The 56,042-nt window shown below is 41.9% G+C and carries 72 protein-coding genes and 2 other annotated features (1 of these 74 running past the window's edge); of the genes, 2 read left to right on the forward strand and 70 right to left on the reverse strand.

Translation table 11 applies throughout. From position 1 onward, the window contains the following. Positions 1-299: 299 nt before the first annotated feature. Entirely contained in the window at positions 300-524 is a 225-nt protein-coding gene (locus Q4550_RS21090; RefSeq protein ID WP_194220317.1) for a hypothetical protein, read from the reverse strand. 119 nt (positions 525-643) lie between these two features. Here Q4550_RS21090 and pdaB point away from each other — a divergent pair, with 119 nt between their 5' ends. Further along, positions 644-1,402 carry a polysaccharide deacetylase family sporulation protein PdaB gene (gene pdaB / locus Q4550_RS21095; RefSeq protein ID WP_194220316.1) on the forward strand — a complete coding sequence of 253 codons (759 nt, stop codon included), beginning with the start codon at positions 644-646 and terminating at the stop codon, positions 1,400-1,402. A 34-nt stretch (positions 1,403-1,436) separates the two neighbouring features. Here pdaB and Q4550_RS21100 read toward each other — a convergent pair whose 3' ends face one another. Next, complete coding sequence (locus tag Q4550_RS21100) at positions 1,437-2,039, reverse strand: KinB-signaling pathway activation protein (protein WP_283153197.1); 603 nt, start codon at positions 2,037-2,039, stop codon at positions 1,437-1,439. A 149-nt stretch (positions 2,040-2,188) separates the two neighbouring features. Between Q4550_RS21100 and gerD the strand changes: the two genes are divergently transcribed. Next, entirely contained in the window at positions 2,189-2,824 is a 636-nt protein-coding gene (gerD, locus tag Q4550_RS21105) for a spore germination lipoprotein GerD (protein WP_283153198.1), read from the forward strand. 43 nt (positions 2,825-2,867) lie between these two features. Here gerD and Q4550_RS21110 read toward each other — a convergent pair whose 3' ends face one another. From Q4550_RS21110 to clpC, 68 genes are all read right to left on the reverse strand, one after another. After that, the gene (locus tag Q4550_RS21110) at positions 2,868-3,902 is read right to left on the reverse strand and encodes an Mrp/NBP35 family ATP-binding protein (RefSeq protein ID WP_194220313.1); all 1,035 of its coding nucleotides are present in this window, start codon (positions 3,900-3,902) and stop codon (positions 2,868-2,870) included. Between the two features lie 133 nt (positions 3,903-4,035). Beyond that, entirely contained in the window at positions 4,036-4,749 is a 714-nt protein-coding gene (gene cwlD, locus Q4550_RS21115; RefSeq protein WP_303535818.1) for an N-acetylmuramoyl-L-alanine amidase CwlD, read from the reverse strand. An 82-nt stretch (positions 4,750-4,831) separates the two neighbouring features. Further along, positions 4,832-5,269, reverse strand: coding sequence for a DUF2521 family protein (locus tag Q4550_RS21120; RefSeq protein WP_194220311.1), 438 nt, complete (start codon positions 5,267-5,269; stop codon positions 4,832-4,834). A 193-nt stretch (positions 5,270-5,462) separates the two neighbouring features. Continuing rightward, entirely contained in the window at positions 5,463-5,855 is a 393-nt protein-coding gene (gene rpsI, locus Q4550_RS21125; RefSeq protein WP_048313356.1) for a 30S ribosomal protein S9, read from the reverse strand. Positions 5,856-5,874: 19 nt separating this feature from the next. Beyond that, the gene (gene rplM, locus Q4550_RS21130) at positions 5,875-6,312 is read right to left on the reverse strand and encodes a 50S ribosomal protein L13 (RefSeq protein WP_048313355.1); all 438 of its coding nucleotides are present in this window, start codon (positions 6,310-6,312) and stop codon (positions 5,875-5,877) included. 170 nt (positions 6,313-6,482) lie between these two features. Continuing rightward, complete coding sequence (truA, locus tag Q4550_RS21135) at positions 6,483-7,223, reverse strand: tRNA pseudouridine(38-40) synthase TruA (RefSeq protein WP_303535822.1); 741 nt, start codon at positions 7,221-7,223, stop codon at positions 6,483-6,485. An 11-nt stretch (positions 7,224-7,234) separates the two neighbouring features. Then, complete coding sequence (locus Q4550_RS21140; RefSeq protein WP_194220309.1) at positions 7,235-8,032, reverse strand: energy-coupling factor transporter transmembrane component T family protein; 798 nt, start codon at positions 8,030-8,032, stop codon at positions 7,235-7,237. Further along, positions 8,029-8,898: an energy-coupling factor ABC transporter ATP-binding protein gene (locus Q4550_RS21145; RefSeq protein WP_303535824.1), complete on the reverse strand. Its 870-nt coding sequence runs from the start codon at positions 8,896-8,898 to the stop codon at positions 8,029-8,031. Before Q4550_RS21145 ends, Q4550_RS21140 begins: the two co-directional genes overlap by 4 nt. After that, positions 8,874-9,713 (reverse strand): energy-coupling factor ABC transporter ATP-binding protein, encoded by an 840-nt coding sequence (locus Q4550_RS21150; RefSeq protein ID WP_303535825.1) that lies wholly within the window; start codon positions 9,711-9,713, stop codon positions 8,874-8,876. Before Q4550_RS21150 ends, Q4550_RS21145 begins: the two co-directional genes overlap by 25 nt. A gap of 303 nt (positions 9,714-10,016) precedes the next feature. Beyond that, positions 10,017-10,379, reverse strand: coding sequence for a 50S ribosomal protein L17 (gene rplQ / locus Q4550_RS21155; RefSeq protein ID WP_098445995.1), 363 nt, complete (start codon positions 10,377-10,379; stop codon positions 10,017-10,019). 47 nt (positions 10,380-10,426) lie between these two features. After that, positions 10,427-11,371, reverse strand: coding sequence for a DNA-directed RNA polymerase subunit alpha (locus tag Q4550_RS21160; protein ID WP_194220306.1), 945 nt, complete (start codon positions 11,369-11,371; stop codon positions 10,427-10,429). Positions 11,372-11,615: 244 nt separating this feature from the next. After that, on the reverse strand, positions 11,616-12,011 hold the full coding sequence (rpsK, locus tag Q4550_RS21165) for a 30S ribosomal protein S11 (RefSeq protein ID WP_048313348.1): 396 nt from the start codon (positions 12,009-12,011) through the stop codon (positions 11,616-11,618). A 16-nt stretch (positions 12,012-12,027) separates the two neighbouring features. Further along, positions 12,028-12,393: a 30S ribosomal protein S13 gene (gene rpsM, locus Q4550_RS21170; protein ID WP_048313347.1), complete on the reverse strand. Its 366-nt coding sequence runs from the start codon at positions 12,391-12,393 to the stop codon at positions 12,028-12,030. A gap of 21 nt (positions 12,394-12,414) precedes the next feature. After that, entirely contained in the window at positions 12,415-12,528 is a 114-nt protein-coding gene (rpmJ, locus tag Q4550_RS21175) for a 50S ribosomal protein L36 (RefSeq protein ID WP_003720928.1), read from the reverse strand. Positions 12,529-12,563: 35 nt separating this feature from the next. Then, the gene (gene infA, locus Q4550_RS21180) at positions 12,564-12,782 is read right to left on the reverse strand and encodes a translation initiation factor IF-1 (RefSeq protein WP_098445993.1); all 219 of its coding nucleotides are present in this window, start codon (positions 12,780-12,782) and stop codon (positions 12,564-12,566) included. Beyond that, positions 12,775-13,095 carry a KOW domain-containing RNA-binding protein gene (locus Q4550_RS21185; RefSeq protein WP_194220305.1) on the reverse strand — a complete coding sequence of 107 codons (321 nt, stop codon included), beginning with the start codon at positions 13,093-13,095 and terminating at the stop codon, positions 12,775-12,777. The genes infA and Q4550_RS21185 overlap by 8 nt, the downstream gene beginning before the upstream one ends. Positions 13,096-13,111: 16 nt before the next feature. Further along, positions 13,112-13,858: a type I methionyl aminopeptidase gene (map, locus tag Q4550_RS21190; RefSeq protein WP_194220304.1), complete on the reverse strand. Its 747-nt coding sequence runs from the start codon at positions 13,856-13,858 to the stop codon at positions 13,112-13,114. Next, positions 13,858-14,508: an adenylate kinase gene (locus Q4550_RS21195; RefSeq protein WP_194220303.1), complete on the reverse strand. Its 651-nt coding sequence runs from the start codon at positions 14,506-14,508 to the stop codon at positions 13,858-13,860. Before Q4550_RS21195 ends, map begins: the two co-directional genes overlap by 1 nt. A 66-nt stretch (positions 14,509-14,574) precedes the next feature. After that, positions 14,575-15,870 (reverse strand): preprotein translocase subunit SecY, encoded by a 1,296-nt coding sequence (gene secY, locus Q4550_RS21200; protein ID WP_194220302.1) that lies wholly within the window; start codon positions 15,868-15,870, stop codon positions 14,575-14,577. Beyond that, positions 15,870-16,310, reverse strand: a complete 441-nt coding sequence (gene rplO, locus Q4550_RS21205; RefSeq protein ID WP_098445988.1) for a 50S ribosomal protein L15 — start codon at positions 16,308-16,310, stop codon at positions 15,870-15,872. The genes secY and rplO overlap by 1 nt, the downstream gene beginning before the upstream one ends. 29 nt (positions 16,311-16,339) lie before the next feature. Further along, on the reverse strand, positions 16,340-16,528 hold the full coding sequence (gene rpmD, locus Q4550_RS21210; RefSeq protein WP_194220301.1) for a 50S ribosomal protein L30: 189 nt from the start codon (positions 16,526-16,528) through the stop codon (positions 16,340-16,342). Positions 16,529-16,542: 14 nt separating this feature from the next. Beyond that, entirely contained in the window at positions 16,543-17,043 is a 501-nt protein-coding gene (gene rpsE / locus Q4550_RS21215) for a 30S ribosomal protein S5 (protein WP_098445986.1), read from the reverse strand. Positions 17,044-17,061: 18 nt separating this feature from the next. Next, entirely contained in the window at positions 17,062-17,424 is a 363-nt protein-coding gene (gene rplR, locus Q4550_RS21220) for a 50S ribosomal protein L18 (RefSeq protein WP_194220300.1), read from the reverse strand. Positions 17,425-17,453: 29 nt separating this feature from the next. Then, positions 17,454-17,990, reverse strand: a complete 537-nt coding sequence (gene rplF / locus Q4550_RS21225) for a 50S ribosomal protein L6 (protein ID WP_194220299.1) — start codon at positions 17,988-17,990, stop codon at positions 17,454-17,456. Between the two features lie 27 nt (positions 17,991-18,017). Beyond that, positions 18,018-18,416, reverse strand: coding sequence for a 30S ribosomal protein S8 (gene rpsH, locus Q4550_RS21230; RefSeq protein ID WP_048313336.1), 399 nt, complete (start codon positions 18,414-18,416; stop codon positions 18,018-18,020). Positions 18,417-18,445: 29 nt separating this feature from the next. Continuing rightward, positions 18,446-18,631, reverse strand: a complete 186-nt coding sequence (gene rpsN, locus Q4550_RS21235; RefSeq protein WP_098445982.1) for a 30S ribosomal protein S14 — start codon at positions 18,629-18,631, stop codon at positions 18,446-18,448. Between the two features lie 16 nt (positions 18,632-18,647). After that, entirely contained in the window at positions 18,648-19,187 is a 540-nt protein-coding gene (rplE, locus tag Q4550_RS21240) for a 50S ribosomal protein L5 (protein WP_194220298.1), read from the reverse strand. Positions 19,188-19,212: 25 nt separating this feature from the next. After that, entirely contained in the window at positions 19,213-19,524 is a 312-nt protein-coding gene (rplX, locus tag Q4550_RS21245; protein WP_194220297.1) for a 50S ribosomal protein L24, read from the reverse strand. Between the two features lie 41 nt (positions 19,525-19,565). Beyond that, a complete protein-coding gene (rplN, locus tag Q4550_RS21250) occupies positions 19,566-19,934 on the reverse strand; it encodes a 50S ribosomal protein L14 (RefSeq protein ID WP_098445980.1) in 369 nt (122 codons plus the stop codon). A 45-nt stretch (positions 19,935-19,979) separates the two neighbouring features. Further along, complete coding sequence (gene rpsQ / locus Q4550_RS21255) at positions 19,980-20,243, reverse strand: 30S ribosomal protein S17 (RefSeq protein WP_194220296.1); 264 nt, start codon at positions 20,241-20,243, stop codon at positions 19,980-19,982. Between the two features lie 20 nt (positions 20,244-20,263). Then, positions 20,264-20,467 (reverse strand): 50S ribosomal protein L29, encoded by a 204-nt coding sequence (rpmC, locus tag Q4550_RS21260; RefSeq protein WP_048313330.1) that lies wholly within the window; start codon positions 20,465-20,467, stop codon positions 20,264-20,266. Then, a complete protein-coding gene (rplP, locus tag Q4550_RS21265) occupies positions 20,457-20,891 on the reverse strand; it encodes a 50S ribosomal protein L16 (protein ID WP_048313329.1) in 435 nt (144 codons plus the stop codon). The genes rpmC and rplP overlap by 11 nt, the downstream gene beginning before the upstream one ends. 3 nt (positions 20,892-20,894) lie before the next feature. Then, positions 20,895-21,554, reverse strand: a complete 660-nt coding sequence (rpsC, locus tag Q4550_RS21270; RefSeq protein ID WP_098445978.1) for a 30S ribosomal protein S3 — start codon at positions 21,552-21,554, stop codon at positions 20,895-20,897. A gap of 3 nt (positions 21,555-21,557) precedes the next feature. Next, positions 21,558-21,899, reverse strand: a complete 342-nt coding sequence (gene rplV, locus Q4550_RS21275; RefSeq protein ID WP_048313327.1) for a 50S ribosomal protein L22 — start codon at positions 21,897-21,899, stop codon at positions 21,558-21,560. Positions 21,900-21,919: 20 nt separating this feature from the next. Continuing rightward, positions 21,920-22,198, reverse strand: a complete 279-nt coding sequence (rpsS, locus tag Q4550_RS21280) for a 30S ribosomal protein S19 (RefSeq protein WP_048313326.1) — start codon at positions 22,196-22,198, stop codon at positions 21,920-21,922. A gap of 58 nt (positions 22,199-22,256) precedes the next feature. Further along, positions 22,257-23,087 (reverse strand): 50S ribosomal protein L2, encoded by an 831-nt coding sequence (gene rplB / locus Q4550_RS21285; RefSeq protein WP_194220295.1) that lies wholly within the window; start codon positions 23,085-23,087, stop codon positions 22,257-22,259. Positions 23,088-23,115: 28 nt separating this feature from the next. Further along, on the reverse strand, positions 23,116-23,400 hold the full coding sequence (gene rplW / locus Q4550_RS21290; RefSeq protein ID WP_194220294.1) for a 50S ribosomal protein L23: 285 nt from the start codon (positions 23,398-23,400) through the stop codon (positions 23,116-23,118). Further along, entirely contained in the window at positions 23,400-24,023 is a 624-nt protein-coding gene (rplD, locus tag Q4550_RS21295; RefSeq protein WP_194220293.1) for a 50S ribosomal protein L4, read from the reverse strand. Before rplD ends, rplW begins: the two co-directional genes overlap by 1 nt. Positions 24,024-24,040: 17 nt before the next feature. Then, positions 24,041-24,676, reverse strand: coding sequence for a 50S ribosomal protein L3 (gene rplC / locus Q4550_RS21300; protein WP_194220292.1), 636 nt, complete (start codon positions 24,674-24,676; stop codon positions 24,041-24,043). A 46-nt stretch (positions 24,677-24,722) separates the two neighbouring features. Beyond that, positions 24,723-25,031: a 30S ribosomal protein S10 gene (rpsJ, locus tag Q4550_RS21305; protein ID WP_098445973.1), complete on the reverse strand. Its 309-nt coding sequence runs from the start codon at positions 25,029-25,031 to the stop codon at positions 24,723-24,725. A 376-nt stretch (positions 25,032-25,407) separates the two neighbouring features. Further along, complete coding sequence (gene tuf / locus Q4550_RS21310) at positions 25,408-26,598, reverse strand: elongation factor Tu (RefSeq protein ID WP_194220291.1); 1,191 nt, start codon at positions 26,596-26,598, stop codon at positions 25,408-25,410. Between the two features lie 106 nt (positions 26,599-26,704). After that, a complete protein-coding gene (fusA, locus tag Q4550_RS21315; protein WP_194220290.1) occupies positions 26,705-28,783 on the reverse strand; it encodes an elongation factor G in 2,079 nt (692 codons plus the stop codon). Positions 28,784-28,829: 46 nt separating this feature from the next. Continuing rightward, positions 28,830-29,300, reverse strand: coding sequence for a 30S ribosomal protein S7 (rpsG, locus tag Q4550_RS21320; RefSeq protein ID WP_194220289.1), 471 nt, complete (start codon positions 29,298-29,300; stop codon positions 28,830-28,832). A 39-nt stretch (positions 29,301-29,339) separates the two neighbouring features. Continuing rightward, positions 29,340-29,762 (reverse strand): 30S ribosomal protein S12, encoded by a 423-nt coding sequence (gene rpsL / locus Q4550_RS21325; RefSeq protein ID WP_194220288.1) that lies wholly within the window; start codon positions 29,760-29,762, stop codon positions 29,340-29,342. Between the two features lie 112 nt (positions 29,763-29,874). Beyond that, complete coding sequence (locus Q4550_RS21330) at positions 29,875-30,123, reverse strand: 50S ribosomal protein L7ae-like protein (protein ID WP_194220287.1); 249 nt, start codon at positions 30,121-30,123, stop codon at positions 29,875-29,877. Between the two features lie 86 nt (positions 30,124-30,209). Further along, positions 30,210-33,830, reverse strand: coding sequence for a DNA-directed RNA polymerase subunit beta' (gene rpoC / locus Q4550_RS21335; RefSeq protein WP_283153200.1), 3,621 nt, complete (start codon positions 33,828-33,830; stop codon positions 30,210-30,212). A gap of 35 nt (positions 33,831-33,865) precedes the next feature. Beyond that, positions 33,866-37,408 carry a DNA-directed RNA polymerase subunit beta gene (gene rpoB, locus Q4550_RS21340; protein WP_194220285.1) on the reverse strand — a complete coding sequence of 1,181 codons (3,543 nt, stop codon included), beginning with the start codon at positions 37,406-37,408 and terminating at the stop codon, positions 33,866-33,868. A 262-nt stretch (positions 37,409-37,670) separates the two neighbouring features. Then, positions 37,671-38,270 carry a class I SAM-dependent methyltransferase gene (locus Q4550_RS21345; protein ID WP_303535858.1) on the reverse strand — a complete coding sequence of 200 codons (600 nt, stop codon included), beginning with the start codon at positions 38,268-38,270 and terminating at the stop codon, positions 37,671-37,673. A 116-nt stretch (positions 38,271-38,386) separates the two neighbouring features. Then, the gene (gene rplL, locus Q4550_RS21350) at positions 38,387-38,749 is read right to left on the reverse strand and encodes a 50S ribosomal protein L7/L12 (RefSeq protein ID WP_303535861.1); all 363 of its coding nucleotides are present in this window, start codon (positions 38,747-38,749) and stop codon (positions 38,387-38,389) included. Between the two features lie 54 nt (positions 38,750-38,803). Next, entirely contained in the window at positions 38,804-39,304 is a 501-nt protein-coding gene (gene rplJ / locus Q4550_RS21355) for a 50S ribosomal protein L10 (RefSeq protein WP_160921565.1), read from the reverse strand. A 44-nt stretch (positions 39,305-39,348) separates the two neighbouring features. Then, positions 39,349-39,484 (reverse strand) — a sequence feature (ribosomal protein L10 leader region). A 58-nt stretch (positions 39,485-39,542) separates the two neighbouring features. Then, positions 39,543-40,235 carry a 50S ribosomal protein L1 gene (gene rplA / locus Q4550_RS21360; RefSeq protein ID WP_194220282.1) on the reverse strand — a complete coding sequence of 231 codons (693 nt, stop codon included), beginning with the start codon at positions 40,233-40,235 and terminating at the stop codon, positions 39,543-39,545. Between the two features lie 139 nt (positions 40,236-40,374). Continuing rightward, entirely contained in the window at positions 40,375-40,800 is a 426-nt protein-coding gene (gene rplK / locus Q4550_RS21365; protein ID WP_048313309.1) for a 50S ribosomal protein L11, read from the reverse strand. Between the two features lie 148 nt (positions 40,801-40,948). Beyond that, positions 40,949-41,482, reverse strand: a complete 534-nt coding sequence (gene nusG, locus Q4550_RS21370; protein WP_194220281.1) for a transcription termination/antitermination protein NusG — start codon at positions 41,480-41,482, stop codon at positions 40,949-40,951. A gap of 78 nt (positions 41,483-41,560) precedes the next feature. After that, positions 41,561-41,755, reverse strand: coding sequence for a preprotein translocase subunit SecE (gene secE, locus Q4550_RS21375; protein ID WP_303535868.1), 195 nt, complete (start codon positions 41,753-41,755; stop codon positions 41,561-41,563). A gap of 91 nt (positions 41,756-41,846) precedes the next feature. Beyond that, complete coding sequence (gene rpmG, locus Q4550_RS21380) at positions 41,847-41,996, reverse strand: 50S ribosomal protein L33 (RefSeq protein WP_194220280.1); 150 nt, start codon at positions 41,994-41,996, stop codon at positions 41,847-41,849. Between the two features lie 259 nt (positions 41,997-42,255). Beyond that, positions 42,256-42,906 (reverse strand): RNA polymerase sporulation sigma factor SigH, encoded by a 651-nt coding sequence (gene sigH / locus Q4550_RS21385; protein ID WP_194220319.1) that lies wholly within the window; start codon positions 42,904-42,906, stop codon positions 42,256-42,258. A gap of 115 nt (positions 42,907-43,021) precedes the next feature. Beyond that, positions 43,022-43,531, reverse strand: a complete 510-nt coding sequence (locus tag Q4550_RS21390) for an NYN domain-containing protein (RefSeq protein WP_194220279.1) — start codon at positions 43,529-43,531, stop codon at positions 43,022-43,024. A 3-nt stretch (positions 43,532-43,534) separates the two neighbouring features. Next, on the reverse strand, positions 43,535-44,281 hold the full coding sequence (rlmB, locus tag Q4550_RS21395) for a 23S rRNA (guanosine(2251)-2'-O)-methyltransferase RlmB (protein ID WP_303535871.1): 747 nt from the start codon (positions 44,279-44,281) through the stop codon (positions 43,535-43,537). Then, positions 44,274-44,693: a Mini-ribonuclease 3 gene (locus Q4550_RS21400; protein ID WP_303535874.1), complete on the reverse strand. Its 420-nt coding sequence runs from the start codon at positions 44,691-44,693 to the stop codon at positions 44,274-44,276. The genes rlmB and Q4550_RS21400 overlap by 8 nt, the downstream gene beginning before the upstream one ends. Positions 44,694-44,696: 3 nt before the next feature. Then, positions 44,697-46,097 carry a cysteine--tRNA ligase gene (cysS, locus tag Q4550_RS21405; RefSeq protein WP_303535875.1) on the reverse strand — a complete coding sequence of 467 codons (1,401 nt, stop codon included), beginning with the start codon at positions 46,095-46,097 and terminating at the stop codon, positions 44,697-44,699. Then, positions 46,087-46,743 (reverse strand): serine O-acetyltransferase, encoded by a 657-nt coding sequence (cysE, locus tag Q4550_RS21410; protein ID WP_371018918.1) that lies wholly within the window; start codon positions 46,741-46,743, stop codon positions 46,087-46,089. Before cysE ends, cysS begins: the two co-directional genes overlap by 11 nt. A gap of 116 nt (positions 46,744-46,859) precedes the next feature. After that, positions 46,860-47,082 (reverse strand) — a binding site (T-box leader). Positions 47,083-47,097: 15 nt separating this feature from the next. Then, positions 47,098-48,567, reverse strand: a complete 1,470-nt coding sequence (gene gltX, locus Q4550_RS21415; protein WP_194220275.1) for a glutamate--tRNA ligase — start codon at positions 48,565-48,567, stop codon at positions 47,098-47,100. Between the two features lie 68 nt (positions 48,568-48,635). Next, entirely contained in the window at positions 48,636-49,109 is a 474-nt protein-coding gene (ispF, locus tag Q4550_RS21420) for a 2-C-methyl-D-erythritol 2,4-cyclodiphosphate synthase (protein ID WP_303535879.1), read from the reverse strand. Then, positions 49,109-49,801, reverse strand: coding sequence for a 2-C-methyl-D-erythritol 4-phosphate cytidylyltransferase (ispD, locus tag Q4550_RS21425; protein ID WP_303535881.1), 693 nt, complete (start codon positions 49,799-49,801; stop codon positions 49,109-49,111). Before ispD ends, ispF begins: the two co-directional genes overlap by 1 nt. Positions 49,802-49,826: 25 nt before the next feature. Next, positions 49,827-50,924 (reverse strand): PIN/TRAM domain-containing protein, encoded by a 1,098-nt coding sequence (locus Q4550_RS21430; RefSeq protein ID WP_194220272.1) that lies wholly within the window; start codon positions 50,922-50,924, stop codon positions 49,827-49,829. Between the two features lie 160 nt (positions 50,925-51,084). Beyond that, positions 51,085-52,146, reverse strand: a complete 1,062-nt coding sequence (disA, locus tag Q4550_RS21435; protein WP_194220271.1) for a DNA integrity scanning diadenylate cyclase DisA — start codon at positions 52,144-52,146, stop codon at positions 51,085-51,087. A gap of 3 nt (positions 52,147-52,149) precedes the next feature. Further along, positions 52,150-53,523, reverse strand: a complete 1,374-nt coding sequence (gene radA / locus Q4550_RS21440) for a DNA repair protein RadA (protein WP_303535885.1) — start codon at positions 53,521-53,523, stop codon at positions 52,150-52,152. Positions 53,524-53,799: 276 nt separating this feature from the next. Next, positions 53,800-56,042 carry the 3' portion of an ATP-dependent protease ATP-binding subunit ClpC gene (gene clpC / locus Q4550_RS21445; RefSeq protein ID WP_303535887.1) on the reverse strand. 199 nt of this gene lie beyond the right edge of the window, so the window shows 2,243 of its 2,442 coding nt (coding positions 200-2,442); its start codon lies beyond the right edge, outside the window; its stop codon occupies positions 53,800-53,802.

Consider the following 56,042-nt stretch of genomic DNA (forward strand, 5'->3'; position numbering starts at 1 on the left):
TAGGCACGCCGCCAGCGTTCGTCCTGAGCCAGGATCAAACTCTCCGATAGAAAGCTTAATCTAGCTTTTAAAACAATGTTTTGTTTCCGTAGAAACAACTACTTACATGGCGTTTCGTTCAGTTTTCAAAGATCAATTTTTTTCTTTCAATGTCGTTTTCAGCGACTTTATTAATATACCATATTAACTTCGTCAGCGTCAATAACTTTTTTGAAAATCTTTTTGGCGTCAACCGCGTTGTTGCGGCGACCTATATAAATATACAGGTAGTTGTACTATTTGGCAAGGGGTATTTTAAATTAATTTGTACTTTTTTTCAAAATCCGCCTATACTTCGAAATCTCCGCTTCTGTAGCCGTTCTTTTATAGATACCTAATAGAAGGTGATATCGTTCTTCCATCGCTCTTTTAATTAGTCCATCGATTCGATTGTTATCCAGATCTAACAGTAGCTCTTCCATTTCTCTTTTAAGTAAGTATTCGATTTCCTTCATCTCTTTAAAGTTTACTAAGAATCCAATCATCTGAACCTCTCCTTCCTCAAACCAGTATGACCTAAGCTTTTAAGAAATATGTGTCTCCTCTAGAGTTTGTACATAGTTAAGAAACTTTTCGCATATGAATGGGACAAAGGGGGTGCATGATGAGGTTTTTTTGGATTTGGAATGGCATGCGAATAAAGCAAGGACTGATTATAGTTACAGCCGCTTTCTTTGCTGCAATTATTCTTTTTATTGAAGGTGGGGACCTCGCTGTATTTACAAATAACAACGTCCCGCTCGCAATTGATCACGTGAAAAGCGAGGATAAACGTCTTGCATTAACCTTTGATATTAGTTGGGGCGAGACAAAAGCTCTACCTATTCTTGAAGAGCTAAAACAAAATAAAGTGAAAGCCTCATTCTTCATTTCGGGAGCCTGGGCTGAACGCCACCCTGAAATTGTCGAGCAAATTGCAAAAGATGGACACGAAATCGGGAACCTTGGATATCGATATGAGAACTATACATCAATGAAGGACGAGGAAATAAAAAAGGACATTATTCGTTCTAATGAAGCAATCAAAAAAGTAACAGATGACCAACCAGAATTACTAAGACCACCAAATGGAAACTTTGATAAACGTGTTCTTATTCTATCTGAGAAGTTTAATTACACAGTCATTCATTGGAGTCTGGATTCAGAAGACTGGAAAAACCCTGGAGTAGACAAAATTGTTCAGAATGTAACAACACAAGCTGATCCGGGAGATATCATTCTTATGCATGCATCTGATTCCGCTAAACAAACAGTTGAAGCCATCCCAGAAATGATCTCTCTTCTAAAAAAGGAAGGCTATTCTTTTGTCACAGTCAGTGAACTCGTATCTAATGCAAAAATAAATACCAAGGAAGTAAAATAAGCAGCCCTCCGATTAGGAGAGCTGCTTTTGTGTATTAAGCTTCTTTTCGAATTAATCGATGAAGTGTTAGCAATTGCCATACATTACTCACCAATAGTGGAACCAAAATAAGCCAGAGCCACTTTGGATCATTACTTTGCAGGCCAGGAATCCACTCAAGAATGGTTACAACAACAATAAAGAAAAGAGCTGGAATAAAGGCCTGCTTATTCGTTTCTTTTTGCTTAATATATGCTGTTACCAATCCAATAATCAAAATAAAAAGAGCGGTCAAAATATAACTTAGAATACTCTCTCCTTTTTCAGCAAAAACAGCGTAGCGGAAGTAGACAAGATCGAATAGAGCGACAGCAATAAGTACGACTTGTACCGTATTCCAAAGCTTTACTGATTTAAAGATACCAAGACCAAAACGATGAATTGTTAAATAGGCAAAGAATCCCATCTGACTAATCAAACTAAAGATACTAGATACTCCCAGTAACCAGAGTATCACAATGAGGAACGAAACAAATTCTCCATTTTTCAGATCCGTCCAATACTGTGACCAATCTAAAACAATCCCTGTGAGCATACCTGCTGTTGATCCAATCAGAAGGGTTGTAAAAAATAAGTAAACAAGATTTCTTGTTTTCAAAATCAAACCCCCGTAAACGTTAATGGTGCTTCTATGTTGAATTGTACCAATGCCACTTTTAAATTGCCACCCTTCCTTTATTCACCGGGTATAAATTCACAGTTTCGCCTAATATTAAGGTTAACACCTCGAGAAAGGAGCACAGACTTATGAGTCATGGATTCAAACTGCTTGCTCTTGGATTAACCATTCTTTTAATAACCGGATGTGCCTCGGGTTCCGCTGAAGGATCTCAGGCTAATTACGAAGAAACGAAAAAGATGCTTGTCGATCTACTTAAATCAGATGATGGCAAGAAAGCAATTCAAGAAGTCATGTCAGATGAAGAAATAAAAAAACAACTTGTTATGGAACAGCCATTTGTGAAAGAAACCATACAAAAAGTACTAACAACTGAAGAAGGAAAAGCTTACTGGCAAGAAATGCTGAAAGATCCTGCGTTCGTTGAGAACTTTGCCAAGAACATTCAAAGTGAAAATGAGAAATTATTTAAATCACTGATGGATGATCCAGAATACCAGGAAAAAATGATGGATCTCTTGCAAGATCCGGTAATGGAAAAACATTATTTACAACTACTCGAAAGTAAACAATCGAGACAGCAAATTAAAGACCTTATATCCGAAACATTTGAAAGTCCGTTATTCCAGGCCAAAATCCAGGAAATGTTAACTGGAATTACTTCTGAACAACTAAAATCATCTGAAAGCGGTAATAAGAAAGACGAAAACACAGACAATACCGAATCAGATAGTGGCGAAGGATCAAATTCTGGTCAGAAATAAATCTGCATAATAAAAGGACATGCGCTCGCATGTCCTTTTATTATTATTTTGCTGTTCTTTTTAAGATTTCTTGTGCAATGTGGAGATATTGCTGTCCGATCGGATGATCTTCTTGATAAACAGAAGGTGCAAATTCTTCATCATTAAAATCTGGCTGCCCAAGAGGAAGTCTACCAAGAATGTCAGTTGTTAACTCGGAAGCTAACTTATCGCCTCCACCTTGACCAAACACATATTCTTTCTCGCCTGTTACTTTACTCTCAAAGTAAGACATGTTTTCAACAACACCAAGCACTTCATGTTTCGTTTTAAGCGCCATAGCACCCGCTCTCGCAGCTACAAAAGCTGCTGTGGCATGAGGAGTGGTCACAATGATCTCTTTTGAAGCCGGAAGCATCGTATGAACATCAAGTGCTACATCTCCCGTTCCTGGCGGTAAATCTAGAAGCAGGTAATCTAACTCTCCCCAATCTACTTCACTAAAGAAGTTGTTCAGCATTTTCCCAAGCATTGGACCACGCCAAATAACAGGAGCGTTATCTTCTACGAAAAAGGCCATAGACATTACTTTAACGCCAAACCGCTCAACGGGATAGATTTTTTCGTTTTCCACTTTTGGTCTTGTTTCAATCCCCATCATATCCGGTACACTAAATCCATAAATATCTGCATCGATAATGCCGACCTTTTTTCCAAGACGGGCAAGTGACGTTGCAAGATTTACGGTAACAGTTGATTTACCTACGCCACCTTTTCCACTTGCCACTGCGATAAACTGTGTTTTACTTTCTGGAGAAAGCAACGACGGGAGGTCAGGATTAGCAGACGTTCCCTCAGGAAGCTCTTCATCCGCTAACTGTTCAAATCGCAATCCAACAGATTCGGCCCCTTCGCCTTTTAAAGTGTTGACGATTTCTTGCTGCACCTTCATCTGCTCAGCTGATTCAGTTTGAGCAAGAGCAACCTTAACACTGACATAGCCTTCTTTCGTTTTCACATCACGAATCGTGATACTTTTATGTAAAATAGGATCTTGCACCTTTTGTAGTAATTCAACGACTTGATCTTTCGTTAACATGGAGGCACCACCTTCTCTGAATTCGATTACATTGCTAGTATAACATATCATTCAGAGAGTTTTGACTTCGGTGCTTGAAGGATATACCAAATCAATGGAAGAGTATAGAACGTAAAACGAGCCAGTATTTTCTTTATTCCTCCGGTACTGGCTCATTTGTCGTATATCGAATAATGCCCTGATAAATAGAGGCTGCGACTTTATTTTGATAAGTTTCAGTATTTAGTAACTCCCTCTCAGTTGGATTAGAAAGGAAACCAACTTCAACAAGAGCTCCTGGAATTTCAGCTTCTCTTAGTAAATATACACTATCCATGTTTTTAGCCAGTCGATTCGTGTTTTCCAGGTTTCGCTTAATTTCAGCCTGAATAAAACGAGATATGGCCTGACTCTCATCATTAACAGGATTATAAAACGTTTGAGCGCCACTCCATTTAGAAGATGGAATCGCGTTTAGATGAATACTCACAAAAAGATCGTTACTTCCCTCATTAATCAACTCAACTCGTTTTATTAAATCTTCAGCTTTTCGATTGCTAAGTCCCTTTGTTCCATCTGCTGCTAAATCTGTATCCGTCTCACGTGTCATAATAACAAGTGCTCCCGCTTCTTGGAGATAATCTCTTAACTTAAGAGAGATCGTTAACGCAATATCTTTTTCAACTACGTTATCACCAACAGCTCCTCCATCAGCCCCTCCATGTCCAGGGTCAATGACAATGACCTGTCCTGATAAAGGAAGATGCCAGGCATCCCAAGAAGAATCAATAGCGAATTTGTAATTAATAATAAATAACAGCACGATGATTCCAGTGGCAACGCCAAATCGCTTATACCACTTTTTCATATCCCACTAACACCGCCCCTTATTTTGTCCTATCTTATCTATATGGGACGGGTAGCTGAATTAGTCATAGAACTTAAGCAATTTATTGTAATCGAAGTCGACGCCTCATCGTTCCTTTTTCATAGCCTGCTTTCCACCAATTCGAAACAAATACATCACACGTAATTTGTAATGATTCTTCGTAAACCGCTGACGTTTTCCAGAAAAGCCAATAATCAAACAACGCTTCAATTAATGCTTTCTCTAATTTGAAGCACCGTTTATGCGCTGTCGACATTGATTCTCCATAATAAGAAAACTTGCTATACTCAGCACCAAGTAAATACGCTTCAATCGCAATGTCCATACAAACATTCTCCACATCACCTTTATACAGAATAGCCTCTGAGAAAAATGGAGAAAACAGTTCTCTTATGTTATCCGATAACTCTTTCAATGAAATTTCAATCAACACTCGTCGTTCGAATTCAAGGCGTTTATGACGCTGACGTTCCTTGAATACAGTAATAACGTTGTCCATCTCACCCATCCTCTCGAATCATATTGTTTTAGTCTCACTCAAGAGTTGGGGAGTATACAGCAAATAAATTGGTAATTCATTCAGGCTTCATAATGAATAATTCTCAAGTCTTTTGTTAAAAAGACCATAGTAGCAAATCTTTTCTAAATACAAAAAAACCCCCGGCCATAGGCCAGAGGTTTTGAAAACCATATTAACGTTTTGAGAACTGAGGTGCACGACGTGCTGCTTTAAGACCGTATTTTTTACGTTCTTTCATACGAGCATCACGTGTTAGGAAGCCAGCACTCTTAAGTGTTGCGCGTGATTCCGGATCAGCTTGTAGTAGTGCACGAGCGATACCGTGACGAATTGCGCCTGCTTGTCCAGTGAATCCACCACCGTTAACATTTACGAAAATATCGTAAGTGCCTTCAGTACCAGTTTCAACTAGTGGTTGCTTAGAGATAAGCTTAAGTGTTTCAAGATCGAAATAGTCATCGATTTCACGGTTGTTAATAACCATACGTCCGTTACCAGGAAGTAAACGTACGCGTGCTACAGAGTTTTTACGTCGGCCAGTGCCGTTGTATTGTACTTGTGCCAAGTTAATTCCCTCCTTTTAATTATCCTCTTAGTTCGTATTTTTCAGGCTGTTGTGCCTGGTGATTGTGCTCGCTACCAGCGAATACATGAAGCTTTTTAATCATTTGGCGACCAAGGCTGTTCTTTGGAAGCATACCTTTGATTGCAAGTTCAAGCATTTGCTCAGAACGGTTAGTACGCATTTCAAGAGCATTTCTTGATTTCAAACCACCTGGGTGTCCACTATGACGGTAGTACATCTTGTCATTAAGTTTGTTACCAGTTAGTTCAATTTTCTCAGCGTTAAGGATGATCACATGATCACCAGTGTCAACGTGAGGTGTGAAAGTTACTTTGTTTTTACCGCGCAGGATCGCTGCTACTTCACTTGCTAGACGGCCAAGTGTTTGACCTTCAGCGTCAACGATGTACCATTTACGTTCTACTTCGTGGCCTTTAGCCATAAATGTTGTACGCATGAGTTTCCCTCCTAAAATCAATCCAATTTATTTTAAAACTAGCACAGAATTTTCATTGTCAGTTGTCAGTCAGATTTCTAAATCCGGGGCAAGTGGATGTAGAAATACCAAAGAATATCTTATAATACTGGGGCGAAAATGTCAAGTGTTTGGTAACTTTCTTTCCTTTTTTACCTATAAGAGACTTCCAATAAATAAAGCCCATGTGGTGGTGCCGTCTTTCCCGCTGTGTTTCGATCCTTTGCTTCTAAAATGGACACCAATTCATTCGCTGAGCGCCGCCCTCTCCCTATCTCAAGGAATGTCCCCATTAAAATGCGAACCATATTGTATAGGAAGCCGCTTCCTTCAAAGGTAAAAACGAGTTCATCCTGAATTCGCTCAATTTCTATTCGGTAGATGGTCCTCACTTTATTCTTCACATCAGTCTTACTAGCACAAAAGGATGTAAAGTCATGCTCCCCAATGAGGTGAGCGGCTGCACGCCTCATCTCTTTAACATTGAGCGGATGAGGTTCATGTACGGCATAGTTTCTTCTAAAAACATCTGAAGCTGCACGATTATGCACTCGATATTGATAGGTTTTGCGAACGACATCATACCTCGCATGGAAATCGCTAGGAGCGGTTTCAGTGTGTAAAACCCTCACATCCTGTGGGAGCTGAGCGTTTAATGCCCGTGTCCAATTTTCAGAAGGAATCGAAAGCGGGGTGTCAAAATGAATAATCTGCCCGTGAGCATGCACCCGAGCATCCGTTCTTCCTGATCCGGTAATCGGAATAGAGGCGCCTTTATGCATCTGCTTCAGGGCGCACTGCACTTCCTCTTGAACTGTGCGGCCATTTGGCTGAATTTGATAACCATTAAAAGCCGTCCCGTCATAAGAGAGGGTCATTTTTATTCGTTGCATCACATTCTCTCCTAACTTCTTAGAAGCAGCAAACTAACACATAGAAGGAGGAGGATAAGAAATAAGGCTGTATCTTTTCCTGACCACTTCAGTAATCGGATGCTAGTTCTTCCTTCTCCCCCACGATATCCTCTAGCCTCCATTGCCATAGCAAGATCTTCAGCACGCTTAAATGCACTTACAAAGAGAGGTACTAGCAAAGGAACAATACTTTTCAATCGTTCTTTAATTGGTCCACTAGAAAATTGCGCCCCCCGTGCAGATTGTGCTTTCATAATCTTCTCAGTTTCTTCCAGAAGCGTCGGAATAAACCGAAGAGCAATAGACATCATGAGAGCAAACTCATGAACAGGAAGACCAATTTTTTTCATAGGTCCAAGTAACGTTTCAATACCTACTGTAATATCAATAGGCGTTGTCGTCAGAGTTAACAAGGAAGTAATCATGATTAAAAACAATAGCCGGAGTGAAATAAATACACCTTGCTTCAAGCCACCTTCATAAACTTCAAGAAAACCAAAATCAAACAGCAGCGGTCCCTCTTTCGTTAAAAACACATGAAGAAGAAACGTTAAAATGATAACAAGTAAAATTGGTTTTAAACCATTATAGATATAGCGCAATGGTAATTTGGATACCAGGATCGCTAGAAGTGTAAAACCACCAAGTAATGCGTAGGTAATCCAATTGTTAGCCAAGAAAACGATAATAACAAATAGAAACGCCGTTAGCAACTTCGCTCTTGGATCAAGTTTATGGATGAAGGATTGACCTGGGACGTATTGACCAATAATAATATTTTGCATCAAGAATCATCTCCTTTCTGCAAAATAGACAGGGCTGCATCAACTGCCACATCGAGAGTAAATACACTCTTTGGCAGACTGAGATTAAAGCGTTCTTCTAGCCGATGAATGAACTTAACAGTTTCTGGTACATCAAGACTTAGTTTCTTCAACGCATCGGAATTAGCGAAAATTTCCTCAGGTTTCCCCTGAAGTGCCACACCGCCCTTTTCCATTATGATGATCTCATCGGAATACTGCGCTGCATCTTCCATGCTATGGGTCACTAGAATCGTAGTGAGTCCCTCCTCCTGATGTAAACGATAGAAGAGACTCATAATCTCCCGTCGCCCCTTAGGGTCTAGTCCAGCAGTAGGTTCATCGAGAATTAGAATAGATGGTTTCATCGCTAGTACTCCTGCAATAGCTACTCTGCGCATTTGGCCACCACTCAAATCAAACGGAGAACGGCTAAGGTATGATTGATCAAGTCCCACTTGTTCAATTAACCTCGCTGCACGCTGTTTCGCTTCTTCTTCTGATACTCCAAAATTACGAGGACCAAATATAATATCTTTCTCTATAGTCTCTTCAAACAACTGATGTTCTGGATATTGAAAAACGATCCCTACATGCTCTCTTAGGGCTTTTAGGCGTTTTTCTTTCTCACCAGCTCGAATCAAAAAGTCGCCAATCTGAATGCTCCCTTTTGTAGGTTTAAGTAACCCATTTAAATGCTGGATCAGTGTTGATTTGCCTGAGCCGGTATGCCCAATAATCGTTTGGAAAGTACGTGCTGGGATAGATAACGATATTTCAGAGAGCGCTTTTCTTTCGAAAGGAGTCCCTCTACCATAAGAATGCTCTAAATCTTTGATTGTAATGTCCATAGCTCATTCACCAGTTCCTCTTGAGATAAAGTAAGCTTTGAGAAATCATAGCCTTTCTCACTGAGTGCTCGCTGCACCTGAAGTGGAAACGGCAAATCTAAACCAATTTGCTCAAGCATGTCACCTTTCTTAAACACATCAACAGGAAGACCTTCATCAATGACCTCTCCTGCATTCATGACGATCAATCGATCAGCTTGTGCAGCTTCTTCGAGATCGTGAGTGATAGAGATCACCGTCATGCCTTCTTCGTCTTTAAGCTCACGCATCGTTTGAAGCACTTCTTTACGACCAGCTGGATCTAGCATAGAAGTGGCCTCATCTAAGATGACAATGGATGGTCTTAAGGCAATAATCCCAGCAATCGCTACACGTTGCTTTTGACCACCTGAGAGACGGTGTGGCTCTTGATCAAGGTAATCCGCCATCCGCACCTTATTCACACTCTCATGGATGCGCTCCAACATTTTTTCGCGTGCCATTCCGTTATTTTCAAGACCAAAAGCTACATCATCACGCACAGACGTACCTACAAACTGATTGTCTGGGTTTTGAAATACGATCCCCACTCTTCTTCTAATTTCCCAAATACTTTCCTCATCTCTACTGTTATATCCTTCTACGGTAACATCGCCTTTTTCGGGAATTTGCAGCCCATTTAGAAGTTTTGCAAGTGTCGACTTCCCAGAACCATTATGTCCCACGATCGCTAGCCATTCACCCTTATGAACAGATAATGACACATCATGCAATACATGGGGTTGCTCTTCCTGATACCGAAAGGATACGTTTTGAACGGTGATTAGTTCTTCCATACTCGTTCCTCCTGCCTCTGCTAATTTCAAGCGGTGATCGCTTCAGGCAATATACTGGTGCGAAAAAAAGGCGGGCAGATGGAACCGCCGCTTTTTCCTATCAGTATAATAAGCTTTTTAGTGCGTGATATTAACTGTACTTATCCTATAAAAAAAGCCTGGCATCTGCCAGGCTTTTTTTAATGGCAAGCAGCAAATAACCACTTGAATTTGTGCGATTCAAACAAAAAAACGCACGAAAAAAGGGCATAGAATCAGTATCCAATGTCGAGATCCTGTCCCGCCCTTTTAATCAAGTGCGTCTTATACTAGCTCGATGATAACCATTTCAGCACCGTCACCGCGGCGTGGTCCAAGTTTACGGATACGAGAGTAACCGCCTTGACGCTCAGCATAACGAGGAGCGATATCGCTGAATAGTTTTTGAACTGCATCTTGACCGCTTTCTTGATCCGCTACTTCGTTACGGATGAAAGAAGCTGCTTGACGACGTGCGTGAAGATCTCCGCGTTTACCAAGCGTAATCATTTTGTCGATGAAAGAACGAAGTTCTTTCGCCTTTGATTCTGTCGTTTCAATACGTTCATTGATGATCAAATCTGTAACAAGGTCACGGAATAGCGCTTTACGCGTATCACTAGTACGACCTAACTTTTGGTATGCCATGAAGTATTCCCTCCTTTGTTGTTTATAAAATCAACAACTTTAAATATCTATTCTTCGTTACGAAGTCCAAGCCCAAGCTCTTCAAGCTTCTCTTGTACTTCTTCAAGTGACTTACGTCCAAGATTACGAACTTTCATCATGTCTTCTTCAGACTTCTGAGTCAATTCTTGAACTGTATTAATGCCAGCACGCTTCAGGCAATTGTATGAACGAACTGAAAGATCAAGCTCTTCGATAGTCATCTCAAGCACTTTCTCTTTTTGATCCTCTTCTTTTTCGACCATGATTTCAGCATTTTGAGCCTGGTCCGTTAAACCAACAAAAATGTTTAAATGTTCATTTAAAATCTTTGCGCCTAAAGATACAGCTTCTTCAGGACGAATGCTTCCATCTGTCCAAACATCAAGGGTTAGTTTGTCATAATTTGTTACCTGGCCAACGCGAGTGTTTTCAACCTGGTAGTTAACACGAGAAACAGGTGTGAAGATCGAGTCAACCGGAATTACACCGATTGGCTGTTCATCATTTTTGTTTCCTTCCGCTTGTACATAGCCTCTTCCACGAATTGCAGTAACTCGCATCTGGAAACGGGCACTAGCAGAAAGGGTAGCAATATGAAGGTCAGGGTTTAAGATCTCCACGTCGCTGTCATGAGTAATATCTCCTGCTGTTACCGTTCCTGGTCCTTGTACATCAACAACCAAAGTCTTCTCTTCTTCAGAGTAAACTTTCATAGCTAACTTCTTAAGATTGAGAATGATAGTTGTTACATCTTCATGTACGCCTTCAATTGTAGAGAACTCATGGAGTACTCCTTCAATTTGTACGGATGTGACAGCAGCACCAGGAAGTGAAGATAACAGGATACGACGAAGGGAGTTACCCAGGGTAGTTCCATAACCACGCTCTAATGGTTCTACAACAAACTTACCGTATTTTGCATCCTCGTTGATAGCTACCGCTTCAATTTTTGGCTTTTCGATTTCGATCATCCAACAAACCCTCCTTCAAAACGTCGAACTTCGGTTAGACATGCTGTCTAACCGAATAATCCCCTTAGGTGGTTCAAATACCAACAACCTAATTATGATTCGTCAACCGTCAACAATTTATACATTATCATTATTGACATGTTCATCAATTGTATACCGATAGATTGAATCTTTCCATAAGAGATTGTTCAAAACCAGGCATTCTCCCGAAGGGAACATCTACGTTTTTGAACTCTCTACTACCTTAGACTCTACGACGTTTTGGCGGACGGCAGCCGTTATGAGGTACTGGAGTTACATCACGGATCGCAGTAACCTCTAGACCTACAGCTTGAAGTGCACGAATAGCAGCTTCACGACCAGCACCAGGGCCTTTAACAGAAACTTCTACAGTTTTCATGCCGTGCTCCTGTGCAGTTTTACCTGCAGTTTCAGCAGCCATTTGAGCAGCGAATGGAGTAGACTTACGAGAACCTTTGAAGCCCATGTTTCCGGAAGTTGCCCAAGAAATCGCATTTCCGTGAGTATCAGTAATCGTAATGATTGTGTTGTTAAAAGTGGAACGGATATGAGCTACTCCACTCTCAACATTCTTTTTCACGCGCTTTTTACGTGTATTTGCTTTACGTTGTTTAGCCATTTGTTAATTACCTCCCTTACTTCTTCTTGTTAGCTACTGTACGGCGAGGGCCTTTACGAGTACGAGAGTTGTTCTTCGTATGTTGACCTCGGACAGGAAGACCACGACGGTGGCGGATACCACGATAAGAACCGATTTCGATTAGACGTTTAATGTTAAGTGAGATTTCACGACGAAGATCACCCTCAACCTTAATTTTGTCTACTACTTCACGGATTTTTCCGAGCTCTTCTTCAGTTAAGTCGCGTACACGAGTGTCTTCAGAAACACCAGCGTCAACTAGAACTTGTTTCGCAGTTGTTTTACCGATTCCATAAACGTAAGTTAACGCGATTACGATACGCTTTTCGCGTGGAACATCAATACCAGCAATACGTGCCATTACGTTGCACCTCCTTATATATTAGCCTTGTTTTTGCTTATGCTTTGGATTTTCACAGATAACCATGACTTTCCCTTTACGGCGAATAACTTTACATTTTTCACACATTGGTTTTACTGACGGTCTTACTTTCATTATTTTAACCCTCCTTGTATACGGAGATTAATTTCTTATTTATATCGATACGTGATACGACCACGTGATAAGTCATATGGAGAAAGCTCAACAGTTACTTTGTCACCTGGTAGAATACGGATGTAATGCATACGTATCTTTCCGGATACGTGAGCAAGAATCTTATGACCGTTTTCGAGTTCTACTCGAAACATTGCATTCGGTAGAGGTTCGATAACCGTGCCTTCCATTTCAATTACTTCTTCTTTAGCCATCTACTTGCTCTCCCTCCTTTAAATCAATGACGTGTTCATTCATATACTTTGAGATCGCGAAACGTAGCTTGCCATTTGTGACACGGCCCGTTTCTTCAAGACTTCGCTTTACCTCAGGAGATATATACTCTACCAGCTCAAGGTGTGCGAGGTTCTTCCGCTTAGGACGATCAAACTTTCGTTTGTCACCATCGGCTAAGAAAACATAACGTTCATCAACAATCCCTACAATCACGCTATATTGATCAGCGTCTCTTCCCCGTCTATTCCGAACGATCTGACCGATCTCGGGAACGGTATCCGACTCTTTCACGAACCATCACCTTCACTTAGGCTTTTGTTAGTATTTCATATCCTTCTTCTGTAACGGCAATCGTATGCTCGAAATGAGCACAGTTCTTACCGTCAGTTGTTACTACAGTCCAATTATCCGAAAGTGTTCGAACGTAGCGAGAGCCCAGATTCACCATTGGCTCTACTGCAAGGACCATCCCCTGCTTAAGCCTCGGTCCTTTTCCTGGAGGACCGTAATGGGGAATTTGAGGATCTTCATGAAGGTCCTGACCTACACCATGACCAACATATTCTCGTACAATCGAAAAACCCTCAGCTTCGGCATATGCTTGGATCGCATGAGAAATATCAGAAAGCCTCCTACCAGCCTTCGTCTCATTCAACCCTTTATATAACGATTCCTCGGTAACTTTTAACAACCGTTCGTCTTCTTCTGAGATAGTGCCAACAGGATAGGTCCAGGCTGAATCGCCATGATAACCATTATACTTAGCACCAATATCAATGCTAATTATATCTCCCTCCGCCAACACGCGATCTCCTGGAATACCATGTACAAGCTCTTCATTGACTGAAGCGCATATACTTCCAGTAAATCCATTGTAACCCTTAAAGGAAGGAATTGCACCAAGCTGACGAATAAACCGATCGGCAATCGTATCCAGCTCTTTTGTCGTAACTCCAGGCTTGATGTGCTTCTGTAGTTCTTGATGTGTTAACGCGACAATTTTGCCTGCTTCTCGCATGATATCAAGTTCACGAGGAGTCTTGCAAATAATCATTACGACAACCCTTTTAGGAGTTGGTCGACATCTTCAAACACCTCATTGATGTCTCTGTTGCCATCAATCGTTTTAAGATAGCCCTTGCCTTCATAAAAGGTCAACAATGGCTGCTGTTGCTGCTTGTTGACTTCGAGGCGAGTTCGTACAGTTTCTTCTTTATCATCATCACGTTGATAAAGCTCTCCACCGCACTTATCACAAACTCCATCTTCTTTAGGAGGATTAAAGATTACGTGATAGGTTGCTCCACAATTACGGCAAACGCGACGTCCAGTCAAACGCTGCATGAGTTGATCTTCCTCGACTGCAATGTTTACCACGTAGTCAAGTTTTTTACCAAGATCGGCTAAGATCGTTTCAAGCGCATCAGCCTGTGCGACGGTTCTTGGAAAACCATCGAGGAGAAAACCTTTTTCGCAATCATCTTTTCCTAAACGCTCCCGTACTATACCGATTGTTACTTCATCAGGTACGAGGTTTCCAGAATCCATGTACTCTTTTGCTTTTAGACCAAGAGGCGTTCCTTCTTTGATCGCTGCTCGGAACATATCTCCAGTAGAGATATGAGGGATACCATACTTTTCGACAATCTTTTCTGCCTGGGTTCCTTTTCCGACACCCGGAAGCCCCATTAATACTAGATTCATCTAATCCCTCCGCACGTCACCCAATCGAGGATGAAGGAGGGGAAGAAAGCTCTTCCCAGTTTATCCTCAAGATTTAATAAAGCCTTTATAATGACGTTTAATTAATTGACTTTCAATTTGCTTCATCGTATCAAGCGCTACCCCAACAACGATCAGCAAGCTTGTTCCGCCGATTTGCAGCGTCTGCGGCAGTCCTGCTACGGTTGTGAAAAATACCGGAATAATCGATATAACAGCAAGGAAAAGTGCTCCTACAAACGTTAAACGGTAGAGAATTCGTGTAATGTACGTTTCAGTAGCATTACCCGGACGAATACCAGGAATGTATCCACCCTGTTTTTTCAGATTCTCAGCCATTTTCTCCGGATTTACCTGGACGAACGTATAGAAATACGTAAATCCAATGATGAGTAACGCATACACGACCATACCAATAGGCTGTGTATAGTCAAACACCCTTACGATCCATTCCGTTACCGAATTATCTCCGAACAACCTGGCGATCGTTGGTGGAGTAATGATCAGTGATATCGCAAAGATAACTGGAATAACACCTGCTGCATTAACTTTAATCGGTAAGTGAGTGGATTGACCACCAACTTGTCTGCGGTTAACAGTTCGTTTTGCATATTGAATTGGAATTTTACGAAGACCTTGTTGAACAAAGATAACAGCGACAACAATTGCAAGTGCAGCTAGTGCAATAATAACAAGTGTAACGATGTTAATGAACAACTCATCCTGAGAACCCTCAAACATCTGAGCATAGAGCTGATTAAGCCCCGGAGGAATTGCAGCTACAATCCCAGCAAAGATAATGATTGAAATTCCGTTTCCAACGCCTTTTGCAGTGATCTGTTCGCCTAACCACATCAAAAAAGCCGTTCCGGCTGTTAAAACAAGAGAAATATTAAGATACGTTAGTACACCGGGATTACTAATCAACTGACCTCCAACAATATTGTTAAACCCGATTGAAAGTCCAACACCTTGGACAAGTCCAAGTGCGATTGTTCCATAACGAGTAACTTGTGTTAGCTTTTTACGTCCGGCTTCGCCCTGTTTAGACCATTCGGTAAACTTAGGAACAACGTCCATTTGCAAAAGCTGCACAATGATAGAAGCAGTGATGTAAGGCATAATTCCCATGGCAAAGATGGAGAAGTTTTGCAACGCTCCACCGCCAAAGGTGTTAAGAACTCCGAAGAGACTCATTTGATCTTGAAATTGAAGTACATCTCTGTTCACACCAGGAACCGGTATGAATGTTCCGATACGGAACACGACAAGCATGAGTAGGGTGAAAATAACTTTATTTCTAATATCACCTACGCGCATAATGTTGGAGATTGCTTGGAACATTAGATCACCTCAGTATTTCCGCCTGCCGCTTCAATCGCCTCTTTTGCAGAAGCAGAGAACTTGTGGGCTTTCACGGTAAGCTTTTTCTCAAGCTTACCATTACCTAGAATCTTAATTCCAGCTTTTTCTTTGCTAACTACGCCAGATTCCAAAAGAAGCTCTGGAGAAACTTCGGTTCCATCTTCAAAACGGTTCAACGAATCAAGATTAACAATCGCGAACTCTTTACGGTTCATGTTTGTAAATCCACGTTTCGGTAGACGTTTAAAGATTGGAAGCTGTCCTCCTTCGAAACCGACGCGTACACCGCCGCCAGAACGAGCCTTTTGACCTTTTTGACCACGGCCAGATGTCTTACCGTTACCAGTAGCAATACCGCGACCAAGTCTGTTACGTTCTTTACGAGAACCTTCAGATGGTTTTAGTTCGTGTAGTTTCATTGTGGGCACCTCCTCAATGTATAGATTTTTTACGCATCAATTTCGTTAACAGTTACAAGGTGAGATACCTTGTTGATCATACCGCGAATCGCAGGATTGTCGCTATGAACAACCGTGTGATGCATCTTTTTAAGTCCAAGTGTTTTTACCGTCACGCGTTGGTCTTGAGGGCGACCAATCACACTACGTGTGAGGGTGATTTCTAATTGCTTAGCCATCTAATTTCCCTCCCTTAACCTAGTAGCTCTTCTACAGATTTTCCACGAAGCTTCGCAACGTCTTCAGCACGCTTAAGGTTTTCAAGGCCATTAAGAGTTGCACGCACCATGTTAATCGGATTGTTAGATCCAAGAGACTTCGATAGAATGTCACCTACACCAGCGAGTTCAAGTACCGCACGAACAGGTCCGCCAGCGATAACTCCTGTACCTTCAGAAGCAGGCTTCAATAGTACGTTACCAGCTCCGAAATGGCCTGTGATTTGGTGAGGAATTGTTGTTCCAACGACTGGAACAGTAATTAAGTTCTTTTTCGCATCTTCAATAGCTTTGCGAATAGCTTCAGGAACTTCCTGTGCTTTACCAGTTCCGAATCCAACGTGACCGTTTTTATCTCCGACAACTACGATTGCTGCAAAGCGGAAACGACGTCCACCTTTTACAACCTTCGCTACGCGGTTAACGGTAACTACGCGTTCTTCAAGTTCTAGTTTGTTAGCATCAATGCTAGGCATGAGTTAACCTCCTTTTTATTAAAATTTCAGTCCTGCTTCACGCGCTGCGTCTGCAAGAGCTTTCACACGTCCGTGATAGAGGTATCCTCCGCGGTCGAAAACCACTTCTGAATAACCTGCTTCAACAGCACGCTTTGCTATAGCTTCTCCTACTTTCACAGCTGCTTCTGTGTTACCGCCGTGTTTAACGTCAATTCCTTGTTCCATACTTGAAGCTCCAACGATTGTAACACCTTTAGTGTCATCGATAAGCTGAGCATAGATGTTCTTGTTAGAACGGAATACGTTTAGACGCGGACGTTCAGTAGTACCGGTAACTGTGCGACGAACGCGAGCGTGTCTTTTTTGACGCGCTTTGTTTTTATCGGCCTTAGTGATCATTAAAGTCACTCCTTTCCGCTAGGTTTTACCTATTTACCTGTTTTACCTTCTTTACGACGTACATATTCGCCTTCGTAACGAATTCCTTTACCTTTATAAGGTTCTGGAGTACGGACAGCGCGGATGTTTGCTGCAACAGCTCCAACGCGTTCTTTATCGATCCCTTTAACAACAACTTTTGTGTTTGAAGGAACTTCAATGTCAATACCTTCTTCAGGTACCATCTCAACTGGGTGAGAGTACCCTACGTTAAGGATTAGTTTCTGACCGGATTTACTAGCACGGTAACCAACCCCGATGATTTCAAGACCTTTTTCAAAGCCTTTAGTCACACCTTCAACCATGTTAGCGATCAGGCTGCGAGTTGTACCGTGAAGTGCACGGTGCTCTTTATGATCTGAAGGACGAGCTACAGTTAGCACGTTCTCTTCAATGTTTACTTTGATATCAGAGCTGAATGAACGAGAAAGTTCCCCTTTAGGTCCTTTAACCGTTACAACGTCCTCTTTGATATCGATTGTTACACCACTTGGGATTTCAATCGGTTTAAGTCCGACACGTGACATAATTACACCTCCATTCTGCTTTAAGAATTACCAAACGTACGCTAGAACTTCTCCGCCTACTTGCTGTTGACGAGCTTCTTTGTCCGTCATAATTCCTTTAGAAGTAGAAACAAGAGCGATTCCTAGACCGCCAAGTACACGTGGTACTTCGTCTGCTTTAGCGTATACGCGAAGACCAGGTTTACTGATTCGCTTTAATCCAGTGATAACTCGTTCGTTATTTGAACCGTATTTTAAGAAGATACGGATGATTCCTTGTTTGCTGTCTTCGATCATTTCAACATCACGTACAAAACCTTCACGTTTGAGGATTTCAGCGATGCTTCTTTTCGAATTAGATGCAGGAAACTCAAGTTTTTCGTGACGAACAGTGTTCGCATTACGAATTCTTGTAAGCATATCTGCGATTGGATCAGTCATGACCATTAGTAATTACCTCCTTCCCTATTTCGGGTTTACCAGCTAGCCTTTTTAACGCCTGGGATTTGACCTTTGTGTGCAAGTTCCCGGAAACAAATACGGCAAAGTTTAAATTTACGAATAACAGAGTGAGGACGTCCGCAACGTTCACAACGAGTGTATTCTTGAACTTTAAACTTAGCTTGACGCTGTTGTTTCGCGATCATTGATTTTTTCGCCACAATTTTCCCTCCTTACTTACTTTTGAAATGGCATACCTAGGTTAGTCAACATTTCACGGCTCTCTTCGTCCGTATTAGCTGTTGTTACGATAACGATGTCCATTCCGCGTACTTTATTTACTTTATCGTAATCAATTTCAGGGAAAATCAACTGCTCTTTAATACCAAGTGTGTAGTTACCACGACCGTCGAATGCTTTCTTAGAAATACCTCTGAAGTCACGTACACGAGGTAGTGATACAGAAATAAGTTTATCTAGGAATTCAAACATACGAGTTCCGCGCAATGTAACTTTTGCACCAATCGGCATGTCTTCACGAAGCTTAAAGCCAGCGATAGACTTTTTAGCACGAGTGATAAGTGGTTTTTGACCTGAGATTAACTCAAGCTCTTCAACAGCTGTATCAAGAGCTTTCGGGTTCTGTACAGCGTCACCAACACCCATGTTGATTACGATTTTCTCAAGTTTTGGAACTTCCATAACAGAGGAATAGTTAAATTTCTCCATCAATGCAGGTTTAGTTTCATTTTGATACTTTTCTTGGAAACGATTCATCGGATTGACCTCCTTTCGCTACGAACTACTTATCGAGTACTTCACCGGATTTTTTTGAGATACGAACTTTCTTCCCGTTGTCTACTTTGTATCCAACGCGAGTAGGTTCACCAGACTTCGGATCAAGCGCCATTACGTTAGAAACATGAACCGCAGCTTCCTGTTCGATGATTCCACCTTGAGGATTAGCCTGTGATGGTTTCGAATGTTTCTTAACAAGGTTGACACCTTCAACGATAACTCTTTCTTTTTTCGGGTAAGCTTCAAGGATCACACCTTGTTTACCTTTATCCTTACCAGAAATAACTTTTACTTTATCTCCCTTTTTTACGTGCATAAGGTCGCGCACCTCCTTACAAGGCATCTATTTTCAAATGATTAAAGAACTTCTGGAGCAAGAGAAACGATTTTCATAAACTGATTGTCGCGTAGTTCGCGAGCAACTGGTCCGAAAATACGTGTTCCGCGCGGTCCTTTGTCATCACGGATAACAACCGCTGCGTTTTCGTCAAATTTGATATATGAACCATCTTGACGACGAACGCCAGATTTACTGCGTACAATAACAGCTCTTACGACTTCACCCTTCTTAACAACGCCTCCAGGTGTTGCCTGTTTCACCGAACAAACAATTACGTCACCGATATTAGCAGTTTTGCGACCGGAGCCACCAAGAACTTTGATACATAGCAATTCGCGTGCACCAGAGTTGTCTGCTGATTTCAAACGAGATTCCTGTTGAATCATCTAGAAAGACCTCCCTTCGGACATTATTCAATGATCCGAGTTCATTTAGATAATAACTGCTTCTACAACTACTTCCATAAGACGGAAACGCTTATCTTTAGAAACTGGACGAGTTTCCATGATAGTTACCACGTCGTTGATTTTTGCAGTGTTGTTTTCATCATGTGCTTTAAACTTCTTAGAATACTTAACGCGTTTACCGTATAACGGGTGCATTTTGTATGTCTCAACCATAACAGTAATTGTCTTATCCATTTTGTCAGAGACTACACGCCCAGTGTATACTTTGCGATTATTGCGTTCGCTCATTTCGCAAACCTCCCCTCATATTAACCGTTTGTGATTCCTAACTCTCTTTCACGCAAAACAGTGTTTGCGCGAGCGATTGATTTACGGACTTCACGAATGCGGGCTGGGTTTTCCAGTTGACCTGTAGCAAGTTGAAAGCGAAGATTGAAAAGTTCTTCTTTAAAAGATTTCGCTTTCTGCTCGATTTCGGCAGTGGTCAAGTTACGAATTTCCTCAGCTTTCATTTGTGTCACCACCCACTTCTTCGCGTTTTACGAACTTAGTTTTAATAGGCAATTTGTGAGAAGCAAGACGAAGTGCTTCGCGCGCTACTTCTTCAGATACGCCTGCAATTTCAAAACAGATTTTCCCTGGCTTTACTACAGCTACCCAACCTTCAGGAGCACCTTTACCGGAACCCATTCGTACTTCAAGTGGTTTAGCAGTGTAAGGCTTTGATGGGAAAATTTTAATCCAAACTTTACCGCCACGTTTCATGTAACGAGTCATAGCAATACGAGCTGCTTCGATTTGACGGTTAGTGATCCAGCTAGCTTCAAGAGCTTGTAGACCATATTCACCAAATGCTACTTCAGTGCCACCTTTAGCACGTCCGCGCATTTTTCCGCGATGTTCTCTGCGGTATTTAACACGTTTAGGTAACAACATGATTTATTTTCCCCCTTCCTCTTTTTGCGTTCCTTTCGTTGGAAGGACTTCACCACGATAGATCCAAATCTTCACACCAAGCTTACCGTAAGTAGTATCTGCTTCTGCAGTACCATAATCGATGTCAGCACGAAGTGTGTGAAGAGGTACAGTACCTTCACTGTATGATTCAGAACGAGCAATATCAGCACCGTTTAGACGGCCAGATACTTGCGTTTTAATACCTTTTGCTCCGGATCTCATTGCACGCTGGATTGTTTGCTTCATAGCGCGACGGAATGAAACGCGGTTTTCAAGTTGACGAGCGATGTTGTCAGCAACTAGAGTTGCGTCGATGTCAGCTTGTTTGATTTCGAAAATGTTAACGTGAACTTTCTTACCTGTTAGTTCCGCGAGAGACTTACGAAGAGACTCAACTTCAGAACCACCTTTACCGATTACCATACCAGGTTTAGCAGTTTTCACTGTAACATTCACTCGGTTTGCTGCACGTTCGATTTCAACAGCTGAAACAGATGCATCTTTCAAACGTTTTTCAATATATTCACGAATTTTAATATCTTCGTGTAAAAGGTTAGCGTAATCTTTGTCTGCGTACCATTTAGACTCCCAATCACGAATGACACCAATTCGAAGTCCTACCGGATTAATTTTCTGACCCACTCGTTATCCCTCCTTCTTTTCTGATACCACGACTGTGATATGGCTAGTACGCTTGTTAATGCGGCTAGCTCTACCCATAGCGCGTGGGCGGAAACGTTTCATTGTTACTCCTTCGTCCACAAACACTTGAGAAACCGTAAGATTGTTCGGTTCTAGCTCAAGATTATGCTCTGCATTAGCGATCGCAGAGTTAAGCACTTTCTCAACTACTGGAGAAGCAGCTTTGTTTGTGTTGCGCAAAATCGCAATAGCTTCACCGACTTGCTTTCCTCGAATGAGATCTACGACTAAGCGTGCTTTACGAGGAGCAATACGCACGTGTTTTGCAACAGCTTTAGCTTGCATTCGTTGTACCTCCCCTCAAATTAACGTCTAGTTTTTTTGTCATCTGCAGCGTGCCCGCGATATGTGCGAGTTGGAGCAAATTCACCAAGTTTGTGGCCGACCATGTCTTCAGTAACATAAACCGGTACATGCTTGCGTCCATCATATACTGCAAAAGTGTGTCCAATAAATTCTGGGAATACTGTTGAACGACGAGACCAAGTTTTGATAACTTTTTTGTCGCTCTTTTCATTTAAGTCTTCGACCTTTTTCATTAAATGATCGTCGACAAAAGGTCCTTTTTTCAAACTACGACCCATTTGTGAACCTCCCTTTTGAGATTATGCTACGGCTCCTTGGAACCGTAGGAAAATCTCGTTATTTTTTACGACGTCGTACAATGTACTTGTCAGAGTCTTTGTTTTTCTTACGTGTCTTAAATCCAAGGGTTGGTTTGCCCCATGGTGACATTGGTGATTTACGTCCGATCGGCGCACGACCTTCACCACCACCGTGTGGGTGATCAACTGGGTTCATTACAGAACCACGAACTGTAGGACGAATGCCCAACCAGCGAGAACGACCAGCTTTACCAATATTGATAAGCTCGTGCTCAAGGTTACCAACCTGACCGATTGTAGCGCGGCAAGTAGAAAGAATCATACGAGTTTCTCCAGAACGAAGACGTACTAGTACGTATCTGCCTTCTTTACCAAGAAGCTGAGCTTCTGCGCCAGCAGAACGAACAAGCTGTCCGCCGCGGCCTGGTTTAAGTTCGATATTGTGAATAGTAGTACCAACTGGAATGTTGATTAGCGGAAGAGCGTTTCCTACTTTAATGTCAGCTTCAGCGCCAGACATGATTTCAGTTCCTACTTTAATTCCTTTTGGAGCAAGAATGTAACGCTTCTCTCCATCAGCATAGTTGATAAGAGCGATGTTAGCAGAGCGGTTTGGATCGTATTCGATCGTAGCAACGCGTCCTGGTATTCCATCTTTGTCTCGTTTAAAGTCGATAACACGGTATTTACGCTTGTGACCGCCACCTTGGTGACGAACTGTCAAGCGACCTTGGTTGTTACGACCGCCTTTTCTATGAATCGGTGCAAGCAACGATTTTTCCGGCTGGTCTGTTGTGATTTCAGCAAAGTCAGATACTGACATACCACGACGACCGTTTGTGGTCGGTTTATACTTTTTAATCGCCATTCTTATTTCCCTCCTTCACTATTAATTTTTAGCCTTCAAAGAAGTCCAATTCTTTGCTTTCTGGTGTAAGCGTCACGATAGCTTTTTTGCGACGTGGTGTAAATCCGCTGTGGCGGCCAACACGTTTCTTTTTACCCATATAGTTCTGAGTGTTAACTCCTGCAACTTTAACTCCGAAGATTTCTTCTAGAGCACTCTTGATTTGAGTTTTGTTAGCACGAGTATCAACTTCGAAAGTATACTTTTTGTCTGCCATTACGTCTGTAGTAGCTTCTGTAATAACGGGGCGCTTGATGATATCACGAGCGTTCATTACGCTAGCACCTCCTCTACTTTTTCCACAGCGTCTTTTGTCATAACTAGTTTGTCAGCTTTAAGGACATCAAGGATGTTAAGTCCAGCTGAAGTTACAACAGTAACACCAGGAATATTGCGTGCAGATAATGCAACTGCTTCGTTATAGTCTCCTGTAACGATAAGCGCCTTGTTTTCTGCAGATAAGCTTGATAGTACTGATTTCATTTCTTTTGTTTTTGGAGCATCAAAAGAAATGCTGTCCACGATGACCATATCCTCTGTTTGTACTTTAGAAGACAAAGCAGAACGGATTGCCAAACGGCGAACTTTTTTAGGTAGCTTATAAGAATAGCTTCTTGGTGTCGGACCAAATACTACTCCACCGCCAACCCATTGTGGTGAACGGATTGAGCCCTGACGAGCACGACCTGTTCCTTTTTGGCGCCATGGTTTAGCTCCACCACCGCGTACTTCTGAACGATTTTTTACGTCATGATTACCTTGACGCATAGATGCTTGTTGCATGATAACCGCATCATACATAACACTTTCGTTTGGTTCGATGCCGAAGATTGCTTCAGCGAGTTCGATGTCGCCGACCTGTGCTCCGGTTTGGTTGAACATTGTTACTTTAGGCACTTGGATATCCTCCCTTCTTACTTAGCTTCTTTTGCTTTAACCGCGCTTTGGATAGTTACGTAGCTCTTCTTAGCTCCAGGTACGTTACCTTTTACTAGAATGACGTTACGTTCTACATCAACTTTAACGATCTCAAGGTTTTGTACAGTTACACGTTCGCCACCCATGCGACCAGGTAGAAGTTTACCTTTCATAACACGCATTGGATCGATAGGTCCCATTGAACCTGGACGACGGTGATAACGAGAACCGTGAGTCATTGGTCCGCGAGATTGGTTATGGCGCTTGATTGCACCTTGGAAACCTTTCCCTTTAGACGTACCAGTTACATCAACTACGTCACCTTCGTTAAAGATATCTACCTTGACTTCCTGACCAATTTCGTAACTACCTTCTGCGTTACGAATTTCTTTCACGAAGCGCTTAGGTGTTGTGCTAGCTTTCGTAGCATGGCCTTCTTCAGGCTTGTTGAAGCGAGACTTCTTCTTGTCAGCAAAACCAACTTGGATTGCTTCGTAGCCGTCTGTATCAACCAATTTCTTTTGAAGGACAACGTTTGGTTCTGCTTCAATAACAGTTACCGGGATAATATCTCCGTTGTCAGCAAAAACTTGTGTCATGCCTACTTTTCTTCCTAAGATTCCTTTGGTCATTCGTCACACCTCCTAATTGTTTTTAAATGATTTATTTAGCGTTATATTAAAGTTTAATTTCGATGTCAACGCCAGACGGTAGGTCCAAACGCATTAACGAGTCAACCGTTTGTGGTGTAGGCTCGATGATGTCGATAAGACGCTTATGCGTACGCATTTCAAACTGCTCACGAGAATCTTTGTACTTGTGTACAGCACGTAGAATTGTGTAAACAGATTTTTCCGTCGGCAACGGGATTGGTCCGGATACTTGAGCACCTGAACGTTTTGCTGTTTCTACAATTTTCTCAGCAGACTGATCTAGAATACGGTGATCATATGCTTTTAAACGAATACGAATCTTTTGCTTTGCCATTATTTCCCCTCCTTTATCGCCCATATTGTTATAGACAGTTCTCCGTGAAAATAAACCCAACACACTCGCCATGGCAAAGGGGCCGGGTGTGTCAGCAACCTTCCACATCATCGCTGTTTATGACCAACATTCTTATTATACTAAATCAAGCGCCTATATGCAAGGTTTAGCTCAATTAGAAAAGTATGTCGATCGCACACTCTTGATAGTATAACGGCCTACGCCGAAAAATGCAAGGTCTAAAAGCAATTTCAGACTATTCGATGAATCGGTTGTAATTTCAAATGGTCCTGATCGAACCCATTTGTCTAATCTAACATAGATTCAAAATAAAAAACACCCGGAAAAATCCGGGTGTTTTGTTTAATCAATGAGATTACTCAGTGATTGTTGCTACAACGCCTGCGCCTACAGTACGTCCACCTTCACGGATAGAGAACTTAGTTCCATCTTCGATTGCGATTGGAGCGATAAGTTCAACTGTCATTTCGATGTTGTCTCCAGGCATAACCATTTCTACGCCTTCAGGAAGAGCGATTGTACCAGTTACGTCAGTTGTACGGAAGTAGAACTGAGGACGGTAGTTAGCGAAGAATGGAGTGTGACGTCCACCCTCTTCTTTAGAAAGAACGTAAACTTCAGCTTGGAACTTAGTGTGAGCTTTTACAGTTCCTGGCTTAACAAGAACTTGTCCACGCTGAATGTCGTCGCGGGATACACCACGAAGAAGTGCACCAATGTTGTCACCAGCTTCAGCATAGTCAAGAAGCTTACGGAACATTTCAACACCAGTAACTGTTGTTTTCTTGTTCTCTTCAGCAAGACCAAGAATTTCAACTTCGTCACCGACTTTGATTTGTCCACGCTCAACACGGCCAGTTGCTACTGTACCACGACCAGTGATTGAGAATACGTCCTCAACTGGCATCATGAATGGCTTGTCAGTGTCACGTGTTGGAGTTGGGATATACTCATCAACAGCGTCCATAAGTTCATAAATCTTAGCTTCGTAGTCAGCGTCGCCTTCTAGAGCTTTAAGAGCAGAACCTTTGATTACTGGAACTTCATCGCCATCGAAGTCGTATTCAGAAAGAAGATCACGAACTTCCATTTCAACTAGTTCAAGTAGTTCTTCGTCGTCAACCATGTCGCATTTGTTCAAGAATACAACTAGAGTTGGTACACCAACTTGACGAGCAAGAAGGATGTGTTCACGAGTTTGTGGCATTGGACCGTCAGCAGCAGAAACTACTAGGATTCCTCCGTCCATTTGTGCAGCACCAGTGATCATGTTTTTAACATAGTCAGCGTGACCTGGGCAGTCAACGTGTGCATAGTGACGGTTTTCAGTTTCGTACTCAACGTGTGCAGTTGAGATTGTAATTCCACGTTCGCGCTCTTCAGGAGCACCATCAATTTGATCATAAGCCATAGCAGTACCGCTACCTGAACGCTTATGAAGCACTGAAGTGATCGCAGCTGTTAGAGTTGTTTTACCATGGTCAACGTGTCCAACTGTACCAACGTTAACGTGGGGCTTGGAGCGGTCGAATTTTTCTTTAGACATTAGTGTTTCCTCCTTTGATTACCAAGAAATTATCTATGCCAAGATAGGCGTATGAGTGAATCAATCTCGCCTATCTTAGATTACAACAAAAGTTGGTTTGCTACAATTATTCGCCTGTAGCTTTTTTAATGATTTCTTCAGAAATTGATTTAGGTACTTGCTCGTAGTGATCGAAAGTCATTGTATAAGTACCACGACCTTGTGTACGTGAGCGAAGCGTAGTTGCATAACCAAACATTTCTGAAAGTGGTACGAACGCGTTAATAACCTGAGCGTTTCCGCGAGCAGTCATACCTTCAACACGTCCACGACGGCTAGTTACATCGCCCATGATGTCTCCCAAGTATTCTTCTGGCACTACAACTTCAACTTTCATCATAGGCTCAAGAAGAGCAGGGTCACAAACAGTCTTAGCTTTTTTCAAAGCCATAGATGCCGCGATCTTAAATGCCATTTCGTTTGAGTCAACGTCATGGTAAGATCCATCAACAAGACGAGCTTTCACGTCGATTAGTGGGTAGCCTGCAAGCAGACCGTTGGCCATTGAATCGCGAAGTCCTGCTTCAACTGCAGGGATATATTCACGTGGAACAACACCACCGACAATTTTGTTTTCAAATTCAAATCCAGCGCCTTCTTCGTTAGGTTCAAATTCAACCCATACGTGTCCGAATTGTCCACGACCACCGGACTGACGTACGAATTTACCTTCAACCTTACCGGCTTTACGGATTGATTCGCGGTAAGCAACCTGAGGTGCACCAACAGTTGCTTCAACTTTAAACTCACGACGTAAACGGTCAACGATGATATCAAGGTGAAGTTCACCCATTCCAGAAATGATCGTTTGGCCAGTTTCTTCGTTTGTTTCAGTTTTGAAAGTTGGATCCTCTTCAGCAAGCTTAGCTAGAGCTACAGCCATTTTATCCTGGTCACTCTTAGTCTTAGGCTCGATTGCTACTGAGATAACTGGATCTGGGAAGTCCATAGACTCAAGGATAACAGTATCCTTTTCATCACATAGAGTGTCACCAGTAGAAGTATCTTTCAGACCAACTGCCGCTGCGATATCTCCTGCGTAAACAGTTGAGATTTCTTCACGAGAGTTAGCGTGCATCTGAAGAATACGGCCTACACGTTCGCGCTTATCTTTAGTCGAGTTCTTAACATAAGAACCGGAAGAAAGCGTTCCTGAGTAAACACGGAAGAATGTAAGCTTACCAACGTAAGGGTCAGTCATTACTTTAAATGCAAGTGCAGAGAAAGGACCATTATCGTCAGCTGTGCGAATTACTTCTTCTTCAGAATCTTTTAGATGACCTTTAATTGCTGGAACATCAAGTGGTGAAGGCAGGTAGTCAAGTACAGCATCAAGAACAAGCTGAACGCCTTTGTTCTTAAATGCAGAACCACAAAGTACAGGATAGAATTCAACGTTACAAGTTCCTTTACGGATTGCAGCTTTGATTTCTTCAACTGTCAATTCTTCACCTTCAAGATATTTCATCATAAGGTCTTCTTCAAGCTCAGCTACAGCCTCAATAAGCTTCGTGCGATACTCTTCAGCTTGTTCCTTGTATTCAGCAGGAATTTCGCGTGATTCTGTACGTGAACCAAGATCATCAAGATAATAGAAAGCTTCCATTGTGATGAGATCAATGATTCCTTCGAAGTCATCTTCAGCACCGATTGGTAGCTGAATAGGGTGTGCATTAGCTTGTAAACGCTCAGTTAGTGTACCTGTGGAGTATAGGAAGTCTGCTCCGAGTTTATCCATTTTGTTAATGAATACGATACGCGGTACGCCGTAGTTAGTAGCCTGACGCCAAACAGTTTCTGTTTGTGGTTCAACACCAGATTGTGCATCAAGTACTGCAACTGCTCCATCCAATACACGCAATGAACGTTCAACTTCTACTGTGAAGTCTACGTGACCAGGCGTGTCAATGATGTTAACACGGTGGTCTTTCCACTGGGCAGTGGTAGCAGCAGAAGTGATCGTGATTCCACGCTCCTGCTCCTGCTCCATCCAGTCCATCTGTGATCCACCCTCGTGAGTTTCACCGATTTTGTGGATACGCCCTGAGTAGAAAAGAATACGCTCAGTAGTTGTTGTTTTACCAGCATCGATGTGAGCCATGATACCGATATTACGTGTATCTCTTAAGGAGAATTCTCTTGCCATTAGTATTTCTCCTTCCTTTTATAAAGGGATTTGGGTTGTGTGCTGATTACCAACGGTAGTGAGCAAATGCTTTGTTAGCTTCAGCCATTTTGTGCTGTTCTTCACGCTTCTTAACAGAAGCACCTGTGTTGTTAGCAGCATCCATAATTTCGTTAGCAAGTCTTTCTACCATTGTCTTTTCACCGCGAAGACGGGAATAGTTCACAAGATAGCGAAGACCTAGAGTTGTACGACGATCTGGACGTACTTCAACTGGAACCTGGTAGTTTGCACCACCAACACGACGAGCGCGTACTTCAAGTACTGGCATAACGTTCTTCATCGCTTGGTCAAATACTTCCATAGCCTCTGTGTTTGTGCGTTCCTGAATAAGATCAAATGCTTTGTATAGCACCTGTTGAGCTTTACCTTTCTGACCGTCTACCATAAGGCGGTTGATCAGGCGAGTAACTAGCTTGGATTTGTAAATTGGATCTGGTAATACGTCACGACGTTCTACTGGACCTTTACGTGGCATGGGTTAACCCCCTTTCATGTTTTAGTTAATTAATAGCTATTATTTCTTAGCTGGTTTCGGTCTCTTAGTACCGTATTTAGAACGACCTTGTCTACGATCGTTAACCCCTGCAGTGTCAAGCGCACCACGAACAATGTGGTAACGTACACCCGGTAAATCTTTAACACGTCCTCCGCGGATTAGCACTACACTGTGCTCCTGAAGGTTGTGACCGATACCTGGGATATAAGCAGTTACTTCAATTCCGTTAGTAAGACGAACACGAGCGTATTTACGCAATGCGGAGTTCGGCTTCTTAGGAGTCATCGTACCTACACGAGTACACACACCACGTTTTTGTGGAGATGAAAGATCAGTATGAGACTTTTTGAAGCTATTATATCCTTTGTTCAATGCTGGAGAATCGGATTTCTTTGTTTTAGAAACACGTCCCTTGCGAACAAGTTGGTTAATAGTTGGCATTTTGTTTTCCTCCCTTCTTTTGTTAATAGCAAGCCCACACATCCAGGTGGTTCATGTATAGATAAAAGGAAAGTTTTTACCTGGCAGGTCAAGCCTAGCCTGGTAAAAACGGTTATGCTTTTATCGTAACTGTTGCTGCGCCTACTTCGATTCCACATGCCTTACCTAGCTTCTTCATAGAATCCACTCGGTAAACTGGTATGCTTTTCTCTTCGGCGAGTGCAACAACTTTAGAAGTTACCCTGCGATCAGCGTCGTCAGCGATGAAAACTTCCTTCGCTTCTCCAATCTGGAGGGCCTTTAGAGTTTGTTTCGTTCCGATAATTAATTCATCTGCCTGTGATACTTTTTCATAAGACAAGAACATATCCTCCAAAGTAACAGGATTATCGGAAGCACCTTGGATATAATATCACCCTGTACTTCCGATGTCAACACTTCCCCTGTTTATTCTTGACTAACTAACGCACTTTCTTCTTGTTCTAAAAGCTCTTCAGCCTCTTGTGCTTCACCTGCTACGTTGATTCTACGGTAACGTTGCATACCAGTACCTGCCGGAACAAGTTTACCGATAATAACATTTTCCTTAAGACCAAGTAGCTCATCACGCTTACCTTTGATAGCTGCATCGGTTAGGACACGAGTTGTTTCCTGGAAGGATGCTGCTGATAAGAATGATTCAGTTTCAAGAGATGCTTTAGTAATACCAAGAAGAACCGGACGTCCAGTTGCAGGTAAGCCGCCTTGTTTAAGAACTTTACGGTTAACACCTTTAAACTGGTGAATATCGATAAGGGATCCTGGCAACACTTCAGTATCGCCCGCATCAATGACGCGAATTTTACGCATCATCTGACGAACCATAACTTCAACGTGCTTATCGCCAATTTCAACACCCTGCATACGGTAAACCTTTTGCACTTCTGCAAGTAGGTATTCTTGAACGCCGTCAATACCACTAATAGTTAGAAGTTGTTTAGGGTCAATCGAACCTTCAGTTAGAGGTTGACCAGCCTTCACTTCATCTCCTACAACTATTTTCAAACGAGCGCCGTATGGTACAGGGTAGTTTCTTGTTTCAGTTTCACCTTGAACGACAATCTCTTTCTTCTCTTTCACCTCAGCCAAATCAATCACTTTACCATCAAGTTCAGAAACAACAGCCTGACCTTTAGGGTTACGTGCTTCAAATAGCTCCTGGATACGAGGAAGACCCTGAGTAATATCGTCTCCGGCAACACCACCTGTGTGGAATGTACGCATTGTCAACTGTGTACCTGGTTCACCGATTGATTGAGCAGCGATGATTCCAACTGCTTCACCAACTTCTACACGAGTACCTGTTGCAAGGTTACGTCCATAACACTTCTTACAAACGCCGTGACTAGTGCTACAAGTAAAGGCAGAGCGGATATAGACGTTCTCAATACCAGCTTCTACAATTTCAGTAGCGATGTCTTCTGTAATTAGGTTGTTTTTCTCAACAAGAACTTCGTTCGTCTCAGGATGTCTAACTTTCTTAAAGGCAACACGGCCAACAAGACGGTCAAACAATCCTTCGATTAATTCATTTCCATTCTTAATCGCACTAACTTCAAGGCCGCGATCCGTACCACAATCGTCTTCACGAACAATAACATCCTGTGCCACGTCAACAAGACGACGAGTAAGGTAACCTGAGTCAGCTGTTTTAAGGGCCGTATCGGCAAGACCTTTACGAGCACCGTGTGTTGAAATAAAGTACTCAAGTACTGTTAGACCTTCGCGGAAGCTGGATTTGATTGGAAGTTCAATGATCTGTCCAGATGGGTTTGCCATCAATCCACGCATTCCTGCGAGCTGAGTAAAGTTAGATGCGTTACCACGGGCACCTGAATCACTCATCATAAAGATTGGGTTGTCTTTTTCGAGTCGATTCATTAGTTTTTCCTGGATACGATCTTTCGCACTACTCCAAATCGCAATAACACGATCATAACGTTCGTCGTCGGTAATAAGACCACGACGGAATTGCTTAAGAACTTTTTCGACTTTCTCTTCAGCCTCATGAACAATTTCTTGTTTCTCAGCAAGTACCACTACGTCAGCTACACCAACGGTAATACCAGCTTTAGTTGAGAATTTGAAACCAAGATCTTTCATGCGGTCAAGCATACGAGACGTTTCAGTCACTTTGAATCGCTTAAACACCTCGGCGATGATTTTACCAAGAATACCTTTCTTAAATGGTGAAATCAATTCGCGCTGAGCAATTTCTTCTTTCACATTCACTCCGTGAGGAAGGAAGTAATTTTCCGGTGTGGCGATTTCAAGGTTATTTGTCGTCGGTTCATTAATATATGGGAATGACTCCGGAAGAATTTCGTTGAAAATCAACTTACCAACCGTTGTCACAAGCAATTGCTTGTTCTGCTCTTCAGTAAAGGCAGATTTATTCAATGATGCAGCAGGGATTGCTACGCGAGAATGAAGATGTGCAAATCCATTCTGGTATGCAATTAATGCTTCATTTGTATCTTTGTAAACAGAACCCTCACCAATTGCTCCTTCACGTTCCATAGTAAGGTAGTAGTTACCTAGAACCATATCCTGTGACGGTGTAACAACTGGTTTACCATCTTTCGGGTTTAGAATGTTCTGTGCTGCGAGCATTAAGATACGTGCTTCAGCTTGCGCTTCAGCAGACAACGGTACGTGGACGGCCATTTGGTCACCATCGAAGTCAGCATTGTAAGCTGTACACACGAGTGGGTGAAGACGAATTGCACGCCCTTCAACTAGAATTGGTTCAAACGCCTGGATACCAAGTCTGTGAAGCGTTGGTGCACGGTTTAGAAGAACTGGATGTTCTTTAATTACGTTTTCCAAAACGTCCCAAACTTCAGGGTGAACTTTTTCTACTTTACGCTTCGCACTCTTAATGTTGTGTGCAAGGCCTTTTGATACAAGCTCCTTCATTACGAAAGGTTTAAACAATTCAAGCGCCATTTCTTTTGGAAGTCCACATTGATACATCTTCAAGTGAGGACCTACAACGATAACGGAACGACCTGAATAGTCAACACGCTTACCTAGTAGATTCTGACGGAAACGACCTTGCTTCCCTTTCAGCATGTGAGAAAGAGATTTTAAAGGACGGTTACCAGGACCTGTTACCGGACGACCACGACGGCCGTTATCAATAAGGGCATCGACAGCTTCTTGAAGCATACGCTTCTCGTTCTGCACGATAATGCTAGGAGCACCAAGATCTAACAAACGTTTCAAACGATTATTGCGGTTAATTACACGACGATACAGATCGTTTAAATCCGATGTCGCAAATCGTCCGCCGTCAAGCTGTACCATAGGACGAAGCTCTGGAGGTATAACCGGAAGAACATCTAAGATCATCCATGACGGGTTATTTCCTGAACCACGAAATGCCTCAAGTACTTCAAGACGTTTAATCGCACGAGTTCTACGTTGACCTTGTGCAGTTTTGAGCTCTTCTTTAAGGATATCTACTTCTTTATCAAGGTCGATATCAAACAGTAGTCTGCGGATTGCTTCCGCACCCATTTCTGCAGAGAATGTTTTGCCATACTTTTCACGGTATGCACGGTATTCTTTTTCAGAAAGAAGTTGTTTCTTCTCAAGCGGTGTGTCTCCAGCTTCAGTGACAACATAAGAAGCAAAATAAATAACTTCTTCTAATGCACGTGGAGACATGTCGAGAACAAGTCCCATACGACTTGGAATGCCTTTAAAGTACCAGATGTGAGAGACAGGAGCAGCAAGCTCGATGTGCCCCATTCTCTCACGACGGACTTTTGCACGTGTTACTTCAACACCGCAGCGATCACAAACGACTCCTTTATAACGGATACGTTTGTATTTCCCACAATGACATTCCCAGTCTTTTGTGGGTCCAAAGATTCGCTCACAGAAAAGACCATCTTTCTCTGGCTTCAAGGTACGGTAGTTAATGGTTTCTGGCTTCTTAACTTCTCCTCTTGACCAAGAGCGGATTTTAGCCGGTGACGCCAGACCGATTTTCATATACTCAAATTTATTGACATCTATCAAGGGGCCTACCTCCCTTTAGAATTCAGGTTTAACCCTTACTCACTCGCCTGATTTGACCCAACATTCAAGTTTAATTTCTCACTGGATTGGTCTTCTTCATCGTCTAACTCTTTCATTTCAATTTCTTGCTCATCACTTGCTAGCATTTTGACATCCATACCAAGCGACTGCAATTCTTTGATTAGAACTTTAAACGATTCTGGAATACCAGGCTCAGGAACATTTTCGCCTTTTACGATTGCTTCGTAAGTCTTAACACGTCCAACAACATCATCCGACTTCACAGTCAAAATCTCTTGAAGGGTGTATGCAGCACCATATGCTTCGAGTGCCCATACTTCCATCTCACCGAAACGCTGTCCACCGAATTGTGCTTTACCACCAAGCGGTTGCTGCGTAACAAGTGAATATGGTCCAGTAGAACGTGCGTGAAGCTTGTCATCGACCATGTGAGCAAGTTTGATCATATACATGACACCGACAGAAATGCGGTTGTCAAATGGTTCGCCTGTGCGACCATCGTAAAGAACAGTTTTACCATCACGTGGCATTCCTGCTTCTTCTAGTGTTTCCCATACGTCTTCTTCACGAGCTCCATCAAATACCGGTGTTGCTACGTGAATTCCAAGTGCACGTGCGGCCATACCGATATGCAACTCTAGTACCTGTCCAATGTTCATACGAGAAGGAACACCTAGAGGGTTCAACATGATATCGATCGGAGTTCCATCAGGCAAGTATGGCATATCTTCTTCAGGAAGAATCCTAGAGATTACACCTTTGTTACCATGACGTCCCGCCATTTTATCTCCTTCATGAATCTTACGCTTCTGGACAATATAAACACGAACAAGTTGATTTACTCCTGGAGGAAGCTCATCGCCGTCTTCACGGTTAAAGATCTTCACATCAAGTACAATACCATCTCCGCCGTGTGGTACACGTAGAGAAGTATCACGAACTTCACGAGCTTTTTCTCCAAAGATTGCATGAAGTAGACGTTCTTCAGCAGTTAGCTCTGTTACACCTTTAGGAGTAACTTTACCAACGAGGATATCTCCATCTTTCACTTCAGCACCCATGCGAATAATTCCGCGTTCATCAAGGTTACGCAATGCGTCTTCCCCAACGTTCGGAATGTCACGAGTAATTTCTTCAGGTCCTAACTTCGTATCGCGAGCTTCTGATTCGTACTCTTCGATGTGAATTGAGGTATAAACGTCATCTTTTACAAGACGTTCGCTCATAATAATAGCATCCTCATAGTTGTAACCTTCCCATGTCATAAATCCGACTAGGACGTTACGCCCAAGGGCCATTTCACCTTTTTCCATTGAAGGTCCGTCGCCAAGGATTTCTCCTTTTACAACGCGATCGCCTTCAACAACAATAGGTTTTTGGTTATAACACGTTCCCTGGTTGGAACGAATGAATTTAAGCAATTTGTAACGATCAAGATCGCCTTTTACTTCCTGTCCATCAATGACGGAGATACGACGAACATGAATTTCTGCAGCAGATGCAAACTCGACAAGACCGTCATGCTTACAAATAACAGCAGCACCGGAATCTTTTCCGTTAACATGCTCCATACCTGTTCCGACAATTGGTGCTTCAGGAACCATCAAAGGTACAGCTTGACGCTGCATGTTCGCACCCATAAGCGCACGGTTGGAGTCATCGTTCTCAAGGAACGGAATACAAGCCGTTGCAGCCGAAACTACCTGTTTCGGTGATACGTCCATGTAATCAATTTTTTCACGAGCGATGATAATGTTTTCGCTACGGAAACGAGCAACAATATCTTCGTCTTGGAATGAACCATCATCGTGTAGCTTTGCATTTGCCTGTGCCACAACGTAGTTATCCTGTTCATCAGCAGTTAGGTAGTCAATAAACTCCGTCACTTTACCTGTTTCAGGATCTACTCTGCGGTATGGCGTTTCAATAAAGCCAAATTTATTAACTCTCGCATAAGATGACAATGAGTTAATAAGTCCGATGTTTGGTCCCTCCGGCGTTTCGATCGGACACATTCTGCCATAGTGGGAGTAATGTACGTCACGAACTTCAAAGCCAGCACGCTCACGTGTTAAACCACCAGGTCCTAGAGCAGATAAACGACGCTTGTGAGTTAACTCAGCTAGCGGGTTTGTCTGATCCATAAACTGGGACAACTGAGAGCTACCAAAGAATTCTTTAATAGAAGCGATAACAGGACGAATGTTGATTAGCGCCTGAGGCGTAATAACGTTCGTATCCTGAATAGACATACGTTCACGAACGACACGTTCCATACGAGATAAACCGATACGGAATTGGTTCTGAAGTAGTTCACCTACAGAACGAAGACGACGGTTACCAAGGTGATCAATGTCATCTGTGTTACCTACTTGATGTAGAAGGTTAAAGAAATAGTTAATAGAAGAAATGATGTCGCCAGGTGTAATATTCTTCACGCCTGTTTCGACTCCACCATTACCAATTACATTAATGACTCTTTCCCCTTCTGGATCATCAGGTGCGTATACCTTAATGGATTGCAGACCGATAGACTCATCTTCAATTACTCCACCGTGAGGCTCAACGTCTTTAAATCCAACATTAGTCTCTAGAGCAGGAAGGATTCTGTCAAGTAGACGACGATCAAGGATCGCGCCTTCTTCTGCAATCACTTCGCCTGTTTCAGGATCAACAAGCGTTTCCGCAAGACGTTGATTGAATAGACGGTTTTTAATATGAAGCTTCTTGTTAATCTTGTAACGTCCTACATTCGCAAGATCATAACGCTTTGGATCAAAAAAGCGAGAATCAAGTAAGCTTTTGGCGTTATCGACAGTCGGAGGCTCGCCAGGACGTAAGCGTTCGTAGATTTCTAGAAGCGCTTTTTCCGTGCCGTCCGTGTTGTCTTTTTCCAGGGTATTGCGAAGATACTCATCTTCACCTAGGAGATCTATGATTTCTTGATCAGACCCAAACCCTAACGCTCTGAGCAGCACCGTAATTGGTAGCTTTCTAGTACGATCAATTCGTACATAGACAATATCTTTGGCATCAGTTTCAAATTCCAGCCATGCTCCTCGGTTTGGAATGACAGTAGCTGTATATCCTTTTTTGCCGTTCTTATCGATCTTTTCACTATAGTAGACACTTGGAGAACGCACGAGCTGAGATACGATTACGCGTTCTGCCCCATTAATAATAAACGTACCTGTTTCAGTCATTAATGGGAAGTCACCCATGAACACTTCCTGTTCCTTTACTTCGCCTGTTTCTTTATTGATCAAGCGTACTTTTACACGTAAAGGCGCAGAATAGGTCACATCTCGCTCTTTGGTTTCTTCCACGGGATACTTAGGTTCACCGAGGCTGTAATCAATAAATTCCAGCACAAGATTACCAGTGAAATCTTCGATTGGAGAAATATCCTGAAACATTTCTCGTAAACCCTCATCAAGAAACCATTGATAAGAAGCCGTTTGAATCTCAATTAGATTTGGCAAATCCAACACTTCTTTGATTCGCGCGTAGCTTCTTCTTTGGCGGTGGCGTCCATACTGAACTAGTTGGCCTGTCAAATGATTCACCCCTCAAATCCAGCGTATTTATTTTCTTAGCCCAATGATATTCTGTTTTAAAAAGAATCTATCGTTGGACAAAAAAAGAAAAAGGGCATTGATAAAAATTCCCCTTAACTATAAGCGATTATATTAGTTTTTCCAGACGACGGTATTTTATACCTCTTTGCACACGAATGTGAAAAAGGCCTGGAAAATCCATCATTGGCATTATATTATATTAGCATAGGCCATCCATGAAGTCAAAGGATATTTTCATATTTTACTTGACTGCTTTAAGAATATAGTATCTTTTCTTTTTCACGACGGTTTCAACATGCTCAAACATTTCATCGAGTTTGGTTATTGCAGATGGGGCCCCTTGCTTCTTTTGGATTACTACCCAAAGCGTCCCACCTTTTTTTAAGACGTCATAGGCCTCTTGAAGAATTCCATGAACAACTTGTTTACCCGCACGTATAGGAGGGTTCGTAAGGACAGACGCGAACGTTTTATCTTTTACGGCATTCAACTGATCACTTGCCATAACGCTCAAATTATGAACGCGATTCTTAATGGCATTGCTCATCGCAAGCTCTGTTGCGCGTTCATTTATGTCTAGCATATAAAAATAACGATTTGAAAATTCAGAAGCGAGTGAAATGCCGATCGGGCCATAGCCACATCCAACATCAACAATATCCCCTTCAAGTTCAGGTTCTTCAAATGATTCGATTAGAAGTTTACTCCCAAAATCGATTTCCTTCTTTGAAAAAACACCAGAATCAGTCGTGAATTGAAATTTACTTCCCCGTAAATCCACATCAATTTTGTTCGGACTGCTTTTCACACCCGGATTCTTCGTATAATAATGTTCACCCATTGCTTTCCCTCTTTTCAACGTCATTTCTATAAGACTAACCCCTATAACCAAACCAAAAATAATAGCGTCAAATAACAAAAAGCTCGCTTTTAAAAGCGAGCTTTTGTTTCAAACGACTACTTAACTTCGATTACTGCGCCAACTTCTTCAAGCTTGCCTTTAAGCTCTTCAGCTTCTTCTTTAGCAACGCCTTCTTTAATCGGGCTTGGTGCGCCATCAACTAGTTCTTTAGCTTCTTTCAAGCCAAGACCAGTGATTTCGCGAACAACTTTGATGACCTTGATTTTGCTGCTTCCAGCACTTTCAAGAACTACGTCAAATTCAGATTGCTCTTCAGCAGCACCTTCTGCTGCGCCACCTGCTGCTGCTACTGGAGCTGCTGCAGTTACACCAAATTCTTCTTCGATTGCTTTAACTAGGTCGTTAAGCTCAAGAACTGTCATTTCTTTGATTGCTTCAATGATTTGCTCGTTACCCATGAGTAAATCCTCCTTAATTTTTGTTTTATTTATACCAATTGATAGGCCGTGTATTTACGCGCCTTGTTCTTCCTTTTGATCAGCCACAGCTTTTGTAGCAAGTGCCATATTGCGCATAGGTGCTTGAAGCACAGATAGCAACATAGAAAGTAGTCCATCGCGGTTTGGTAGGTCCGCAAGTTCTTTGATCTTTTCTACTGATACAACGCCGCCTTCGATTACGCCAGTCTTGATTTCAAGAGCTTCGTGATTCTTAGCGAAGTTGTTCAAAATTTTAGCAGGAGCAACAACATCTTCATTGCTGAACGCGATTGCCGTAGGTCCGACAAGGTGTTCATTCAAATCAGTAAGTTCAAGCTCTTCTGCCGCGCGACGAGTCATTGTGTTCTTGTAAACACGGAACTCAACGTTTGCATCACGCAATTGCTTACGAAGCTCAGTTACTTCAGAAACATCAAGTCCGCGATAATCAACAAAAATTGTTGATTGGCTATCACGTAGTTTGTCTGCAATTTCCGTAACTAGTTGCTTCTTCTGTTCAACTATACTGCTCATAGTTCCACCTCCTAAAGAAATGTATCTATACCGCCCTGGAATATGAGGTCATATAAAAAGCCTTCACATCCGAAGACATGAAGGCTTTACGATTACATACGTATCGAATCACTTCACACCTCGGCAGGATATTAAGTGCAAGAACACCCCTGCTGTCTACGGTACAGAAAGTATTAATTTATCAAACAACATTTACAAGTATATTTAATAGCTACGCAAATGTCAACAGCTAATTTAATTAGCGGTAAGTTGATGCGTTAACTTTAACACCAGGTCCCATTGTAGATGTAACCGAAATGTTTTTAAGGTACGTACCTTTAGCTGCTGCCGGCTTAACTTTCACAAGTGTTTCTACAAGTGTGTTTAAGTTTTCTACAAGCTTGTCAGCTTCGAAAGATACTTTACCGATCGGTGCATGAACGTTACCAGCACGATCAACGCGGTACTCTACTTTACCAGCTTTGATTTCGTTAACAGCTTTTTCAACATCGAACGTTACTGTTCCAGTTTTCGGGTTCGGCATTAAACCTTTTGGTCCAAGTACTCGACCTAGTTTACCAACTTCGCCCATCATGTCTGGAGTTGCAACGATTACGTCAAACTCAAACCAACCTTCGTTGATTTTAGCGATATAGTCTGCTTCTCCTACATAGTCAGCGCCAGCTGCTTCAGCTTCTTTAGCCTTTTCACCTTTAGCGAAAACAAGAACGCGTTGTGTTTTACCAGTTCCGTTTGGAAGTACAACCGCGCCACGAACCTGCTGGTCGTTTTTCTTAGGATCTACTCCAAGACGAACTGCTGCTTCAACTGTTCCATCAAAGTTTCCTACAGATGTCTTTTTCACAAGTTCAACTGCTTCTTGAGGCTCATAGAAAGTTGTACGTTCAACTAGCTTGGCAGCCTCCTGGTATCTCTTACCTCTTTTTGCCATTTTGTGTTCCTCCTTGAATGTGGTTTAGCGGATTAACCTCCCACTATTTATGACGCCAAAATGCCGACATCATAATAAAAGTTGCGAACCTGTATAACACAGGCAGGAATCCCTTTTAATCGCAACGGCTTGTGTAACATTAATCTTCGATCGTAATTCCCATGCTACGTGCAGTACCTTCAACCATACGCATTGCAGAATCAACATTCGCTGCGTTAAGGTCTGGCATTTTTGTTTCAGCGATTTCACGCACTTTATCACGCTTCACAGTCGCAACTTTGTTGCGGTTTGGTTCACCAGAACCTGACTCGATACCCGCTGCTTTCTTAAGAAGAACTGCAGCTGGTGGAGTTTTAGTGATAAATGTAAATGAACGGTCTTCAAAAACCGTAATTTCTACTGGAATGATCATACCAGCCTGGTCAGAAGTACGAGCATTAAACTCTTTACAGAATCCCATAATGTTAACTCCAGCTTGACCTAGTGCAGGTCCTACTGGCGGTGCAGGATTCGCCTTCCCAGCCGGGATTTGCAATTTAACTACCTTGATTACCTTTTTAGCCACGCGACACACCTCCTTAAGTCCGTGATGTGGTATTTGGGTGTTTTACACCCTCCCACCTTATATATCAATTGAATGTCTCGATTAGTATGAGACTCATGAAACATTAAAATTCTATCATTAATCGAAAAGTTAAGCAAGGACTTTTCAATTAGAACTTTTCAACTTGTCCGAAATTAAGTTCAACAGGCGTTTCTCTGCCGAACATATTTACGTGCACTTTGACTTTTCCTTTGTCCGTATCGATCCCTTCAACAGAACCTACGAAATCAGCAAATGGACCTTCTTTAACTTTAACTTTCTCTTTAAGTTCAAAGTCTACATCTACTTTTGGTTGCTCCATACCCATTTGCTTAAGAAGCGATTCCACTTCTTCCGGAAGCAACGCAGTCGGTTTAGACCCAGCACCACTAGACCCTACGAATCCAGTAACACCTGGTGTATTCCGAACAACATACCATGAATCATCTGTCATGACCATTTCTGTAATAACATAGCCAGGAAAGACTTTTTTCATAACTGTCTTTTTCTTGCCATTCTTCTCTTCTGTTTCTTCTTCTACCGGGACGAGAACACGAAAGATCTTATCCGTCATGCCCATTGTCTCAACCCTTTTCTCAAGGTTGGTTTTTACTTTGTTTTCATACCCCGAGTACGTATGAACAACATACCATCTTTTTTCCATATTTGCAGGACTGCGTCCTTCCCTCCCCAGCTCATTTACTCTCTCATTCTAACCTTCTGAATGAAAATTTATAACGAATCATCCTAAAATGAGGCGGATTATCGAGGAAATACCCTGGTCAATCAATGCGAAGAAAACAGCTATAAAAATAACCGTTATAACAGTTACAATCGTATAGCGTGTTAATTCCTTACGCGTTGGCCAGCTTACCCGCTTCATTTCACTTGCGACATTACGAAAGAACTTACCAGAACGTTGAACAATACTTGCCATTACTTGTTACCCCCAATTAATCTGGTGGAAAACTCCCCCGAGAATCTATTTTGATAAGGTTTGCCTCAAGAAGCAAACACCCTTCGAGGCATTACTTTGTTTCACGATGGACAGTATGAACATCGCAGTATTTGCAATACTTCTTAACTTCCATGCGGGCCGGGCTCGTCTGTGAGTTTTTCATAGTTGTATAGTTTCGGCTATTGCATTGAACACATGCTAGTACTGCCTTTTTTCGCATAATGACACCTTCCTAAGCCGCGCAGTAGTGAAGTTTGTAATTTATATAAGCTATCTCATTTCAAAAAAGAGCAAAATAAAAAAACGTTCAGCTACCCTGTGACGTTCTTACAAACCTAACAAAAAATTGACATTCTTACTTTTATCACTTTATCACAGCGTGTTTCAGCATGTCAATAAAGCGTCGGATAGGTACTCATAAGAAAAGAACAGGGAACTCGCCCCTGTTCTTTTCCCTACCCATCATAGGTTTGTCCATATTATAGGCTGACTTCACGTAGTTCGAGATAACGCTCTAACTTGCGCTTCACTCGTTGCAATGCGTTATCAATTGACTTGACGTGACGGTTTAGATCAACCGAAATTTCTTGGTACGAACGTCCATCGAGATAGAGCATTAGCACTTTTCTCTCTAAATCGCTCAAAATTTCTGACATTTTAAGTTCAATGTCATCAAATTCTTCCTGATTAATAATTAGTTCCTCAGGATCAGTTACTTTTGTGCCGCATATAACGTCAAGAAGCGTACGATCAGACTCTTCATCGTAAATTGGCTTATCAAGCGATACGTAAGAGTTAAGCGGAATATGCTTCTGTCTTGTTGCGGTTTTGATAGCTGTAATCATCTGCCGGGTGATGCATAATTCGGCAAACGCTTTAAAAGATGAGAACTTGTCTCCTCTAAAATCACGAATGGCTTTGTAGAGACCGATCATCCCTTCTTGGATGATATCTTCTCGGTCTGCTCCAATGAGAAAATACGACCTCGCCTTAGCGCGTACGAAATTTTTGTACTTCGTAATCAAATGTTCCAACGCTCTACTGTGACCTTCATGAACCATGATGACGAGCATTTCATCATCAAGTTGATCGAATGCTACGTGTTCCAGGTGTCTTTGGTCTACTGACAGTTGTTCTTGATTTACCGTGCTTTCTTTGAGGTCTACTGTACTCAATATGCGTTCCCCCCGACCAGTACGCTATATAGAAATATTATACAGTACGTGTCGAAAAATCGTCAACCGCCTATTTACCGCCTCTTCGCCATTTTTCAAATATTTCGCTAATTTCTTCTGATAAATGCAGGCCACCAGAACGATTGCGGCGATTTTCAGTATTTACACTTTTTTCAATTCCTTTTTCGATTCCTTGCATTTCGTTGTAAAGTTCACGCGCAGATTTCCTAAGTGCCCCTTGACCAAAGATAGCCCACTGCTCTGTAAAATCTGATGTTGCCACATGGATTTGCGTTCTTATACCCTTCAGTTCCCTCGCCATTTTCTCAATCCGCTCATCTGCTGTTTCATTTTCTCTCGTATAAATAACATCAATTCTGTACTGGCTATGACGTTTTTCAATACCATGAGAGAGGTGAGCGTCAAAAACGACGATCACCTGATACCCGGTATAAGCTTGATATTCGGCCATTTTTTCAATTAGAAGCTCACGTGCTTTACTGAAATCTCTCTCTTTAAGTGTTCGTAATTCTGGCCATGCACCAATAATGTTATAGCCATCAACTAACAGCACGTCCATTATTTACTCCCCCAAAGGATGACGTTGTCGGTAAACCTCATACATCATTAAACCTGCAGCAACCGAAGCGTTGAGAGAGGTTACTTTTCCGGCCATTGGAAGACTTACTAAGAAATCACATTTATCCTTAATAAGACGTCCCATTCCTTTACCTTCACTTCCGATGACAAGTCCTATCCCCATATCATAGTCTGCCTGGCGATAATCCTGGCCACCGGTTGCATCAGTGCCCACAAACCACAAGCCGCGGTCTTTCAACTCATCCATTGTTCTAGCAAGATTCGTTACTCGCGCAACCGGGATATACTCAATCGCTCCTGTAGAAGATTTGGCAACGGTAGAAGTTAAACCAACCGCTCTTCTTTTTGGAATAATAACTCCGTGAGCTCCTGCAGAATCCGCTGTTCTTAATATAGATCCTAGATTATGAGGATCTTCGATTTCATCAAGAATAAGGAAAAACGGTGGCTCCCCAGAATCTTCTGCTTTCTTAAATAAATCCTCAATATCAGCATATTCATAAGCCGCAATTGAAGCGACAATACCTTGATGGTTACTTTCCCCGGAAAGTTGTTCTAGCTTTCGTTTCGGTACGAACTGCACGAGTACATTTTGTTCCTTTGCTTTTTGTATCAAGTTTTGAAGAGGGCCTTTTTGAGACCCTTCATTTATCCAAATTTTATTGATTTCGTGTCCAGAGCGTAATGCTTCAAGAACCGAATTTCGCCCTACAATAAATTCTTTATCCATCTGATTTCACTTCTTTCTGCGGTTGTTCTACGAATTCATAAAGCTTTTGTAACAATTCATTTACTCTCTCTTCATTTCCCTTTAAATGATGGTACCCAAACAATGCTTCAAGAGCTGTTGAATATTTGTACGTACTTACGCTCGTATTCTTTGGGACAGTTCCCGATTTAGCATTTCTTCCTCGGCGCACAACACCAGCTTCTTCCTCTGTCAGCCATTCTTTGTTTAAAACATGGTGCAGGAATGCTGCTTGGGCTTTTGCAGAAACATACGTCGTTGCTGTTCGGTGCAGCTGATTAGGTCGAATGTGACCAAGTGAAAGCAGCCGCTTCCGAACGTTAATTTCAATAACCGAATCTCCCATATAAGCAAGTGCAAGTGAATTAAGTTGTTTTGCATCGATTTCCTTCATGCGCTACATCCTTTTCCAGCGAACGCCTTGAGGTGTATCCTCAAGAAGAATTCCCTGTTCTTTTAATTCATCACGAATTTCATCCGCTCTTCCAAAATCACGTTGTTTCCTTGCTTTATTACGTTCTTCTATCAGTTGATCCACATCTTCATCAAGTAGAGCTTTTTCTCTTTTGAAGGAAATGCCAAGAACGGAACCAAAATCTTCAAAGCGCTCCATAAATAGTTCAAGAATCTCCATGGATGAATTTGTCCCCTGGAGGTAGAGATTAGCTTCTTTAGAAAGTTCAAACAAAATGGAGATCGCATTCGCCGTATTAAAATCGTCGTCCATTTCTGTAACGAAGCGTTCACGATACCCCTCAATTTTCTCTTGCCATTTCTCGACATCTCCATCAAGATCGGCACTGTGTTGAAGGCGGTGCTCCAGGTTTTCTACCGTATCCTTAATGCGATCAAGTCCTGTTTTAGCACTTGCCAGGAGCTCATGGTCAAAGTTAATGGGATTACGGTAATGAACAGACAACATAAAGAATCGAATCGCTTCTGGGTCATGCTGTTTAATCAAGTCATGAACAAGGACAAAATTACCTAGTGATTTAGACATTTTCTCGTTGTTAATATTGATATACCCGTTGTGAAGCCAATAATTCGCAAAAGTATGCCCAGTTAACGCTTCCGTTTGCGCTACTTCATTTTCATGGTGAGGGAATGCCAGATCTTTTCCTCCCGCATGGATATCAATTGTATCCCCTAAATATTTCTTCGCCATCGCCGAGCATTCAATATGCCAGCCTGGTCGCCCCTCTCCCCATGGACTTGCCCATGAAATTTCACCTTCTTTTGCAGATTTCCAAAGTGTAAAATCAAGAGGGTCTTCTTTTTTTTCACCCACCACAATTCGAGAACCAAGCTTAAGCTCATCGATGGACTGGTGCGAAAGTTTTCCATAACCTTCGAATTCACGTGTTCTAAAGTACACATCTCCTTCAGACTCATATGCGTAGTTCTTTTCAATAAGAGCTGTAATAAAATCAATGATTTCCTGCATGTTCTCTGTTACTCTTGGATGTTCGTCTGCTTTCTTAACGCCAAGCGCACCAGTATCTTCATGATAAGCACCGATAAATCGTTCAGCCACAGCCGGTACATCTTCGCCCAATTCATTGGCCGCTCGAATCAATTTATCGTCTACATCCGTAAAGTTGGAAACATATTGCACATCATATTCTCTGTATTGAAGATAACGACGAACAACATCAAAAACAATAGCTGGGCGCGCGTTACCAATATGAATATAGTTGTATACGGTCGGACCGCACACGTACATCCTTACTTTACCTTCTTCAATTGGTTGAAACGTTTCTTTTTTCTGTGTCAATGTGTTATATAGCTTAATCGCCATAACTTTCACTCCTCTTCCTTAACGTACGTACTTCCTCTGTTAACTCGCGCAATTCTTGTTCCATTTGCTTGAATTTATCAGCCACTGGATCCGGCATTTTATGATGATCAAGGTTATGTGGAACTTTTACTCCATTTTGGATAACGACTCTTCCAGGTATACCTACCACAGTTGAATTAACCGGTACATCCTGCAAAACAACGGACCCGGCACCTACCTTGGAATTCTCTCCAATCGTGATGGAGCCTAGCACCTTCGCTCCCGTCGCAACAAGCGTATTATCCTCAAGAGTTGGATGACGCTTCCCTTTTTCTTTACCAGTCCCCCCAAGTGTTACACCTTGGAATAACGTCACATTATTTCCGATCTCACATGTTTCACCTATAACAACGCCCATACCATGATCAATAAAACAACGTTCTCCAATTGTTGCTCCTGGATGAATTTCGATACCTGTGAAAAATCGACTGATTTGCGATACTGCTCTAGCAAGAAAGAAAAACTTCTTTTTCCAAAACCAGTGTGCCACTCGATGTGACCATATTGCGTGAAGGCCAGCATAAGTTAAAATAACTTCAAAATAACTTCGTGCTGCTGGATCTTGATCAAAGACCACATCGATATCCTGCTTCAACGTCTTCCACATTTCTTCACCCCTCTCCGTATACTCCCTTAAGGTCAACTAGAATGTAGGTTCACCATCTTAGCGTTCCAAAGAACTATAATTATTAAAAAAAGCGCCCCTGTGTGATGACTCCATCACACAGAGACGCTATTCGCGTGGTTCCACTCTGCTTCGAACATTTTTACAAATGTCCCTATCCCCGATAACGGCGGCACCGCTCCTACCTAATCACCTTAAAGGCTTTCTGCAGAAGACTCAGAGGGGCATTTCAATGAGTGAATACTTAAGCTGCTTTCAGCCGAGGACAGCTCTCTCTATAAAGAATTACACTCATTTACTTTTCCTCTTCAACGTTTGTTGTCAATTCGTTTATTATTATGCTTTATTCATCGCAAGAACTTGATTCAAACGAGCATTAACTGCTTCTCTTCCAAGTAAAGCAATTGCCTGTGGAAGTTCAGGACCATGTGTTTCACCTGTCGTAGCCACACGTATTGGCATAAAGAGTTTTTTACCTTTATGACCAGTTGCCTTTTGAGTAGCCTTGATAGCTGATTTAATCGCAGCTGGCTCAAATTCTTCAACTTCTTTAAGTTGGTCTAAGAAGCCTTGCATCACTTCTGGAATTTGCTCTTCGTTTAGTACTGTCATTGCCTCTTCATTATACTGAATTTCTTGCTTAAAGAACAACTCAGTAAGCTCAACAATTTCTCTACCATAGTGAAGTTGTTCTTGATAAAGGGCGATTAGTTCTTGAGCCCATTCCTTTTGTTCCGCTGTCATTTCAAGAGGGAATCTTCCTGCTTCAACAAGATGTGGAAGAGTAAGTTCAACCACTCGATCAAGACTCGCCTGTTTAATATATTGATTATTCATCCAGTAGAGTTTTTGTGAATCAAAAACTGCCGGCGAAGTGGACAAGCGTTCTGGATCAAAGATTTCGATCAATTGCTCTTTCGTAAACAGCTCTTCTTCTCCCTTAGGCGACCAACCAAGTAGTGTCACAAAATTAAATAACGCTTCTGGAAGAAAACCTAAGTCATGGTACTGTTCAATATACTGCACAATTGATTTATCCCGCTTACTAAGCTTCTTCTTCTGATCATTAACGATCAGTGTCATATGACCAAATTTAGGTGGTTCAAAACCAAATGCTTCGTAGATCATTAACTGCTTAGGTGTGTTTGAGATATGATCATCCCCACGAAGAACGTGAGAAATCTTCATATGGTGATCATCGAGAGCAACTGCATAGTTGTAAGTCGGAATACCGTTCTTCTTAACGATAACAAAGTCGCCAATTCCATTCGATTCAAAGGACACGCGGTCTTTTACAACATCGTCAAACGAATATTCTTTATCACGTGGAACTGCAAAACGAATGCTCGGTTCTCTACCTTCCGCTTCTAACTTTTCACGCTGATCTTCTGTAAGATGTCGACATTTTCCAGAATATCGAGGCATTTCTCCTCGCGCACGCTGTGCTTCTCGCTCTGCCTCAAGCTCATCTTCTGTACAATAACATTTATATGCAAGTTCTTTATTCAAAAGCTCTTTTGTATGTTCAGTATAAATATCTAGACGTTCCATTTGAGTATATGGACCGTATTCTCCCTCTTTATCGATACTTTCATCCCAATCCATTCCTAGCCACTTTAAGTAATCAAGCTGATTCTCAACGCCGCCTTCAACATTACGAGACTGGTCCGTATCTTCAATACGAATGATAAATTTACCGCCTTGATTTCTAGCAAACAAATAATTAAACAACGCCGTTCTTGCATTCCCAATATGTAAATAACCTGTTGGGCTCGGCGCATAACGTACGCGTACTTCGTTTCCCATTATATCCACCACCATTAATTATTATCTTTAACTGTCTTATTATTTTACCATTACCGTCAAATTATCGGTCAAGCTTTATGAAGCAATACGACAACTTCAGCCGCAATTCCTTCCCCTCTACCAGTAAATCCAAGCTTCTCTGAAGTAGTAGCTTTCACATTGACCTGGCTAATGTCACCCTCAAGTAAATGAGCAATCACTTCACGCATAGCTGAAATATGAGGAGCCATTTTGGGAAGCTGCGCAATAATCGTGCAATCCACATTACCGAGCGTGAAGCCTTTTTCCTTCACAATTCCAAATACATGTCTAAGAAGTTCCTTTGAATCAGCATCTTTAAAAGCTTCATCTGTATCGGGAAAATGTTTTCCTATATCACCTTCTCCAATAGCCCCAAGACAAGCATCCGCAACGGAATGCAGGAGTACGTCAGCATCGGAATGACCAAGCAAACCTTTCTCAAATGGAATGGTAATCCCTCCAATAATACACGGACGGTCTTCCACTAACTTATGTACATCAAAGCCATGACCAACTCGCATTAAACTCCACTCTCCCTCTTCTCTCGCAAGATCGCTCTCGCAAAAATTAAATCTTCAGGTGTTGTTAATTTCACATTCCAATAATCCCCCGGAATCACTTGGACTGAGCGTCCATTCATCTCTACTAAACTGGCGTCGTCAGTTCCAATCACACCGTTCTCCTCAGCCCATTTATGAACTCCTTTGATGACTGAAAGACGAAAAGCCTGTGGAGTTTGCACAGCCCACAAGCTTGAGCGATCAATGGTTTTTTGCACCTTCAGTTCATCCACTTGCTTCACTGTGTCCTTAACTGGAACAGCTACAATCGCACCATCGTAATCTTTAGCTGCTGTCGCCGCTTGATTTGCAACTTCATGTGTAAAAAAAGGACGGGCGCCATCGTGAATTAAAACAATTTTATCCCCTTGTAATGCTTTAAGTCCTTCATAAACACTTTGCTGACGTTCATAGCCACCTGTTACGACATGACTTACCTTTGTTAATCCATATTCCTGAATCAGCGAGTGAAAATCTTTATGCTCACGTTCATTTACAGCGAGCACGATCTCCTCGCAATGTGGGTCACTCTGAAAAACCGATATCGTATGAACGATAATCGGTTTTCCTTCAAGCATAATAAATTGTTTGTTTTTCCCTGCGTTCATCCTTTTTCCCTGTCCGGCAGCAGGAATGACTACTGAATATTTCAAAGCTAGAACCCCCGTCGCCTATCACTTAAAGTGCTTTTTCGAGTAGTTTGGGTTTGGCAAAAATCATGCGTCCAGCTGATGTCTGCAATACGCTTGTTACAAGAACATCAATCGTTTTGCCAATATAATTCCTACCTTCTTCCACTACAATCATTGTACCATCGTCTAGATAGGCTACGCCCTGATTATATTCTTTTCCATCTTTGATGACTTGAACATTAAGCTCTTCACCAGGGAGAACGACTGGTTTAACCGCATTAGCTAAATCGTTGATGTTCAACACTTGAACCTTTTGAAGTTCGCATACTTTATTTAAGTTAAAGTCGTTTGTAACAACCATGCCATTAACAAGCTTGGCAAGCTTAACCAGTTTGCTATCAACTTCTTGAATTTCTTCAAAATCACCTTCGTATATTTCCACATTCACCGCAAGCTCTTTTTGTATCTTGTTTAGTATATCAAGACCTCGACGACCACGGTTTCGTTTCAAAACGTCTGATGAATCAGCAATATGCTGCAATTCCTCCAGTACAAATTGTGGTATAACGAGTGTTCCTTCAAGAAAACCAGTTTGACAGATATCAGCAATTCTTCCGTCAATAATTACGCTTGTATCAAGGATTTTCAATTTGGATGAACCAGAATCAATTTCATCCTCATCGTTATCCTTTTTCTTATCTTTTCCTTTGGTGTTCGAGAAAAGATTAATCAGCTCATCACGCTTTTTAAATCCAACCTGGAATCCAAAATACCCAAGCAAAATGGTAATGAAAATCGGCAGAATGTTACTCACAACTGGAAAATTAATCTCAGCCAGAGGTACGGTTAGTAAAAATGCAATTATAAGTCCAATAATCAGTCCAATTGCCCCAAATAGTACGTCTCCAACCGGTGCACTAACAACCTTTTCTTCAACCAGACGAATGAAATCGACAATATAATCTGTCACCCAAAAAGTTGCTAGAAAGAACAACACCGCTCCTATGACAGCACCTGCATAAGAATTAGTAAATACTGCTGGAAGGTCCCCTATATTGAGTAATTGTATTAAATCTGGTAAGTATACTAATCCCAGTGCTCCGCCTAAAATGATAAAAAATAACTGTACAATCCACTTTATCATTGACGTTTTCACCTCCTTTTAACATTATAAACAAATTCTCAGAATTGAAACATAAATCCTTGAAGTTTGTGAATTTTATAGTATGATTATAGGTTAGCTTGCATGACTATAAATTAATTATAGATTAGCACACCCCCTATGGAATGTCTATTTCACAGCCCTATATGTGGCGATCTACAAAGAGTTGCTCCTGAATTCGTTTCAATCCATCTTTAATTTTCTTAGCTCGAATGGCCCCAATTCCATCTACATGATCGAGTTCTTCAATAGAGGCTTTAGAAATAGCGTTAAGGTTTTCAAAACTATCTACCAAGTTCTCAATTATATTTGATGGAAGTCTCGGAATTTTATGCAAGATCCGATACCCTCTCGGTGCTACATTCTCATTTTGATCATGATAACCCAGAATTCTCATAATGGCATTGTCTTCTAGTAAGTCATCACTTGAAAGCTTCTTTAAGCGTTTCATAACATCAGCTGGAGATTCATCCACATCTTTTACGTAATCTCCAATCAGCCACTTTGCTTCCGATTCAAGATTCGAAACAAGTTCTTCCATCTGCATACTAATCAGTCGACCTTCCGTACCAAGCTCATTAATGTAGTTAAGAATCTCTTTTTTGATGCGCAAAACCATCTCGATACGATGGATAACTTGAGCAACTTCCTGAAGGGTTACGAGTTCTTCAAACTCAAGAGCTCCGAGATCGGTAATCCCTTGATCAAGAACTGATTTGTATTTTTCAAGTGTTTGCATCGCCTGATTCGCTTTTGTCAGTATAACGCCGATTTCTTTTAATGAATATCGAATACTTCCTTGATAAAGTGTAATAACGTTACGACGCTGTGAGATCGAGATCACTAGATTACCTGTTTGCTTGGCGACGCGTTCCGCTGTTCGATGGCGGATACCCGTCTCAGTAGACGGGATCGAAGTCTCGGGTATTAACTGTGTATTAGCATAAAGGATTTTAGAAGCTTCTTTGTTTAAAATAATGGCTCCATCCATTTTCGCAAGCTCATACAAGTAAGCAGGGGTAAACCGACACTCTATTGAAAATCCACCATCAACAATGTCCTGCAATTTTCCATCATACCCCACAACGATTAATCCGCCAGTATTAGCTCGGAGTATATTATCGATTCCATGCCTTAACTGCGTACCGGGTGCAACGATTTTTAGAATTTCATTTATGATTTCCTGCTGCTTATCGATCTCCATCTTCTACCCTCCTAGCGCTTCATTTAATGCTTCATCTACGGTTTGAACTCCAATAACCTGAATACCTTCAGGGAAAGTCCAACCACCTATATTTTTCTTCGGAATAATAGCCCGCTCAAAACCAAGTTTGGCAGCTTCAATCACTCGTTGTTCGATGCGTGATACCCTTCTGATTTCTCCTGTTAGTCCAATTTCTCCTACCACAATATCTGATGGACGAGTTGGTTGATCTCTAAAACTGGACGCGATTGAAACTGCAATAGCAAGGTCAATTGCCGGCTCATCAATTCGCACACCACCCGCAACATTTAAATAGGCATCCTGATTTTGCAAGAGAAGTCCTACTCTTTTCTCAAGTACTGCCATTAATAGAGAAACGCGGTTATGATCAATTCCTGTCGCGGTTCTTCGTGGATTCCCAAAGCTTGTTGGTGATATTAATGCCTGGATCTCAACAAGAACAGTTCTCGTTCCCTCCATAGATGCAACAACCGTTGAACCAGCTGATCCAGATGATCGTTCTTCTAGAAAGATTTCTGAAGGGTTCAGCACTTCTTCAAGCCCCTCTTCCTTCATCTCAAAAACACCAATTTCATTTGTTGAGCCAAAACGGTTCTTTACTCCGCGTAGAATTCGAAACGTATGGTGACGTTCCCCTTCAAAATAAAGCACAGCGTCAACCATATGTTCTAAAAGTCTCGGACCAGCAATTGACCCCTCTTTTGTCACATGGCCAACAATGAAAATAGCTATTCCTCTTGTTTTAGCTATACGCATAAGTTGAGAAGTACATTCCCGCACTTGTGAAACACTTCCGGGTGCAGACGTAACTTCTGACCTGAAAATGGTTTGGATCGAATCGATGATCACAAGCTGGGGGTTTATTTCTTCAATTGCTTTACTAATATACTCAAGATCAGTCTCTGCTAATACATATAATTTTTCTGCATCTACTCCTAGACGATCTGCACGAAGCTTCGTCTGCTTGACCGACTCTTCACCAGATATATATAGAACCGGATGATCTTGGTCAGCAAGCTTTGATGACGTTTGGAGTAAAAGAGTTGATTTACCAATACCTGGGTCCCCTCCAACAAGTACGAGGGAGCCTGGTACTACTCCACCGCCTAACACACGATCAAGTTCTGTAATATGAGTTAAAATTCTAGGCTCCATTTCTTTTTGAATACGTCGGATGGACGTTGGTTTACTTGCAGTTTCATTACTTGAAGTAACAAAACGTCTTCGGTCATTGTCACCTGGCACAACCTCTTCCACCATAGTATTCCATTGATGGCACCCCGGACATTTCCCCATCCATTTTGCCGACTCATAGCCACAATCCTGACACATAAATTTCGTTTTTTTCTTTGCCATTTAACACCCTCACCTTCACGATCAACCGAACAAATTACTATCTTTATTTTATCATAACTTATAAGTTCCTATGAACTCATAATGATTGGCAGATTTAAAAAGTTCTCTAGGCCAAGTAAACCGTCCTGATTATTGAAATAAACTGCTTTTCAACTCTTTTACTCTAGCATCCCGAAATAAGACATAAGCATTGTCTCAATACCTTTCCCTTAAGTATCTCAAACCACTCCTCAAATATAAAAAAACCGGAAGACATTTGCCTTCCGGTTGTTATTCTTAAGATGAAGTTGCTTCAGAAAGGGTTTCGACAACAAAATCATTTTCTTTATAATCGATTTTCACTCGTTGACCTTTTTCGATGTTACCTCTAAGCAATTCTTCAGAAAGACGATCTTCAATATGGCGCTGTAGAGCTCTTCTTAGCGGCCGAGCACCATATTCTGGGTCATAACCTTCCTCGGAGATCTTATCTAGAGCCGTATCCGTTAATTCAAAATCAATACCATGATCTGATAGACGAGCTTTAAGCTGGTTGGCCATCAGAACAATGATTTCCTTCAAGTGTTTCTTTTCAAGAGAATGGAACACAATCGTCTCATCAATTCGGTTTAGGAACTCTGGACGGAAAGTCTTCTTAAGATCATCCATCACTTTACCTTTCATATCGCTATATTCCTGACCTTCAGAGCCAGTTGAAAAGCCAACGTATTTATTACGTTTAAGCGTGCTAGCTCCAACGTTTGAAGTCATAATAACGACTGTATTACGGAAGTCGACTACGCGGCCTTTAGAATCAGTCAACCGTCCATCTTCTAGTACTTGAAGAAGAATATTAAACACATCTGGATGTGCCTTCTCAATTTCATCTAGCAAGATAACAGAATAAGGTTTGCGTCTTACCTTCTCAGTTAACTGCCCACCTTCTTCATATCCAACGTAACCTGGAGGTGAACCAACAAGACGTGACGTTGAGTGTTTCTCCATGTACTCAGACATATCAATTCGAATAACAGAATCTTCTTCACCGAATAGTGTTTCAGCAACAGCACGAGCTAGTTCAGTTTTACCTACCCCTGTTGGCCCAAGGAAAATAAATGAACCAATTGGGCGTTTAGGATCCTTCAATCCCGCACGAGCACGTCGTACTGCTTTTGAAATAGATTTTACGGCTTCTTCTTGACCGATCAGGCGATTATGAAGAATCTCTTCCATTTTCAATAGACGTTCTGTTTCCTGTTCTTCTAGCTTGGAAACCGGGATACCGGTCCAATTGGCAACGACAATCGCAATATCCTCCGGTGTAACCTCTTGATTCTCTTTTCCTTGCTTTTCTTTCCATTCTTTCTTCGTCTGCTCTAGCTGCTCGCGTAAGCGTTGTTCAGAATCACGAAGAGAAGCGGCTTTCTCAAACTCCTGGCTTTGAACGGAGGCATCCTTTTCTTTTCGAACCTCTTCAAGCTTCTTATCAAGTTCCTTTAAATTTGGTGGTGCAGTATAAGAACGAAGGCGAACTTTCGAAGCGGCTTCGTCAATTAAATCAATTGCTTTATCCGGTAAGAAACGGTCCGAAATGTAACGATCTGAAAGTTTAACCGCGGCTTCGATCGCATCGTCAGTAATTGTAACGCGGTGATGTGCTTCATAACGATCTCTAAGTCCCTTTAAAATAAGAGCGGACTCATCACTTGTCGGTTCGTTAACTTGAATTGGTTGGAAGCGGCGTTCAAGGGCAGCATCCTTCTCAATGTACTTTCGATACTCATCAAGAGTAGTAGCACCAATACACTGAAGTTCTCCTCTTGCTAGTGCAGGTTTAAGAATATTTGAAGCATCAATTGCTCCTTCTGCACCACCAGCGCCAATTAGTGTATGAAGTTCATCAATAAACAGAATAATGTTACCTGCCTGACGAATTTCATCCATTACTTTCTTCAAACGGTCTTCAAATTCACCGCGGTATTTCGTACCTGCAACGACAGTACCCATATCTAGCGTCATAACGCGCTTGTCACGAAGCGTTTCAGGTACTTCATTGTTAATAATTTGCTGAGCAAGGCCTTCTGCAATTGCAGTTTTACCAACTCCTGGCTCTCCGATTAGGACAGGGTTATTCTTTGTACGTCGGCTAAGCACTTCAATCACTCGCTCAATTTCTTTGCTTCGACCAATAACAGGATCGAGTCCGTTGTCTCGAGCGATCACAGTAAGATCTCTTGCAAGACTATCTAGTGTAGGAGTATTTGCGCTCGCTCCTCCAGCTTGATGACTAGAAGAAGAGCTTTCATTACTACCTAACAATTGTAGAACCTGCTGACGAGCTTTATTCAAGCTTACCCCTAAGTTATTAAGTACGCGCGCAGCAACACCTTCACCCTCACGAATTAAGCCAAGTAGAATATGTTCAGTACCTACATAGGAATGGCTCAACTTACGTGCTTCATCCATCGATAATTCAATCACTTTTTTAGCTCGTGGTGTATAGTGAATAGATTGAACAGAGTCCTGTCCGCGTCCAATTA

It is taken from the genome of Anaerobacillus sp. 1_MG-2023 (genome assembly GCF_030547345.1).
GTDB classification, from domain to species: domain Bacteria; phylum Bacillota; class Bacilli; order Bacillales; family Guptibacillaceae; genus Guptibacillus; species Guptibacillus hwajinpoensis_B.

Excerpts from the sequence above, each read along its gene's own strand:
- Q4550_RS21090 (WP_194220317.1), bottom strand. The coding sequence starts at position 524 with ATGATTGGATTCTTAGTAAACTTTAAAGAGATGAAGGAAATCGAATAC.
- pdaB (WP_194220316.1), top strand. The coding sequence starts at position 644 with ATGAGGTTTTTTTGGATTTGGAATGGCATGCGAATAAAGCAAGGACTG.
- gerD (WP_283153198.1), top strand. The coding sequence starts at position 2,189 with ATGAGTCATGGATTCAAACTGCTTGCTCTTGGATTAACCATTCTTTTA.
- Q4550_RS21110 (WP_194220313.1), bottom strand. The coding sequence starts at position 3,902 with ATGTTAACGAAAGATCAAGTCGTTGAATTACTACAAAAGGTGCAAGAT.
- cwlD (WP_303535818.1), bottom strand. The coding sequence starts at position 4,749 with ATGAAAAAGTGGTATAAGCGATTTGGCGTTGCCACTGGAATCATCGTG.
- Q4550_RS21120 (WP_194220311.1), bottom strand. The coding sequence starts at position 5,269 with ATGGACAACGTTATTACTGTATTCAAGGAACGTCAGCGTCATAAACGC.
- rplM (WP_048313355.1), bottom strand. The coding sequence starts at position 6,312 with ATGCGTACAACATTTATGGCTAAAGGCCACGAAGTAGAACGTAAATGG.
- truA (WP_303535822.1), bottom strand. The coding sequence starts at position 7,223 with ATGCAACGAATAAAAATGACCCTCTCTTATGACGGGACGGCTTTTAAT.
- Q4550_RS21145 (WP_303535824.1), bottom strand. The coding sequence starts at position 8,898 with ATGGACATTACAATCAAAGATTTAGAGCATTCTTATGGTAGAGGGACT.
- Q4550_RS21150 (WP_303535825.1), bottom strand. The coding sequence starts at position 9,713 with ATGGAAGAACTAATCACCGTTCAAAACGTATCCTTTCGGTATCAGGAA.
- rplQ (WP_098445995.1), bottom strand. The coding sequence starts at position 10,379 with ATGGCATACCAAAAGTTAGGTCGTACTAGTGATACGCGTAAAGCGCTA.
- Q4550_RS21160 (WP_194220306.1), bottom strand. The coding sequence starts at position 11,371 with ATGATCGAAATCGAAAAGCCAAAAATTGAAGCGGTAGCTATCAACGAG.
- rpsK (WP_048313348.1), bottom strand. The coding sequence starts at position 12,011 with ATGGCTAAACAACGTAAAGCAAATACACGTAAAAAGCGCGTGAAAAAG.
- rpsM (WP_048313347.1), bottom strand. The coding sequence starts at position 12,393 with ATGGCACGTATTGCTGGTATTGATGTTCCACGCGAAAAGCGTATCGTA.
- rpmJ (WP_003720928.1), bottom strand. The coding sequence starts at position 12,528 with ATGAAAGTAAGACCGTCAGTAAAACCAATGTGTGAAAAATGTAAAGTT.
- infA (WP_098445993.1), bottom strand. The coding sequence starts at position 12,782 with ATGGCTAAAGAAGAAGTAATTGAAATGGAAGGCACGGTTATCGAACCT.
- map (WP_194220304.1), bottom strand. The coding sequence starts at position 13,858 with ATGATTATTTGCAAGACTCCTCGTGAACTTGATATCATGCGAGAAGCA.
- Q4550_RS21195 (WP_194220303.1), bottom strand. The coding sequence starts at position 14,508 with ATGAATCTAGTATTAATGGGGCTTCCGGGTGTCGGAAAAGGAACCCAG.
- secY (WP_194220302.1), bottom strand. The coding sequence starts at position 15,870 with ATGTTCCAAGCAATCTCCAACATTATGCGCGTAGGTGATATTAGAAAT.
- rplO (WP_098445988.1), bottom strand. The coding sequence starts at position 16,310 with ATGAAACTACACGAACTAAAACCATCTGAAGGTTCTCGTAAAGAACGT.
- rpmD (WP_194220301.1), bottom strand. The coding sequence starts at position 16,528 with ATGGCTAAGCAATTAGAAATCACCCTCACACGTAGTGTGATTGGTCGC.
- rpsE (WP_098445986.1), bottom strand. The coding sequence starts at position 17,043 with ATGCCTAGCATTGATGCTAACAAACTAGAACTTGAAGAACGCGTAGTT.
- rplR (WP_194220300.1), bottom strand. The coding sequence starts at position 17,424 with ATGATCACTAAGGCCGATAAAAACAAAGCGCGTCAAAAAAGACACGCT.
- rplF (WP_194220299.1), bottom strand. The coding sequence starts at position 17,990 with ATGTCACGTGTCGGACTTAAACCGATTGAAATCCCAAGTGGTGTAACA.
- rpsH (WP_048313336.1), bottom strand. The coding sequence starts at position 18,416 with ATGGTCATGACTGATCCAATCGCAGATATGCTTACAAGAATTCGTAAT.
- rplE (WP_194220298.1), bottom strand. The coding sequence starts at position 19,187 with ATGAATCGTTTCCAAGAAAAGTATCAAAATGAAACTAAACCTGCATTG.
- rplX (WP_194220297.1), bottom strand. The coding sequence starts at position 19,524 with ATGCACGTAAAAAAGGGAGATAAAGTAAAAGTTATTTCTGGTAAGGAT.
- rplN (WP_098445980.1), bottom strand. The coding sequence starts at position 19,934 with ATGATTCAACAGGAATCTCGTTTGAAATCAGCAGACAACTCTGGTGCA.
- rpsQ (WP_194220296.1), bottom strand. The coding sequence starts at position 20,243 with ATGAGCGAACGCAATAATCGCAAAGTATACACTGGGCGTGTAGTCTCT.
- rpmC (WP_048313330.1), bottom strand. The coding sequence starts at position 20,467 with ATGAAAGCTGAGGAAATTCGTAACTTGACCACTGCCGAAATCGAGCAG.
- rplP (WP_048313329.1), bottom strand. The coding sequence starts at position 20,891 with ATGTTGTTACCTAAACGTGTTAAATACCGCAGAGAACATCGCGGAAAA.
- rplV (WP_048313327.1), bottom strand. The coding sequence starts at position 21,899 with ATGCAAGCTAAAGCTGTTGCAAAACACGTGCGTATTGCTCCTCGTAAA.
- rpsS (WP_048313326.1), bottom strand. The coding sequence starts at position 22,198 with ATGGGTCGTAGTTTGAAAAAAGGACCTTTTGTCGACGATCATTTAATG.
- rplB (WP_194220295.1), bottom strand. The coding sequence starts at position 23,087 with ATGGCGATTAAAAAGTATAAACCGACCACAAACGGTCGTCGTGGTATG.
- rplW (WP_194220294.1), bottom strand. The coding sequence starts at position 23,400 with ATGAACGCTCGTGATATCATCAAGCGCCCCGTTATTACAGAAGCTACT.
- rplC (WP_194220292.1), bottom strand. The coding sequence starts at position 24,676 with ATGACCAAAGGAATCTTAGGAAGAAAAGTAGGCATGACACAAGTTTTT.
- rpsJ (WP_098445973.1), bottom strand. The coding sequence starts at position 25,031 with ATGGCAAAGCAAAAGATTCGTATTCGTTTAAAAGCATATGATCACCGT.
- tuf (WP_194220291.1), bottom strand. The coding sequence starts at position 26,598 with ATGTCTAAAGAAAAATTCGACCGCTCCAAGCCCCACGTTAACGTTGGT.
- fusA (WP_194220290.1), bottom strand. The coding sequence starts at position 28,783 with ATGGCAAGAGAATTCTCCTTAAGAGATACACGTAATATCGGTATCATG.
- rpsG (WP_194220289.1), bottom strand. The coding sequence starts at position 29,300 with ATGCCACGTAAAGGTCCAGTAGAACGTCGTGACGTATTACCAGATCCA.
- rpsL (WP_194220288.1), bottom strand. The coding sequence starts at position 29,762 with ATGCCAACTATTAACCAACTTGTTCGCAAGGGACGTGTTTCTAAAACA.
- Q4550_RS21345 (WP_303535858.1), bottom strand. The coding sequence starts at position 38,270 with ATGGGTGAACATTATTATACGAAGAATCCGGGTGTGAAAAGCAGTCCG.
- rplL (WP_303535861.1), bottom strand. The coding sequence starts at position 38,749 with ATGGGTAACGAGCAAATCATTGAAGCAATCAAAGAAATGACAGTTCTT.
- rplJ (WP_160921565.1), bottom strand. The coding sequence starts at position 39,304 with ATGAGCAGTATAGTTGAACAGAAGAAGCAACTAGTTACGGAAATTGCA.
- rplA (WP_194220282.1), bottom strand. The coding sequence starts at position 40,235 with ATGGCAAAAAGAGGTAAGAGATACCAGGAGGCTGCCAAGCTAGTTGAA.
- nusG (WP_194220281.1), bottom strand. The coding sequence starts at position 41,482 with ATGGAAAAAAGATGGTATGTTGTTCATACGTACTCGGGGTATGAAAAC.
- secE (WP_303535868.1), bottom strand. The coding sequence starts at position 41,755 with ATGGCAAGTATTGTTCAACGTTCTGGTAAGTTCTTTCGTAATGTCGCA.
- rpmG (WP_194220280.1), bottom strand. The coding sequence starts at position 41,996 with ATGCGAAAAAAGGCAGTACTAGCATGTGTTCAATGCAATAGCCGAAAC.
- Q4550_RS21390 (WP_194220279.1), bottom strand. The coding sequence starts at position 43,531 with ATGGACGTGCTGTTAGTTGATGGCTATAACATTATTGGTGCATGGCCA.
- rlmB (WP_303535871.1), bottom strand. The coding sequence starts at position 44,281 with ATGGATAAAGAATTTATTGTAGGGCGAAATTCGGTTCTTGAAGCATTA.
- Q4550_RS21400 (WP_303535874.1), bottom strand. The coding sequence starts at position 44,693 with ATGAAGGAAATCGATGCAAAACAACTTAATTCACTTGCACTTGCTTAT.
- cysS (WP_303535875.1), bottom strand. The coding sequence starts at position 46,097 with ATGGCGATTAAGCTATATAACACATTGACACAGAAAAAAGAAACGTTT.
- cysE (WP_371018918.1), bottom strand. The coding sequence starts at position 46,743 with ATGTGGAAGACGTTGAAGCAGGATATCGATGTGGTCTTTGATCAAGAT.
- gltX (WP_194220275.1), bottom strand. The coding sequence starts at position 48,567 with ATGGGAAACGAAGTACGCGTACGTTATGCGCCGAGCCCAACAGGTTAT.
- ispF (WP_303535879.1), bottom strand. The coding sequence starts at position 49,109 with ATGCGAGTTGGTCATGGCTTTGATGTACATAAGTTAGTGGAAGACCGT.
- Q4550_RS21430 (WP_194220272.1), bottom strand. The coding sequence starts at position 50,924 with ATGATAAAGTGGATTGTACAGTTATTTTTTATCATTTTAGGCGGAGCA.
- disA (WP_194220271.1), bottom strand. The coding sequence starts at position 52,146 with ATGGAGATCGATAAGCAGCAGGAAATCATAAATGAAATTCTAAAAATC.
- radA (WP_303535885.1), bottom strand. The coding sequence starts at position 53,523 with ATGGCAAAGAAAAAAACGAAATTTATGTGTCAGGATTGTGGCTATGAG.